This window comes from Methylolobus aquaticus, assembly GCF_054172105.1.
On the sequence record NZ_JBSYXP010000003.1, the window covers coordinates 285431 to 343101 of the forward strand.

Consider the following 57671-nt stretch of genomic DNA (forward strand, 5'->3'; position numbering starts at 1 on the left):
TCAGCGGGGTCGTACCTAAGCCGGGTCGGTCCCCGTTTCCATGGCCACCCCCACGTGTCTGTCCGCAACGGAGTGCATGGAGGGCACGGGCTCATGACGAGGCGTGACCCCAAGCGCGGCGCCGCCCGCGTTGCGGAACCCAATACCAAGTCGCAGCGTCGTCCGGTGCTCGATGAGGACGCCGAGCGCATCGCTCTGCATTTCGATCGGCGTTCCGTCCAGAGTGTCATGTACCGGAGCGACCCGGATCGTCTGGTCCTATGCTACACGCGCCTGATGATGGCGTTTCTGCTGTTCCAGCCGGCTCCCCGCGATCTGGTCATCATCGGCTTGGTGGGCGGCTCGCTGTCCAAGTATTGCTATCGGCATCTGCCGCGCACGCGCATCACGAGCGTGGAGATCAACGAACGTGTGATCGCGCTGCGGGACAAGTTCTCGATTCCCCCGGACGACGCCCGGTTCCGTGTCGTGCATGGCAACGGAGCCGACTTCATCGCAGATCCGCCGCACGCTATCGATGTGATCCTGCTGGATGGTTTCGATATTGTCGGTCTGCCGCGCGAACTGGGCAGTCAACATTTCTACGACGGCTGCGCCGCTGCGTTGCGAGACGGTGGGGTTCTCGTTGCCAACTTCCTGGAGTCCGACGAGGGGATCGATGAGTACCTGGACCGGATGAGCACCGCGTTCGATGACCGGATGCTGACCGTCCGGTCAGACGACCGCGGCAACCGGATCGCGTGCGCGCTGAAGCGAGTGCTGCTCCCGCCGCGACTCAAGGTCTTCGAACGAGCCGCCGAGCTCGAAAGGGAACATGAAATTCCATTTCGCGTCATCGCCTCACAACTGCTTTCGAGCCTGAAGCCGGGTGGATCAGGGTCCCCGGGGAGCAAGGGAGATGCCTATGACACGGGCCGCGAGTGACGCGCCCGACGGGAGTCGGAGCGCGCCGCCGCCTGCAGGCCATTCCGTTCGCTAGCGTCGGCGCCTCACGGTCGCCGGCGCCAGTCCGCTGCGACGACGGTGCGAGCCCGAAGCTCCGCAAATCCGCGAAACTCGGCAGTGGTCCGGTCTTGACGCAAGAGCGGAAGCGCCCTGTGTAACAATGACGGATAGTACCCGTGTCGCGCGTCGTCATGAGGCCGGATTCGGAACGGTCAACCCACAGGTGGCAGGCATTCGCTAAAATGCTCGCAACTGTCGTTGAGATTTGATATCGAGTGATCGGTTCCGCCAAGCAAAGTCCGTGCTCTTCCCCAGCCCACCCGCCTGCGATCGCTCCGCAGTGCTGTCGGCTTGAGTCACCGATGCCCCTGTTTGCCTGCGCCTCCGCGTCGTTTCCGTCGCGCGCATCCCTATGAATGCGCATCCCTATGAATGAGAGAGACCTGCCGTTGCCAAAGCGATCGCTTCCTGCTGCCTCCTTGCCGCTGAATGTCTCGTCTTCTCGCCGTCGACGGGCCCCTCCGCTAACGCGGTTGCGGGCCGCATTGTTGCTAAGCGCATGGGCCGCGGCGAGCGGCATGAGCGCGGAAAGCATTACCGGTGAAACGCCGGTCGTGCCCTACGATCCGACACTCAAGCTCGCCAAGGTCGTCGATGCCTCGTTCGAGAACTATCCGCAGCAGGCGCTGATTCAGGCCTCGGAACAGGAAGTCCAGGCTTTGCAGACCCGGGCTTCGAGCTGGATCGCCGGATACCCGCTGATCTTTTTGCAGTACATCGACGACACCATCATGTCCAACCAGGGCCTCGTCGAGGTGCAGAGCGGCTACCAGATTCCGATCTGGATGTGGGGCCAGAAGGATGCCAGTCAGAAGGTGGCCGACCAGGCGGCGCAAAGCACGGCGGCCTTCGGCAAGGCGGTCAAGCACGAAGTGGCGGGGCTGGTGCGCGATGCCTTGTGGAACATCAAGCTGGCCGAGAACCGCTATGACACGGCGCGCCAGGTCTATGAGGTGGCTACGCGGCTGGTGTCTACGGTCGCGCGCCGGGTCGAACTGGGAGATCTGTCCCGTTCGGACCTGCTGATGGCCGAAAGTGATGCGCTGGAAAAGAAGACACTGGTGGGGCAAACGGAGCTGGATCTGATCAAGACCTATCAGGCTTATACCAATGTGACCCGCCAGCAAAAGGTGCCGGTCGAGTTCACCGAAAAGCAGAGCGCGACGGATGCGATCGTTGAATCCCATCCTTCCGTTTCCGCAGTCAATGCGATGATCGAGCGGGCCCAGGCCCAGGTTGAATGGACGCGGATCTACAAACAGGGCAATCAGCCTAGTGTTCTCGTCGGCACCAATCACGCGCGCACCTTCGACGGCGAGTCCATGAACAGCGGTTCGAATCTCGTGGTCCAGATCCCGATTGGCGGCGACGACTGGAATCAGCCGTTCGTGGCCGAGGCCAATCTGGCGCTGAACCAGAAGATCGTCGAACGCGACACCCTGATGCGCGAGTTGAACAAGGCGCTGGCCGCGATCCGCCGCAGCATCGAGACGGATCGCGCGCTGCTCGAGATCGCCGAGCGCCGGCGCGAGATTGCCGAAACCCAGATTCGCATGAACCAGCTCGCGTTCGAATCGGGCGAGATCGAGTTGATCAACTTCCTGAAGATTCAGTCCACGGCGCAGACGACGATCCGCGATGCGCGTGAGCGCGCGATCCTGTTGCAGCGGGATCTCGCGGTCTACAATCAGGTCGTCGGGGTCACCCCTTGATTTTCGCCCGGCTGGTTCTCGCCCTGACGCTGGTTGCCACCGGCGTCAGGGCTGATGATCTGGTCAGGCTTTCCGACGAACAGATCGAACACCTCGCCATACGGACCATCGTGCCGGAGCGCGTCAGTTCCCTGCCGCTGGCCTGGGCCCCGGGCCGCATCGTCGTGCCGCCGCAGAACGAGTTCCTCGTCAGCGCGCCTCAGGCGGGTCTGGTCAGCAAGGTCCACGTCGCGCTGGGGGCCTCGGTGCGGGCCGGGCAGGTGTTGGCCGAGATGCAAAGCCCCAGTCTTCTGGCCCAGCAGCGCGACCTGCTCAATGCGGCGACGGAATTCCAGCTGGCCGAAAGGCAGTTGCAGCGCGATCAGACCCTGTTGAGCGAGGGCATCATTTCGCGCATCCGCTGGCAGGAAACCAAGAGCCGTTTCGACAAGGCGCAAACGCAGCTGCGTGAAGCCGAGCAGGTGCTGACCTTGTCCGGGTTGCCCGCCGATGAGCTGAAGCAGCTCGAAGCGACGCGGCGGCTCAGCGACACGCTGAAGCTCCGTTCGCCGGTCGACGGTGTGTTGCTGGAGCGCATGGCGGTTGCCGGTCAGCGCGTCGACATCCTGACGCCGCTGTTTCGCGTCGCCAATCTTGACGAGCTCTGGCTGGAAATCAGCGTGCCGCAGGAGCGGGCCAACGAAATCCGTATCGGCGACCGGGTCACGCTGGATAAGCCGAAGCTCAGCGGCCGGATCACGCAGGTCAGTCGCAATATCAATCCGAACAGCCAGAGCGTGTTGGTCCGTTCGGTCATTGAGAAGCGCGCCTCGGGTGTCCTGGCGGGGCAGAACGTCAACGTGCTGATCTCCCATGCCAGCACGGACTACATTGTCCGCTTGCCGACGGCCGCGCTCGTCAATCAGGAAGGCCGGCAGTACATGTTCGTCCGGGCACCGGGGGGCTTTGCGGTTCGGCCCGTTGCCGTTGCCGGGGTCGAGGCGCGGGATGTCGTCGTGCATGAAGGCCTGAAGAAGGGTGACGAAGTCGTCGTCCAGGGGGTTGCGGCGCTGAAGGCGGCGTGGTTGGGGATGGGCCCGGGAGGCTAACTTGACGCGGCTGATCGAGTTCGCGCTGAGCCAACGCGTGCTGGTGCTGGCGCTCGCCGTGCTGCTGGCGGGCGCCGGCTACTTCGCCGCCATGGAACTGCCGATCGATGCCTTCCCGGATGTGTCGCCCACGCAGGTCAAGATTATCGTAAAGGCGCCCGGCATGACACCGGAGGAAGTCGAGAGCCGGATCGCGGCGCCGATCGAAGTCGAGTTGCTCGGTATTCCGAAGCAGGTCATGCTGCGCTCGCTGTCGAAGTATGCACTGACCGACATCACGCTCGACTTCGCCGAGGGCACCGACATTTACTGGGCCCGCCAGCAGGTCGCGGAACGGCTCAACGGCGTATGGGGCTCCCTGCCCGACGGTGTCCAGGGTGGCATCGCACCGATGACCACGCCGCTGGGCGAGATGTTCATGTTCACCGTCGAGGGTGGCGATCTGACCCTGATGGAGCGGCGCAACCTGCTGGACTGGGTGATCCGGCCGGCGCTTCGGACCGTCCCCGGTGTGGCCGATGTGAACGTGCTCGGCGGTCTGGTGCGCAGTTACGAGGTGATTCCCGACAACGCCAGGATGACGTCCCGCGGCGTGACGGTCGATGAACTGATTTCCGCGTTGCATGCGAACAACCGCGATGACGGTGCGGGACGGCTCGGCGAGGGTGAGGAGACCCTGCTGGTCCGCGTTCAGGGCCGCATTCGCAGTCTGGATGATGCGCGCGCGATCGTTGTCGCCCAACGCGATGGGATTGTGATCACGGTGGGGGACGTGGCGGAGGTCCGGATCGGTGCGCTGACCCGCTACGGCGCGGTGAGTCAGGACGGTGACCGGGAAGTGGCCGAGGGCCTGGTGCTGAGCCTGCGCGGAGCGAATGCGCGACAGGTCGTGGCCGATCTGCAGGAAAAGATTCGCGAGATCCAGCCGGCGCTGCCGCCCGGGGTTCGTCTCGATGTGTTCTACGATCGCGGCAAGCTGGTCAATCGCGCCATCGGCACGATGGTCAGGGCCCTGGTCGAAGCCACTGTCCTCGTCGTCGTGCTGCTGGTGCTGTTCCTGGGCGAGATCCGGGCGGCCTTGACGGTTGCGGCCATCCTGCCGCTCGCCGCGCTGTTCACGTTCCTGCTGATGCGGCAATTCGACCTGACGGCGAATCTGATGAGTCTCGGCGGTCTGGCGATCGCGATCGGCAAGCTGGTCGATCCGGCCGTCGTCGTGGTGGAGAACGTTACGACCCACCTGGCTGAAGGCGATGAGACGAAAGTGCCGCGTCTGCATCTGATCTACCGGGCCATGCGCGAGGTCGCGGCGCCGGTCGTCTCGGGTTCGATCATTATCGGCATCGTGTTCGTCCCGCTGCTGACGCTGGAGGGGCTGGAAGGCAAGCTTTTCCGCCCGGTCGCGTTCACGAACGTGTTTGCCATGGGCGGCTCGCTGTTGTTGTCGCTGTTCGTGATTCCCGTCGTCGCCTCGTTCGTGATGGGGCGGGTCGCGCACGGTGAACCCTGGCTGGCCCGCAAGCTCCATCAACTGTACGAACCCATCCTCGTCAAGTGCCTCGCGCACCCGCGCGTGGTCATTGCCTGCGCGGCGCTGCTGCTGGCCGCGACAGCACTGGCCTACTTCCAGATCGGCAAGACCTTCATGCCGACCATGGACGAGGGTGACATCATCGTGCAGGTGGAGAAACTGCCGTCGATTACGCTGGACCAGTCGATTCGGATGGATCAGCGCATCCAGAAAGCCATCCTGGAGCACGTCCCGGAAGTCACCCGCATCGTGTCGCGCGTTGGTGCCGATGAGATCGGTCTCGATCCAATGGGTCTGAACGAGACGGACACCTTTCTCGTGCTCAAGCCTGAGGAAACGTGGGGCGTGGGGAGCAAGGAGGAACTGATCGACAAGATCAGGACCGTGCTCGATACGCTGCCCGGTATTGCCTATGGGTTCACGCAGCCTATCCAGATGCGAGTCACGGAGATGCTGACCGGCGTGCGCGGCGACGTGGCGGTCAAACTCTACGGAACCGAGTTGGACGTGCTGAACGAAAAGGCCGAGGAGATCGCCGGTGTGTTGCGCAGGATTACCGGTGCATCAGACGTGTTCACGGCCCGCAATGCCGGCATGCAGTATCTGCAGGTGCGCATCGACCGTCTCGCCGCGGGGCGCTTGGGCCTGGATGTCGACACCGTCGCGGAGGTGTTGCGGGCGCAAATCGAGGGGCTGCGCCTGGGTATCGTGCAGGAAGGCATCCAGCGCACGCCGCTGCTGATCCGCGGCGCCGGCGATCCCGCCCATTTTTCGACTTTGCAGGTGTCGCTGCCCAATGGCGATCGAGTGCCTCTGTCGGCGATCGCCCGCATCGAACGCGTCGAGGGCGTGGTGTCGATCGCGCGGGAGCGAGGGCAACGCTATTCGGTCGTTCGCTCGAATGTTCAGGGGCGCGATCTCGTCGGTTTCGTGGATGAGGCCAAGCAGGCCGTCGAGCAGCAGGTTCGCCTGCCGCAGGGCTACTACCTGACATGGGGCGGGCAGTTCGAAAATCAGCAGCGCGCGGCGGCGCGCCTGACACTGGTGATTCCGGTGTCGATCGGGCTGATTTTCATGTTGCTCTTCGGAACCTTCGGGTCGGTGCGGCAGGCCGTGCTGGTGCTGTCGAATATTCCTTTGGCGCTGATCGGCGGGGTATTCGGTCTGTGGATTTCGGGCGAGTACCTGTCGGTGTCGGCCTCGGTCGGGTTCATTTCGCTGCTGGGCATCGCGGTACTCAACGGTATCGTGATGGTGAGTTACTTCAACCGCTTACGCTCGATCGGCATGGCCATGCACGAGGTCGTGGTGATCGGCGCGGTACGCCGTCTGCGTCCGGTCCTGATGACCGCGAGTATCGCTGCGTTCGGACTGCTGCCCTTGCTGTATGCGACCGGGCCTGGCTCCGAGATTCAGCGGCCGCTGGCCGTGGTCGGTGTCGGTGGCCTCGTGACGTCGACCATGCTGACGCTGATCTTGCTGCCGATACTGTACCGCCGCTTCGGCGAAGCACCGCGGGTGCCGAATGACTGAGGGTTACCTGTTGCTCTCGTTGACTGTTCCGCCCAAGCTCGAAGAGTCGCTAATCGACTGGCTGCTGGACTTTGATTCTCGCTGCGGATTTACAAGCTACCCGGTCAACGGCCATTCGGGCCGGCCGGAAGGGCTGACGCTTCCGGAGCAGGTCAGTGGCCGCAAGCAGAATGTGCGTTTCGAAATTTGTCTGCCGGAAGCGGAGGTCGACCGACTGATCGAAGCGCTGTGCCGTGATTTCTCGAACACGGGCGTCGTCTATTGGGTCACGTCGGTGGCCCGCTTCGGCCGAGCAGAGTCCGCGGGCGGCGATGTACGCCCGGCGGCGCATACCGCGCTTAACGCTGCGAGCAGCGACTGAGGTTTCGGGCCGGCGCGGGAGCGGTCGCGGCGCATCAGCCGCGGCCTTGGACGTCAGCGCGAACCGGTCGGAGGAGCGCCTGCGGTCACGGCGCCGCGTCCCGACACCTGATCCCAGGCTTCGTCCTCGGTGGGGGCATCGGCGGCATATTTCTTGACGAGGTATTCGACGAAGTCGAGCACCTGCCTCTGATTTTCGCGCGACAGCAGGGCGGATTGCCGGGAGATTTCATCGACCAGGTTCGTTGGCATTTGCGTCCCTCACGTTGTTGTATCCAGCCTTCTCGATGGGCGGGCGCCGGGGTCTCATCCGTCAGCGGCGAGATCCAGTTTGACGGGAATGCGGCCGTCCTTTTCGCCAGTGGAAGCGGGCTTGTCCAGGTGCACCCGGTTGCGATCCACGCCCTTCTGGGCGATCAGTTCCTTGATGACGGCCTGACCGCGCCGATCCCCTAGGGCTTCCAGCGCATTCGGCGGCAGCGGGGCGGACTGCACCAGCCGCTCGAACAGCAACTGATAAAACTGTGCGTCCTCGCTGGCTTTTTCCATCCAGGAGGACAAGCCGCCGATCCGCTTGGGCTCTCGTCCGAATTGCTCCCGGAATGCAGTCTGAGCGGCCGCCAGCGCACCGGCGCCGCCGGCTTCGTCAGCCAGATCTTCGAGCGCCTTTTGTGACTTGGCGCTGTCGAAGGCGACCGGGCCGGGATCTTCCCCCGGCGCCACCTTGATGCCGAGGCGCTCGGTTACCGCCGTGCGGATATCCCACGACTTCAGCGCCTCTGCATCCAGCTTGGGGTCGAAGGTGCCGGTCACCTTGACGACGAGACTCGGCCGCGACCCCAGGCCGGCGGCGAGCTTCTTGAGCTTTTCGATCTCGGCCGGCGGGAGGCCGTTCTTGCCGGGGATGAAAAAGATCTCCCCCATATCCTGGTCCCCGTTGCCGAAAACACTGGCCAGGGCGGTGAACGGTGAGGTGACGACCTTGGTGATCAGCGTGGCAATGGCGTTCCAGATCACCGGCCCGTAAGCGAACTGCGGGTCGTCCACATCGCCCTCGATCGGCACCGATACGGTGATTTTGCCCGCGCTGTCCTTCAGCAGGGCCAGGGCCATGTCCAGCGGGAGCGACTTGGCCTTGGGGCTCACGACTTCAGCGCCGAGAGCAACCTGATCCAGCTCGATTTTGCCGTTGCTCTTCATGTGGCTGTTTTCGATCTTGTATTGCAGCTCTGCATTCAGTTTGCCGGACTGGATCTGCCGGCCGGCGAAGGTGCCGCTGTAGGGTGACAGCGACGACATTGCGACGTTGCGGAAGATCAGTGTGATGTCGCTGAAGGCCTTGTGTTGCATCAGATCCAGGGTGCCTTCGAGGTTGGCTTCCCCATACTCGTCGACGCGCCCGTCGAGTTTCAGCAGGGTGCGGGACCCGGGCGCATTCGAAATCCCGGAGATGGTCCCGCCGAAGTTCTGAATCCGCGTCTTGAAAGGCAAGACCAGCGACTGGTCGCTGAAGTCGAAAATGGCCTGTTCGACCTTGACTCGCTGCACCGAGAACGGAAAGGGCTTGCCGGCAGCTGGCTTCGCGCTCGCGGCAGGCTTGGCTGCCGGTTTGGGTGCTGGCTTGGCTGCCGCCTTGGTGGTCGGAGGGTTGCCGGGCTTGGGCGCTGCCCCCGGCCGCGGTGCGAAGATTGCGGCGACGTTGGTTGAGCGGTCTTCGAATATCTCGAAATTCGCGCCGGGTTGGCTCGCGTTGATTTCCCGGATCGCCAGCTTGTCCGGTGCCAGGCTGAACTCGATGCCGTTGACGTCCAGCTTCTCCCAGGAGGCGAAACGCTTTCCGGTCTTGGCTTCCTTGAGCATCAGGTCGGCCGAGCCTGCCTCCCCCTTGGCGGTCAGGCTCAATTTGCCGGCTTTCTGTTCGAAGGCGAGCTTGAGGTGCGTGGAGAGATTGCCGCTCTCCAGTTTCAGCGCGCCCACCTGGGCCACATAGGGTTGCAGACCGGCCAATGCCAGGCGGTCGAGGCGCACCTCGGCCTGGCCGCGTTCGCCGGTTGCCAGACCCTGGCCTGTGATGCTGAGGTCGCCCCCCTGCACCACATGGATTTTGCCGTCGAAAACGACCGGCGCCTTGCCGAAATTCGCGACATTCTTGAGGTGAAAGTCGGCAGGGCGCAACCCGATCGCGAAGGGCGGCGTCACGCTGCGATCCTGGTAGGCGGCCTGGAAGCCATTCAGGTTGACCGCGCCAACGGTGAGTTGCAAGGGCTTGCCCTCCGGCTTGTCGGCGATGTCGGCTGGTTTCGCAGATCCCGAGGCCTTGCCCTCGTCACGCGGCGCGAAGACCTCCAGAAGCCGGATCGCGCCCTTTTCATCCCGCTCGATGGCTGTTGCTCCACCGGTGAGTGTGATCTGCTGGATGCCGATCGTGTTCTGCGCCAGATCGAGTTTGCCGCCACCCACGGCGATCGATTCGAGGCTGGCCAGCGGTTTTTCCCGCTGCCGTTCGCGCAGCGCGATCTGCTTGATCTCGCTCTGCAACGCATCGATCAGAACCTTCGGCGCACCGGCCCCCGCTTCGATCGCGGCGCGCAGTCCGAGACCGAAGCTGCCGATGTCCATCGCGACCGGTGTCCTGCGGCTGTCGTCCGCATAATGCAGGCCGATCTGTTCGATCTTTAGCGCATCGACGTTGACACGCCAGGGTAGCGATGCGGTCGAGGATGCCGCGGCGGGCGCACTGGCGTCGGGTTTCTCCGGACTGGCTGACTTACCCGGGCCGACCGCCCGGACGGCTTTTCCGGGCTGCCTCACTTTTTTCCTGTCAACGGCCGTGGGCTTGGGAGCCGGGGGCTGGCTCGGCGAAGCGGGCACGGCGTTGACGGGCGTCGCAAACTGCTGCCAGTTCATCGCGCCACGCGCGTCGACGTCAGCCCGTATCGAACCCTTCTGGAGGGCGATCGCTGGCAGGCTTACGGTGCGCGCTGCCAGATCGACCGAGCCGTCGGAAATCCGGAAGGTCTCCAAGGCCAGCGCAGGGTCCTTGGCACCGACGGCTCTCAGTCCGATATTCCGGATTTCCGTAGTCAGTCCGCCTATCGTCACCTTGGGCTCGCCGGCACCGGCCTCCGCGGCCAGTTTCAGGCCCAATCCGAAGGTACCGATACTCGCGTCGAGTGGCATCTGGCGGCTGGCATCGATGAGTTGCAGCGCCAGTTCCTCGATCCGGAAGGCCTCGAGGTCGACGTGCCAGGGCTTTGCCGGGGTGGCTTCAGTGGCCGGTGCCGGCGGACTGCCGGCGGTCGGCGAGGCGGGCGTGGGTGAGGACGCCGGGGCGGCCGCCGGGGACGCCGCCGGCTTGACCAGTTGCTGCCAGTTCACTGCTCCCCGTTCGTCGATCGCCGCCTTGATTACACCCTTGCGGAGCGCGAACTCCGGAATCTTGACTGCCTGATCGGCGAGCGAGAATGTACCGTGACCCAACTGGATCTGCTCGAACGCGAGAACAGGCTCCTTTCCACCGACGGGCACGGCTTTGAGGCCGGTGATGGCGGCTGCGATCTCGTTCAGCGTCAGATCGATCGTGTCGCGGTCCATGCGGAAGCGATAACTGGCGCCCGCGGTCAGCTGGCCTTCCGGCGGTTCCAGTGCGACCCGATCTTTGACGAAGGGCCAGGGTGTTGCCAGTTTGAAGCCCTCCAGCTTAAGTTCGCCCTCCGATGCGATCGGGTTCAAGGACACCTGGCCGTGCCAGTCCAGCGCCGAGCCGTCCTCGAAGGCTGCCGTGAAGTGATGCGAGGCTTCGTTGTCCGGGAGCGTCGAGATCGCATCCAGCTTAAAGTTGATCGACTCCATACGTTCCGATACCCCGGGTTCCTTGGACAGGTCCGAGAATTCGACCGCACTGTCGATCAATGCGAAGTGGTCGACCAGCAGCCGCGGCAGTTCGGACTTTTCGTCCGGCGGCGGTTCGGGTTTCTCCGAGGGAGGGAAGGCATCGGCCAGTCGCGCGAAGTTCAGACGTGCGTCCGGGCCGATCTGCGGGTGCAACCGCAGCTTGTCGAGTTCGATCGCGCCAAAGGCAAAGGCGCGGCGGAACAGTCCGGACAGTTCGAAATCGACGAATAGTCGGCCGAGACTGACCAGCGGCTCGCCTTGCGGTTCGGTCAGCGCGACGTCGTTCAGTTCGAGCTTGAACAGGATCGGGTTGAACCGGACCTTGCCGAGCGTCAAGGGTCGCTGCAACTGCTCGGACGCAATGCGCGGTACGTAGCGCTCGGCCAGCCATGGCAGCAGCAGGAATCCGGTCAGCAGATAGCCGGCGACGAGTGCGGCGCCTATCGTCCAAAGCTTGCGGTTCCTGAGGAGGGTTTGCCAGTATTTCATTGGGGCCTGCTCGACGGGTGGCGCGATCGATAAGTCAGGACTTTGCCCGGTGCATCATCCTTGGGTCACCCATTCGAGGACGCGGCGGCGCACTTCGGCATCGGGGTCGTCCGGGAACTTGCGCGCGAAGCACTGGGGCAGTGCGGCCAGTTGCGGCAGGTCCTCCGTCTTGAAGACGTGTGGATGCCAGCCAGCGTAGGCATTGACGTAGGTATTCAGTGGACCGATGCGCAGCGGGGCGTTGCCAAGCAGCGTCTGGAAGCTGATTTCGGCGATGTCATTGAATTCGCGATAATGCTCGTAGACGGCAGGCTCCATGAAGCGTTGCACCAGATATTCGCAGACGCTGCGTCGTGCTCCGAACCAGGCTGCGCCGACCTTGGGGTAAAGGCCGGGTGCCGCCAGGTAGCTGCCGAACGCGCCGAGTGATGCCAGCTTGGTGATGGAGTAGGCGGCGAGCCCAAGCGGGTCGGTTGCGATGCGTTTGCTGCGTCGCAGGATCTGGACGCCGGCCACGGGTTCGGCCATCGCGTGTTTGCCAAAATACCAGTACCCTGCCTGGCGCAGCAGTTTGCGGCGCCAGGATCGATAGGGCGAATAGGCGCGGGGCGCGTAGGACATCATCGCGTCCCGGTCGGTCGCCAAGTCGACGAACTCGGCATGCGCATCGTCATGGCTGGCCGCGATGTGGGCCGCGAACTGGTGCAACGGCTTGATCGGCAGGCACGCGGGGCTCAACAGCTGGAAATAATCGAAGTCGACGTGCTGCAGGCAATACGCGAGCAACTGGATGACTCCCTCGGTAAACGCGAAAACCCCATAGCCGGTTTGTTTTGGATTCGGCACCATCCGCGCATTCTCGGCCTTGATCCGAAAGTGCATTTGTTGGCTGAAGTCGTGGTGGACCACGACGAGATGCGGCTGCAGCGCCGCGACCAGTTGCTCCACGGTCCCGATCTGCGCGACGGCCGACATCAGCCCGAAGATGATTTTGGGCTCTTTCTTCAAGGTCACGGCTTGCGCCGTGCCTGATGCATCCGTTGCAGAGGGTGCCGATGCGGCGGCCGAATCCTCAGGGAACATGGGGTTCGAGAAATCCTGGTTCTGCTGTTCGTTATCCCACAGCGAACGGTTTTCGGACCCACCTCGAAAAGCGTCCACTGCCTCGTAGCCCGCAGGCCTGAAGCCAGATCGGAATGGGGCGTTCGCCCTCGTCTCACACTCTCGAAGGTTTTTGCGTGACCCGGAACCGCTCGTGCTCCGGGATCAAAGCCGTTCCCTCCAGCGTCAACACTTTATCACGGCCGCGAATCAGTCTGAACTGCACGAGATGGAACACGCTCGAGTGGTCTCCGCAGCCATGTTGTTTCGGGCCGTGGGGCCGCCCGGTCGCCGCTCAGAATCCAGAGAAGCTCGAGAACGTCGATGGTGGTTCGGGTGTAATCCCCCGGCAGGAGGCCCGGGCTGCCGCGGCGATCTAGTGATCCTCGCCGCGGATCACGCGCCGATACCAGCCGGGATGGTGCTTGGCGGCCCAGGCGCGCGTGACGGTGCCGCGGACCATGGCGCCGATCGTCCCCTTGACCCACAGCGCGGCATAGATGTGGACGATGATGCCGGAGATCATCACGAAGGCACAAATGGCGTGCGCCAGGGCGGCGACACGGACTGTATCGATCGCGAAATAGGATGCGAACCACGGGCGCCAGATTACGACGCCGGTGATTAGCAGTGTCGGAATCGTCACGATCATGACCCAGAACAGCAGCTTCTGGCCGGCGTTGTAGCGATCGACTTCCGGCAGCCGGTCCTCATGGTTCTGCACGACGTCCTTGATCTGCCTGAGCCACTGCACGTCGTTCCGGCTCAGCAGATTGTGACGCCAGAATTGCAGCGCCAGCAGACTGAACGACACGAACATCACGACGCCGATGTAGGGGTGCAGGATGCGCGTCCACGTGCCGCCGCCGAAGAACTGCGTGAACCAGAACAGCGACGGGTGGAATAGCGCCAGTCCGGAGAAGGTCAGCAGCAGAAATGTGATGGCCGTGATCCAGTGGTTCAGCCGCTGACCGGCGTTGTAGCGGCGTAGCAGCAGGCTCGGGCGTGTCGTTGCGCTCATGCGGAATGCTCCTCGTCGTCGCCCTCGGCCTCGTTCGGCCCGACCGTCACGTAGTGGAAGAAGCCGGCCAGCGCGGTCAGGGCCATCGCCGCGGTCGCGAGCGGCTTCATGATCCCCTTCCAGACCGACACGACCGGGCTGATCGTCGGGTCTTTCGGCAGATCGTTGTAGAGCTGCGGCTGGTCGGCGTGATGCAGCACATACATGACGTGGGTTCCGCCGACCCCGGCCGGATCATACAGCCCGGCGTTCTCGAAGCCGCGTTCCTTGAGGTCCGTGATGCGGTCGTTGGCATGTTCGATCATGTCTTCCTTGCTGCCGAATACCAGGGCCTGTGTCGGGCAGGCCTTGATGCAGGCGGGTTCCAGCCCAACCGCCACGCGGTCCGAGCACAGCGTGCACTTGTAGACCTTGCTGTCCTTCTTCGACAGCCGCGGGACGTCAAAGGGGCAGCCGGCAATGCAGTAGCCGCAGCCGATGCAGTGTTCCTCGTGGAAGTCGACGATGCCGTTGGAGTACTGCACGATCGCGCCGGGTGATGGGCAGGCTTTCAGACAGCCCGGATCGGCGCAATGCATGCAGCCGTCCTTGCGGATCAGCCACTCCAGCGTACCGTTCTGCTCGGTCTCGGCGAACCGCATCAGGGTCCAGCTGTTCGCGGTCAGATCGTGGGGATTCTGGTACGAGCCTTCGTTGATGCCGATTTCCTCGCGCAGATCGTTCCATTCCTGGCAGGCCGACTGGCAGGCCTTGCAGCCGATGCATTTGGTCACATCGATCAGCTTCGCAACCTCGGTCGTCTGCCGCTGCTGCGGAGTCGGCGTCGTGGTGGCGGAGCGGCGCAGGATGTCGAGCGATTGCAGTGCCATATCAGACCTCCGTCCGGCCCGTGAGGATGCGCGTCAGCCACGATGCCTGGCGTGTCGCCGGTGTGAGTCCGGCCTCCGGCTGCTTCCGCTCCTCATGCCCTTGTCCCGGTTCATGGCTATGCGGCATGAACTCGCTCATGTCCTTCTCGACGTTGACCAGGAAGGCTTTGAATTCAGGGGTCTGCGTGTTCGCATCCCCGAGGTAGGGCGTCAGGTTGTTGCAGAAGTAGCCCTTGCGGGTCAGTCCCATGAAGCCCCAGTGCACCGGGATGCCGATTTGGTGCAGCGGCTTGCCGGCCACGGTCAGCGTCTTGATGCGCTTGGTTACCATCGCGACGGCCTTGATGAAACCGCGCTTCGAGCGCACGACGACGATTTCGCCATTGGCGATTCCCAGTTCGCGCGCGAGATCCTCGCCGATCTCGATAAACTGCTCTGGCTGCAACGACGCATTGATGCGAACGTGGTCGGTCCAGGTGTTGAACAGCTCGGTGATCCGGTAGGTCGTCGCAACGTACGGAAACTCCTCGCTGCCGCCGAGCATGGCCCGGTCATTCGGGAAGACCCGCGCCGCCGGGTTGTTGACGACCTTCGGATGCAGGGGATTCGTGCCCAGCGGTGTCTCGAACGGTTCGTAATGCTCCGGGAACGGCCCATCGGCAAGGCGGTCGGCGCAGAATAGCCGACCGACCCCTTCCGGGTTCATGATGAATGGCATCATGTCCGCCCCTGGCGGCACGTCGGCCTTATAGTCCGGCACATCGAGCCCGCTCCACTGGCGGCCGTTCCACTCGATGATGGTGCGCTTCGGATTCCAGGGCTTGCCGCTGGGATCGCAGGATGCGCGGTTATATAGGATGCGCCGGTTGGCCGGCCAGGACCAGGCCCAGCCCGGCGCGATGCCCATGCCGGTCGGATCGGCCGTGTCGCGGCGCGCCATCTGATTCCCGGCCTCGGTCCAGCAGCCGCTGAAGATCCAGTTGCCGCAGGCGGTGCTGCCGTCATCCTTCAATTGCGCGAACCCGGCGAGTTGCTGTCCTGCCTTTACCGCAGTTCGGGCCGGATCCGCGGGATCCGACAGGTCAGCCAGCGCATAGCCGCTGAATTCCCGCGCGAGTTCGTCGGGTGTCGGATCCTCGGCTTTCCGATAGGGCCAGTGCAACTGCAGGATCGGATCGGGAAAAGCGCCGCCTTCGGTCGCGTAGAGTTCCTTCAGTCGTAGATAGAAATCCGACATGATCTCGATGTCGGTGCGCGCCTCGCCTGGCGGCTCGGCGCCCTTCCAGTGCCACTGCAGCCAGCGCGAGCTGTTGACCAGTGAACCGTCTTCCTCGGCGAAACAGGTCGTCGGTAGCCGGAACACCTCGGTCTGGATTTCGGCGGGATCCACGTCGTTATGTTCGCCGTAGTGCTGCCAGAACTCGGAGGTGTCGGTGGCCAGCGGGTCCATCACCACCAGGAATTTCAGCTTCGCCAGACCGCCGGCCACCTTGTGCCGGTTGGGATAGGAGGCCAGCGGATTAAAGCCCTGGCAGATGAATCCGTTGACCTTGCCTTGAGCCATCAGGTCGAACAGGCGCAGGCTGTCGTAGGGCTTGTCGAGTTTGGGCAGCCAGTCGTAGCAGTAATCGTTTTCTGCCGTTGCCGCGGGTCCGTACCAGGCCTTCATCAGGCTGGTGTGGAATTTCGGCGTGTTGGACCAGTAACTCCACTGGCCCGGCCGCAGCGGCTTCAAGGTGCGTTTGGCCAGGTAACCGGCGCGGTCCGTTTCGTGGTCCCGCGGCAGCGTGAGGTAACCCGGCAGCATCTCGGTCAGCAGACCCAGGTCGCTCAGGCCCTGGATGTTGGAATGGCCCCGCAGGGCATTGACGCCGCCGCCGGACATGCCGATGTTCCCCAGCAGCAACTGGATCATGGCCATCACGCGGATGTTCTGCACGCCGACCGAGTGATGCGTCCAGCCCAGGGCGTAAAGGCTGGTCAGCGTCCGATCCGTCGCTGCGGTGGAGGCGATCAGTTCGCAGACCTTGAGGAAGGATTCCGCGGGTACCCCGGTGACGTCGTAGACGAGTTCCGGCGTGTATCGGGCGACGTGGGCCTTCAGTAACTGAAACACACAGCGCGGGTGCTGCAGCGAGGGGTCGATCTTGGCGTAGCCCTGTCCATCGAGTTCGTACGTCCAGGTCGTGCGATCGTAGCGGACTTCCGGATCGCTCTCGTCGTAGCCGCTGAACAGGCCGTCCTCGAAGCGGAAATCGTCCCGGACGATGAAGGATGCATTGGTGTAGGCCTTGACGTATTCCTCGTTGATGGCCCCGTGTTCCAGCAGGTAGTGGATCACGCCGTTCAGGAACGCAATGTCGCTCCCCGCGCGGATAGGGACATACAGGTCCGCCACCGAGGCCGTGCGGCTGAAGCGGGGGTCGACGACGATCAGCTTGGCCTTGTTGCGCGCCTTGGCCTCGACGGCCCATTTGAAGCCGACCGGATGGGCTTCCGCCGGATTGCCGCCCATCGCGATGATGACGTCCGCGTTCTTGATGTCCATCCAGGTGTTGGTCATCGCCCCGCGCCCGAAACTGGACGCCAGCGCCGAAACCGAGGGCGCGTGACAAATCCGGGCCTGGGAGTCGAGCATCACGATGCCGAGGGCGCGGCAGATCTTGTTGGTCAGGTAGCCGGTTTCGTTCGACGCGGCGGACGCGGCCAGGAAACCCAGTGAGGTCCAGCGGTTGACGGTCTGCCCCTGCTCGTTACTGGCAATGAAGTTGCTGTCGCGGTCTTCCTTGACGAGCTTCGCGATGCGCTCCATCGCCCAGTCCCACGAGACGCGCCGCCATTCGCTACTGCCGGGCGCGCGATATTCGGGATGTTTCAGACGCGAGGGGCTGTGCACGAACTCCAACAGTCCGGCGCCCTTCGGACACAAGCTGCCGCGGCTGACCGGATGGTCGGGATCGCCCTCGATGTGGATGATCTCGGCCTTGGCATTTTTGGCCTTGTCGCCGAGGCTGTACATGATCAGTCCGCAGGCAACCGAACAGTACGGGCAGGTGTTGCGCGTCTCCGTCGTCCGCGCCAGCTTGAAGGTTCGCACCTCCGCCAACGCGGCGGTGGGGGAGAAACCGAGTGCCGCGAGCGTCGAGCCACCGAGGGATGAGGCGCTCAGCTTGAAGAATTGGCGACGGTCGATGTTCATGCCTGTCCCCGCGGTCTTCGGCATAGGTGGAATGGCTATACGCTCGCCACTGTGCACGTTCCGGATTCGGAACTCAAGGGGGGCATGATCGCCCCGGGCTTCCGTGCGGTCCGGTACGGCTGGGCAGGTTTCAGGCGTCGTATTCGTCGCTGCTCGGGAACTCTGCCAGCAGTTCACGGACCAGGGTGAGGGCCAGAGGATAGTCGAAATTGTCCAGCAGCTGCGCCAACTGGTCGGCCCGCACGCCGAAGGCGCTCCGCAGGCCTGGTGCGCAGGTGGTGTAGAGCTGGGTGACCGAGGCATCGTCCTCGGCCAGCAGGGCTTCGAGCCGAAGCAACTGGTTACGGCGGAGGTTGCGTTCCGCAATGGATGCCTTTGGCTGGTCGCCTGGGTCGGAGAGCAGTTCGGGCAAGATCCCCAACAGGGTGTGATGCGCGGTTTCCAGCGCCGCCAGTGGGGCGTTCAGCGCAGCACCTGTCGTATTGGCCCGCAAGGCGGCCTCCAGATCGGCAGCGCTCCCTTGCAGCTCGGTCGCCCCCAACAGTGCCGCCACCCCCTTCAGCGAATGAACCAGATGCTCGGCCTGCTGCAAATCCCCGCCTTCCAGCAGGCTCCGCAGGCGCATGAGGTCCTGGCCATGCGTTGCGGCGAAACGTCGCAGCGCACGGTGGTAACGGGGCACATCGCCGCCCGTGTAACGCAGGCCAAGTTCCGGGTCGATCGGCACGGTTCGGCCGCAGGGCGCGGCGGCACCGCCGTCACCAGCCGAAGGGGGCCTTTGAGGCGTCGCAGATCCTGCCGCGTGCAAAGTCAGATACCCCGTGATGGTGGTGAACAAGGCAGCGGGTTCCACGGGTTTCACCAGCATGCCATCCATGCCGGCGGCAAGGCATTGAGCGCGGTCTTCGTCGAAGGCATTCGCCGTCATGGCAATGATCGGAACGGAGGCGCAATCGGGCAGCCGGCGAATGGCCCGCGTTGCGGCAAGACCGTCCATCACCGGCATTTGCACATCCATCAGAATCAGGTCGTATATGCGCCCGGACGCCATCTCTACCGCTTCGGCCCCGTGATGGGCGATGTCCGGGCTTATGCCCAGTTCATCGAGCAGGGCCGTGACCACCTCTCGATTGATCGCATTGTCCTCGACAACCAGCAGCGCCAGCGAGGTGTAGTCGGGTGCCGGAACAGCGGTGTCGGCCCGAGCGTCCTCGCTACCCTTGGCGCTGCCATCCGCCTGTTCCTGTGCCCGGCGAAGCGCGTCGTACAAGGCCGCCGGGGTGACCGGCTTGGCCAGGGTTACCCAAGGCTGATCCGTTGCCACCGCCGAAGCGGGGCGTTCCGGCAGATCGCCACGACCCAGTGAAATCAGTCGGGTGACAGCTTTGCCGCATTCGTCAACCACGGACCACGCTGCGTTGGAGGCGATGGGTTCCAACAGCTGCCGGTCGACGATCAACAGGTCATAGGGAGTCTTGGCCCGGTGAGCCGTCGCCATGGAAGCCAGCGCTTGCGAACTCGATGCCGTCGTGTCGACGGTGATCCCGAGATCGCGCAGTAGGCCGGCCAGCACGGTACGGACGTCCGGCAGGTCGTCGACGACCAGCGCACGCTGTCCGGTTAGGCGCTTACGCAATACCGCGCGCGCGTCTCCGGAACCTTCGCCCAGCCTGATCAGGCGGGTCGTGAACCAAAAGTTACTACCCTGGGCCGGTGCGCTCGTGACTCCGATCTCACCGCCCATCAGTCGGACCAGTCGCCGACTGATCGCCAGTCCCAGTCCAGTGCCGCCATATCGCCGGGTGGTCGAACTGTCCGCTTGCTCGAAGGCTGCGAATAACCGCCTCTGGTCGTCGGGCTGGATGCCGATTCCGGTGTCCCGGACCTCGCAGCGCAGCCACAGGGTGTTTCCACGCTCCGCCTGACGCTGCATGCGAACCAGGACGTATCCCGATTCGGTGAACTTCACTGCGTTGCCGACCAGATTCAGCAAGACCTGGCCGAGACGAACGGGATCGCCGACGAAGCGTCCCGTCAACTGCGGATCGATGTCGTAGACCACTTCCAGCATCCGTTCCCCCGCTTTTTCCCAGAACAGCGCGGTAATCCGTTCCAGCAATGAGGTCAGTTCGAACTCGGTTTGGTTCAGGGTAAGCTTCCCGGCCTCGATCTTGGAGATGTCCAGGATGTCATTGATCAAGGTCAGTAAATGGTTGGCCGCTTCGGTGACCTTCCCGAGTTGTCGTTGCGCTTCCGGCGCGACGATACGTCTTTGCAGCAGGTAGGTGAGCCCGACGATCGCATTCAGCGGTGTCCGGATCTCATGACTCATGTTGGCCAGAAAGGCGCTCTTCGCGCGACTGGCGGCTTCTGCGGCGTCCTTGGACGCGGCAAGCTCGGCCGTGCGCTCGGCGACCAGTTCTTCGAGGTGGTGGCGATAGCGTTCCAGTTCCGCGCTGGCCTGCTTACGCTCGGTAATATCCTCCTTGACGGCGAGATAGTGCGTGATTTGTCCACTCGGCTGGCGGACCGGAGAGATCCGCGCCGATTCCGTGTACAGCGTCCCGTCGCGGCGGCGGTTGATGAACTCGCCTTCCCAGGTCTCGCCCCGGGTCAATGCGGCCCAGAGTTCCCGATGGGTGCTCTTGGGCGTCTGCCCCGAATCCAGTAAACGGGGATTCTGGCCGAGCGCATCCTCGCGCGAGTATCCGGTAGAGTCGACGAAGGCCTGATTGACGTATTCGATACGCGCCTCGGTATCGGTGATGACGATGCTGTTGGGGCTCTGTTCGACAGCCAGCCAGAGCTTGCGCAGCTGTTCCTCGGCGGTGCGCCGCTCGGTGACGTCCTGAACGGTCCCGAGGGCGAAAATGGCTGCGCCGTGCTCGTCCAGCCGGACCTCGGCGCGTTCGCGTACCCAGCGGATGCCGTCACGGACGACAATTCGGTGTTCGATGTCGAAGGAGCGGCCCGACCAGACGCTGTCCCAGGCCTGGCGGACCGACGAGAGGTCATCGGGGTGGATCCGCGATAGAAAACTCTCCTGGCGCAGTTCGGTGTCGGATGGAACCTCGAGAATTCGGTAGGTTTCATCGGAACCGCGCATCTCGTCGCGCCGCAGGTCGAGCGTCCAGCTCCCCACGAGCGCGATGGCCTGAGCTTCCCGCAGCGCCTGTTCACTGTCGCGCAGACGGGACTCGATTTCCCGTCGCTGCGTGACGTCGCGCGCAACGCCCACGACACCGATCAGCTGTCCTTCACCGTCGTACATCGGCGTCTTGATGGTTTCGAAAATCCCGCGGTAGCCGCCGTCGGCAAAGGTCAGGGTTTCCTCTTCGACCTGCGCCATGCCACGCGCCATGGCCTCGGAATCGTTTTTCCGGAAGGCATCCGCGGTTGCGCGGTCGACGAAGTCGTAGTCGGTTTTCCCCACGATGTCTGCTTCGGGGGCGCCGTAGCGTTTCGCGAACGATGGATTGCAGGCCAGGTAGACCCCATCCGGGTCTTTCAGCCAGACCAGGTCGGGAATGGTGCGAATCAGACTCTTCAGCCGCGCTCGCTCGTATTCGACGGCACGACGCGCATGCGCGCGCTCGGTCATGTCGCGAAACGACCATAAACGGGCCGCTTGGCCGCCGAGTCGGAGTGGTCGGGTGAAGCGCTCATAAACGCGTCCATCCTTGAAGGCCAGGTAATCGGTCTGCTCGTCGTCACCACCGTACAACTGCTGTACTCCCGCCAGAAACGCCTCGGGATCGGCCAGTTGCTCACTGGCATACTGCAGCAGCGGTCCGTTAGAGCGGGCCGCGCAGAGTGCATCCGGCATCTGCCACAGATCGCGGAAGCGGCTGTTCATTAGCAGCACCTCGCCATCCACGCCGCAGACGAGCAGACCATCGGCCGTGGAATCGAGCGTGGTGCGCAGCAGGGTGTCGCTGCGGCTGACCGCATCGCGCTGTCCCATCAGTTCGGTGACGTCGCGGGCCAGCCCGAGCAGCGCCGGTTGCCCGTTCCACTCGCCATGGACGACACGGGTATCGACCAGGATCCTGGTCCCGTCGCGTGCCACCAAGGGTAACGAGCAAGTCGTGCGGTGCCCGGCGGCAATGTCTCTCAGCACGCGTCGCGCCTCGTCCTGCACGTCCGGCGGGTGGATCTGCCAGATGGGCACACCCAGCCATCCGGCATCCGGCGCGAGTCGTGTTGCGACCGGCTCGTTGTAGTGCACGATCCGGCCATCGCAATCGGTCACGAACAGGAAGTCCGACATCGCCCGAAATAGGCCTTCGATATTCTTGCGCTGGTGCTGCGCATCCTCTTTTGCCCGGATGCGCAGCAGCGCCAGCCTGATCGGCGGTACCAGCGTTTGCAGTGCGCTGACCGTTTCCGCCGGCAGCTCCCGGCAATGCCGGCTTCCCACGCAAAGGCAGGTGGCGGCTTCCCCGTCGATCCGGATCGGCAGTGCCGTTAGGCTGCGGAGCGCTTCCGCTTCCATGACCCCGGGCACGAACCGGTAGGCGTCCGCGCCCTGGGGCTCCGGGGCGAGGCTGCGCGTGAGCGGTTGGTTCCGCGCCACGGCTTCAACCATCATGGACATTGCAGAAGCCTCGACGTCCCGGTCGCGGATCGTCCCAGAGAGCCTGCTCTCGGCCAGCAGCGTGCCATTCCCGCCGTCGATGCGGTACAGAACGCCGCAGTCGATGTCCGGCAACATCAGCGCGCTCTCGAGCAGCGCTGCCCACAACGCGGGTCGGTCCGCTTCCAAGGCCAGTGCCTGAGCAAGCTGGTGCTGGGCCCGGAGGGTGATTTCGGTATGTTTACGGGCGGAGACATCCGCCATCGTGCCCGCGGTCAACAACGGGCTGCCGTCGCTCGAGCGGTGCATGACCCGCCCGCGTGCATGAATCCAGCACCAGGCTCCGCAGGCTTTGCGGAGGCGATATTCCGCCTTGTACAGAGGGTTACCGGGTCCTTGGGCGGCTTCGATGCGGGCCAACAGATCAGGATGATCGTCGGGATGCATCAATTTCAGCCAGTCCTTGAACCTTGGCGGGGCCTGGTCTTCCCGGTAACCGAGCAGATCACAGCAACCGCGGCTCCAGCTGACGCGATCCGCGGCATGGTCATACTCCCAGATGCCCACTGCGGCGGCTTCGAGCGTCAGGCTGAGGCGGTCCTGCAGGCGGGCATTGTCCGCACGGAGGTCGAGGCGCTCACGGTGATCGTGATCCAGCCATTCGACCCCGATTTTCTCCAGCAGGCGGGCCTGGCTGACCACGCCCTGCACGACGTGGCGCGCATCCGTCACCGGCATGTGCCGCACTCGCAAGCGCGCCATGGCAGCCGCCGCGTCGGCGACGGAGGCGGAGGGCGACAGGCAGTGGACGGGCGTCGTCATGACCTGGTCGACTCGGAGCTTTCGTGGATTGCTGTCGCCGGCCAGCAGACCGGAGAGATCGCGCTCGGTCAGGATCCCGAGGAGGACATGCTGTTCGACGACCAGCACGTAGTCGGAGCCGGTGCTCATCATCATCTGCACGGCGTCGGCCAGCGTCGCTGTCGGTGACAGCTCGGCGGCGACCGGGTCCTGGACCGACTGCAGATCATCGATCTTCCGAAATACCTCCAGGCCGAGGTGTGTCCTGAAGTCGGTCGCGGTCGCGATGCCAACCGGTTCCCCGTCGGCAGCGGTCACCAGCAGATGGCGCACGCGATGCTGCCGCAGCAGCGCGTAGCCGGACCGGAAGTCGAGGTCGTGCGGGGCGGCGATGACCGGGTGGGTCATCACGCTGGCCAGGGCTGTTTCGGGCGGTGTCCGCTGATGCACCAGGCGGACCAGGTCGCGTTCGGTCAGGATGCCAGCGACATTGCCTCCCTCCATGATGACCAGCGACGAGACGCGCCTGTCCACCATCTGTCCGGCTGCGGCCCCGAGTTGACAGTCCGGTGCGGCGGTAACTATCCGCCGGCTCATGATGTTCTCTAGTGTGAGATCGTCGATGCCTGCCACCGGGGAACGCCTCCTTGACGCGCCCATGCCAACTGGAGTGACGGCCACAGTGCGGAGACCGCCTCCCGTGGGTGCCGAGCCGGTCGCTTGCGGCCGGATGACCACAGTGGCGCGACAGGCTCAGTTTTGCCGATGGCCCTGGCGTAGTATCGCTTTGGGCTTAGAACTCATCATACGGCATGATCGCCGCCGTTCGCGAGCGGGCATTCGGCCGGCCATCCGCGGTGCGGCGCACGTTCGAGGAGGAACGAGTTCCCTGGGAGGATCGATATCGCAGATGTCTGGCCGGGCGGGTCCGGCGGAACACCGTCCGCCCGGCAGATGGGCGGGGGGATCAGCCGGAGACGATGTGCACCGGGCCGTGCCGGTCGCAGTGATCGCCGCAGGGGTGATGCAAGATGCCGTCGACCAGATAGTCGATGTGGTCGCCGTGGGGGACGGCCTCGTGACCGCAACCGGGACCGTGCCGGTGTCCCGTGCCGCAGCAGGCTGCGGTCGTGTCGACGCAGCCTTCGGGGTTGGCGGAACTGACGTCCAGCCGGTGCTCGTCATAATGCGCGACCTTGCCGTCGACCATGTGCGGATGATGCAGATGGCCGTCATGCAGATAGTCCACGTGACCGGCGTGCTGGATCGCCGTGTGACCGCAGTGAGCGCCGTGCTGGTGCTCGTGATCTGGATGGCAGTGACAGGGGTTCATGAGTGTTGACCTTCTCGCCTGGAAAGTTGAGGGCACCCGCCCGCCGTCAGGCGATCACGTGTCGGACGTGATCGACCATGTCCGCGAGCATGTGACGAACGTGTTCATCAGCGATCGAGTAAAAGGCATTCCGCCCCGCCCGCTCGACACGCACCAGCCCCGCCGTTCGCAGCAGGCGCAGATGATGGCTGACCAGCGAGGGCGACAGGCCCGTCGCCTGCACGATGTCCGAGACGGGCCGGCGGCTTTGCTCGGCGCAGGCGAGCACGATCGACAATCGGGACGGGTCACCCAGCAGAGAGTACATCTCGGCCAGCGCCGCACATTGCGCCTCGCTCAGCGTCATAACTCTTCAACGTGTGAACACTTGTTGAATTGTCGTAAGTTTCCGGGGCTGCGTCAAGCGTGCCGGACCGGCGCCGGCCTCGCGTCCCGACGAGAGCTGAGAGGGATAAAGCCTCCAGTTGCCGGATGCGGGGCCGCCGGGCGCTACATGCCGAACGGAAACTCTTTGCGGTTCAGAACCCCGCTGCCCCGCACCGCCTGCAGTGCTTTGCCGTATTCCGCCAGAACGCGGAGGCCGTAGTCGAAACGCCGTCGCAACGCGCCATCCGCCTCCGAGACCGGTGTCTCCTCGTTCAGCACTTCGTTGACGTTGCGGACGATCACATGCTCGGAGATGTACTGGATGTGGGAGTTCTTGTAGCTGCTGGTCCGCAATTCGGCAATCGGATACGCGCCGTTCCGGGAAGCGGACACACCGACCAGCAGGCCCGGCTTGTGATAGAGGCAGCCGTCGCTGGCGAAAAGGAAGAAATTCTTCAGCGCGGCGGGCGCCATACCGCTCCATTCGGGCGCGATGATCACGGCGGCATCGCAGCCCGCGATGGCTTCGGAAACCGGCCGCCATGGCTCGATCATTTTCGGGTCCTTATTCCAGATACCTTCCTCCCATAGAGGCAGCGGTTCCTTGCCAAGCTCGAGCAGATAGCTCGAGAACCCGGGATCCAGCGCTGCGATCTGGCCGGCGACGAAACGGGCGACTTTGCCGGATTGGGACTGGGGGCGGTGGCTGCCGGACACGATGGCAAACTTCATCTGCGGTGGACTCCAATCAGGGGTGGCGTGAAAATGCGTGAACCGCTCGGGACACGGTGCCGCGGCGGCTGGCTGCCACCGGCGGCGCGGCCGTATGCCGGCCTCGGCAAGCGGGCGGACAAGCCGGCTGCCGGGGAGGCAACATACCATGAAAGCGATGACGTTCAGCGCCTTCGGCGGGCTCGACAGCCTCAGACGGGTCGACTTGCCATGCCCGCAACCGTGTTCGGGCGAGGTGCTGGTCGAGGTGGCTGCCCTGTCGGTCAATCCGGTCGACTGGAAGCTCCGCACGGGCGCGTTGCGCTGGCTCGGTCCGCTGCGGTTCTCGGCAATCCCTTGTTTCGATTATGCCGGACGGGTGACTTCGATCGGCCCGGGTGTCGAGGCGTTCGGAATCGATGATCGCGTGTTCGGCCTGTGCCGGCTGGGACAAGCCGGCTCTGCTCGTGCCGCGTTGCTGGCCCGACCGGGTCCATTGCTGGCGGCGACGCCCGCGAACGTATCCGACGAGGAGGCGGCCGGTGTGCCGCTGGCCGGCATGACCGCGCTGCAGGCCTTGAACACGCCGCGACGGCTGATGCCCGGCGAGCGGGTCATGATCGTCGGCGCTTCCGGTGGCGTCGGGCACTACGCAGTGCAGATCGCGAAAGCGCTGGGCGCCGCGGTGACCGCGATCTGCAGTACCCCCAACATCGATTGGGTGGGCACTCTCGGAGCCGATCGCGTGCTGGATTACTTTCGCGGCGACGTCGACCGTCCGGAGCCCGAATTCGACCGGGTGTTCGATGCGGTGAGTCTCGGCAGCTTCGAACGGTGGCGGCGCTGGCTGAAACCGGAGGGTGCTTATGTGACGCTGCTCCCGCGCGGGGATGTCCTGTTGCAGCGGCTGACCTTGCCGTGCTGCGCGCGGCAGCAGGCCCGGTCGATCTTCCTGAAACCTGAAGCCGGAGAGCTCGAGGGGCTGGCCGGATGGATGGCCGCGGGCCGGCTCCGGACCGTCATCGACCACGTGTTCCCCTTCGACGACCTTCTGACCGCACTGAAGAAGAGTCAGGCAGGACATGCACGAGGCAAGATCGTGATCCGCGTGGCGCCGGACTCCTGACCTGCTAGTGTTGGCAGTGCGTGCGAACCGGGGTCATCCGGACCATAGCCGTAGCGACTTCGTCCATCGCCGGCACACTCTGATTCTGGTAACAAGCCAGCAGCCGAACCGGCCTCGTCGCCCTAACGAGCGAATTGGAGGCTCCCCAGAAACGGCTCGAGTTCATGCCGATAGCGCTGCACCAAGGGTTGCTCCGGGGGAAGTGCCTTGAGGTAACGCTCGCTGTACCCGATGCCGATCAGCAAGGGGCGCGTCGGGTGCTTGCAGGTCAGTTCCGTGACGGTCATGACGAAAGTCTGTCCCCGCTGCGTGCGGCTGAGTTGACCCTCCCTCATCTCGTCGAGTCGGATACAGAGGGCGTCCGTAATCCGCTCCTCGCGCGCGACCTTACGTCGCAGCACGGTGCCTTGCGCGATTCCATTCGTCTGCTCCGTGAGCGTCTCGTTCGCCATGCGTTCCAGGTCGCCGACGCTGTCGATCGGTCCGGCCGGAGTGCCCATTCTGACCATTGCGATGAGCGTGTTTCGCGTTTCTCGCTCGGTCGGAGGCTTGTCGAGGTACCGGCCGCCGAATGGGTTCTTGAGGAACATGCCCCCCTTCCCTTGGTCCAGCAGCATGCACCAGTTCGGTCCTTGCGGGGGCAGCATGGAAAAGGCCTCAAAGTGCAGGCGTGGTGCAGAGTCCGGCAGTGATGGCAAGGGCATGTCGCTGCATTCGGGACCCGGGCGCGGGTATCCGAGATTCGAGCAGGCGGGGAGGGTCCAGCAAAGGCCGAGCAGCAGGGTGCTCCGGATGGCGAATCGACAGCCGCGCCTTGTCGTCGCGGTGACCCAGGGCGTCGGCGGAAATGACCGCGTAAGCGCCGCTCGTTGGCGCGTCTCGACAGGCTGAGTGCTCATCGGTCGCCTCGGTCTCGGTGGCGGTCCTGTCCGACCATCATTTCGATCGCTGCGGAAAGCCCTCGAACAATTCCTTCGTCATGCCCCGCAGTTCCTGCATGTCGAAATCCGGCCGGTCGAAGCCAAAGCGGGTATTCGCTACGCGGTTGGTCCATAGAATGTCTCCGGTTCCGCCCTCTACCAAAGCGATCTCCAGTTCGCTGGCACCTATCGGATCCTGGGGCAAGTAGCCTCCGGCCAAGGTCAGCAAGACCTTGAAGGCCATTTCCGTGGCAACGGATCCACCGGATCGTTTCCATCCCGCGAAGTTCACGAAGATCAGGCCATCGCTCCGGGCGAATGCGGCCAGGTCTTTCGCGTCCTGACCCAGCGTGCATTCGATGTTGCGATGGCGCGATGGCGTGCCGGGTCTCCCGGCCATCTCACTGCTGATCTGCGCATAGAGGCGGGAGATTTCGGCTTCGCGGAACAGCGCAGCGGAGTCCAGTCTTGCCCCTTGGGCTTGTTGTATCGTGGCGGCTTCGAATCCCTGGCGGGTCAGCTCCTCGCCGATCACCTGAATCAGCGCCTCAGCGACGCGAGGCATTTGCCCGCTCAGGCCCTCCTTGAGTCCACCCAGGTGAACCAGATACAGCCGGACATTGGGCGGAACGACCGCCACTCGCCGGATGCCCGCGCAGTGGGCCGCAAAATCCTGATGCTGTCGGACGAGGGAGGGCGTCGTCGCGCAGGCGCACAGGAGACTCAGACACAGTGCGGCGAGAGCGCACCGTCCAATCCACGAGCTGTGGTCGCGTGTATCCACCGTTGGCTGCTCCGTGCCGATGACGGGTGGCGAACACATCCGGCCTGTTCGAGGGCGCGGATTCCCGCCGGATCCAGTCTGTTGCCGCGAGCGTTGCAGGGCAATAGGCACGATTTCCCATGCCGCGATCCGCGCAGGATCGCCGCGGCCTGGGCTCTTGGGGATCAGGCGGGTCGGACGGACGTGCGGCGGAGGCGACGCACCCGAAGGGTCTCCAGGGCTGCCGCAGTGACCAGAAAAAGACCCATGACGCCACTCCCGGTCAGCAGTGGGTGCCAGCCGGTGGCAAGGATCAGTTCACAGTTCGCGAAATAGAGGCCTATGCCGTACAGGATGTAGCCGATGATGGCGCCGACGTCGTAGTCGACCGGGTAATACCGGCGGCCCAGCAGGTAGGAAATCGTGGTCATGCTGACGTAGCAGCTCAGCGTGGCCAGGGCCGAACCCACATAGCCGAGCTTCGGGATCCACAGCAGGTTCAGCACGATCGTCAGCACGGCGCCGAACAGGGCGACTCCCGCGCCGAGCAAGGTGCGGTCGGTCAGTTTGTACCAGATCGACAGGTTCACGTAGATACCGAGGAACAGGCTTGCCTGCAGCAGAATGGGTACGACGGTCAGACCCGCGCGGAACTCCGCACCGATGAAATACTGGAACAGGTCCAGGTACAACATTACGAGCAGGAACACGAACACACAGAAGATCACGAAGTAGCGCAGCACCGTGGCATACATCGCCTTGGCATCCTTCCTGTCGGCATGCGCGAAGAAGAACGGCTCGCCGGCGTAACGGAAGGCCTGGATGAACAGCGACATCAGCACCGACAGCTTGTAGCAGGCGCCGTAAATCCCGAGCTGCTGCAGGTTCGTCTCCGGGTCATAGGGCAGCGTGAATTTCAGTATCGCACGCCCGAGCATTTCGTCGACGATGCCGGCCAGGCCGATCACGACCATCGGCAGCGAGTAGCCCAGCATGCGCTTCAGCAGCGTCCAATCGATGCCGGCAAAGATGCCCCTGAACTGCGGCAGCAGCAGCAACAGCTTGAAGCCGCTACCCAGCAGATTGGCGATGAAGATGTAGCCGACCCCCATTTCCGGGTCATAGAGCTGCGCGAGGGGAGCGTCGGGATCGGCCGCATGCAGATCGTGCAGATAGACGATGAAGAACACGTTGAGCGCAATCGTGACCAGGATTTCGGCGATCTTGACCCCGGCGAAGCGCAGTGCCCGATTCTCCGCCCGCAATTGGGCGAACGGGATCGCCGACAGCGCATCGAAAGCGAGAAACCAGGCAAACCAGCGCAGATATTCAGGGTGTTTCTCATACAGCAGCAGGGTCGCCAGGTCGTCGCCGTAGGCGTAGGACAGCCCGACGAAGGCGAGATTGGCGATCAGCACGGAGTTCAGCGCGGTGCCGTAGACCTTGCGCGAATCATTCCCGGCCCGCTGGCGAAAGCGGAAATAGCCGGTTTCCAGGCCGAAGATCAGGATCACCGCAAAGAATCCCGCATAGGCATAAAGCTCCGATACGACGCCGTATTCCCCGGTTGAATAGCGGTAGGTGTAGAGTGGGACGAGCAGATAGTTCAGGAACCGCCCGACGATGCTGCTCAGGCCGTAGATGGCAGTCTGGGAGGCAAGTTTTTTCAGGGCACTCACGGGTTCCGATCCGTTTTTCCGCGGGACAGGCTGCCGCATTGTAGCGTGGGCAGAGGGGTGCGCTGCTCCGGCGGACGCTGGAAATCGCCTGCGGGGGCCAATGAACTCAACGGGATGCAGAGGGAGCAAGCGCGGCGGGCGAGCGAGCGATGACGGCGTACTCCTCGCGCTCGGGCGGATCGCCGTGTACGGCGAGGTCGAGGTAGTGCATCAGTTCATCGGCGATCGCGGTCGTGTAATGGTAACCGTCGATGAAGTTGCTGTCGTCGCGGGTGATCCGTGACCGGCGCAAAAAGTCCACCACCACGCTGTTCGGTAGGCGATGGGCGAGCGCCGCTGCCTGCCGCTTGCATCCGTCCCACAAGGCTTCCTGTTCCGAACCCGGCTCGGCCTGATGGAACACATGGTACGGCGCGAAGAACAGGATTTTCAGTGTTGTCGCCGGCAAGGTCTCCAGGGCGTCGGCCAACTGTGCCAACCCCGGATAAGCCGGGGTATCGTGGTAATTCTGCTTGCGCCACAGCCGTCCTTCGTGCGGGCCCTCGTAGATGCGCTTTCGCACCGATTCGGGATCGGTGTGCTTGTGCAGGCTCTTGGTGATGTCTTCGTAGCCATCCCGCCAGCGCTGATAGGGGACGAACAGCCCGAGCAGCGCACGGGCCTGATCGTATGTCGCCTTCAGACTCGTCTTGTTGAACGGAGGCAGATCGTTCCACAGGACGGAGTCGTAAAGCCATTCGGGCGAGGCTTTCCGCAGCTTTTCATTGGTGAATGGTCGCGAGATGTCGGGTTGGCACCACTGGCTGTCGATCCCGACTAGCACCGTGTGTACCGCGAGCCGGGACGAGCGGAAGCGCTCCAGCAGACGCAGCGACTCGAACGGTGTCGCCGAGGGCATGGCGAGATTGACGAACTGGCCGCCAAAAGCTGCTTCCAGAACCTGCGGCTTCATCAGCATCGCCGTGGACGTGCCGATGACCAGGCTGTCGAAGCCTGGTTGGCGGACCAGTTTGGCGTTCCAGTGCCGATGATCGCTCCGGACGGGATAACGGTCCCAGGCCGGCGAGAACGGAACCGAGTCGTAAGGGTCGATGATCAACATCAAAGCGTACAGGACGGCGATCGGGGCGAGCGCTCCGACGAGGGCCAGCCCGCAAAAGCGCCGCCAAGCGATCTCAGAACTGGAAATAGATGAATTCCTGTTCAACTTCGCCCCACGTACTGAACAACGCAATGAACACCGCCATGCCGAATGCTGCCGCGGTATAACCGCGCGGTTGCAGGCGCTGCGACGCAACATCCTGGCTGGAGGGTCCGAAGATGGCGATCGCCCCGGCGGTCGCCAACAGCGCCACATTCTCCAGACTCAGGGTCTGGCTGCCCGGGCTTCCCTGATGCATTGCACGCCAGAACTGCAACGTCGTGCCGAAACTGTCGGCCCGGAATAACGGGCAGGTCTCGAACCAGAACAGCATGGTCAGGGCCCAACCGAAGGCCGCGGGCAGTTTGCGGCGGAACCGTCGGTCGATGAGGGTATACAGCGCAAGGGCAAGGCCCTGAACGGCTCCCCAAACCGCGAAGGTCCACGCGGCGCCGTGCCACAGTCCCGCCAGAAACATAGTGATGATCATGCCGAGGAAACGGGGTTGCGGCAGCCAGTGACTGGTTGCGAGAGGCACAAACAAATAGTCGCGAAGGAAGCGCGACAGGGTCATGTGCCAGTGCTGCCACAACTCGCGGATCGATGTCGCCCGGTAGGGGCGGTCGAAATTGATCGGCAGCGTGTAGCCGAACATCAGCGCGACGCCGAGAGCCATATCCGTGTAAGCGGAGAAATCGAAATAGATCTGCCAGGAGAAGCCGATCGCGCCTATCCAGGCATCGCCGGTTCCCAAGGCGCCCGCTTTCGCCGCGCCGGCAAAGATGGGATCGACGATGCCGGCCAGGGGATCGGCCAGGAATACTTTCTTGACCAGCCCGATGGTGAACAGGCTGGTGCCTCGTCCCAGGCGTTGCCACAGCCCGTCGCGCCATGGGTCGAGTGCGAATTGCGGAATCAATTCGTAGTGCCGTACGATCGGTCCGGCGATTTCATGGGGAAAGAACGTCACATAAGCCGCGTAGCGCTCGAAGGAGTAGTGCAGCCCTCCCTTTTTCCAGGTGTCCACCAGGAACGAGACCTGCTGAAACGTAAAGAACGAGATCGCCAAGGGCAATGTAATCTTGGCCAGTCGGAAGTCCGTGCCCGCCACCGCATTGACCGTGTCCACGAAGAAATTGGCGTATTTGAAATAGCCAAGCAGCGTGAGATTGAAGGCCAACCCCAGCACCAAAATGGTTTTCCGAGCGCCGTGACTGTCGCCGGGGCGCGCCAAGGCGCGGCCAATCAGAAAATTGGCGGTGATCGAGCCGATGATCAGGCCCAGGTAGGCCGGGTTCCACCACCCGTAGAAGAACAGCGAGGCGAGCGTCAGCGTGTTGACCGCCCCGCGGCTCCAGCCGCGTTTCCACAACCAGAGGAACAGGGACAGTACGATGGGCAGAAACAGCAGGATGAATTCCCGCGAATTGAACAGCATGCAGTCGATTTACTATGCGCGGCCGGATGACGCCGTAGGGGCGACAACCGCTCGGAAGACGATGAGGAAAGGCCCGGTATTTTCCTCATTCGGCCTGTGGCTTACAAGTTTGGGGAAGACGGCGGGCGCTCACGCGGCCTGGAAGCCGTATCCGGCTCGGTGTCCAGGATGGGTCGCGGTGGCGGCTGGGCCCGGTATTCCATGGCCGGTATGCGGTCCGATTCGCCTGCACCTTCACTGACGGATTATCGATGGGCCTATCTCGCCACGCGCCACCTGCCGAATCCTTCCGGGTAGCCGCGGACGCCGTTGTGGCGCGGTATCGTCCGGTCGGGCGGTTCGCTCAGGGTTTCGTGCGCGGCAAACTCCGCCACGATCCCGTGTACCGCTACCTGTTCGAAGCCGGTTTGCCGCCAGCCGACGGGGCTGTGGTGGATCTCGGCTGCGGTCGGGGGATTGCGCTGGCGGTGCTTGCCAGCGCCTCGGCCCTGGCACTTTCGGGCGAAGCCCAAGCAACGGGGCCGCACCGGGTCGGTATCGAGCGCCGGGAGGCGCATGCCGCAGCCGCGCGCGCGGCGATGGATGGTGAAGCCGAGATCGTGACGGGGGATGTGCTTGCGACAGATTTTCCCTGCGCGCGACTGATCCTGCTGATCGACGTGCTGCTGTACCTGAACGCCGCGCAGCAGGATCAACTGCTGGAGCGCGCGGCAGCGCGTTTGAATCCCGGGGGTCTCTTGGTGATTCGCGAAGCCGATGCCGCGGCCGGATGGCGGTTTGCGACGACGGTCGCCGCGGAGCGGATCAGCGCCTGGCGCCGTTGCGAATGGCGGCAACGTTACCATTATCGCAGCCGCACCGAATGGGTGAACCGCTTGGGGGAACTCGGCCTCGCGGTGCGGACCATCCCCATGAGTGAAGGTACCCCGTTCGCGAACGTGCTGTATTGTGCCGAAACATCGAGCGGCAGCCATGGCGCGCCGGTGACGGACTGAACGGCTGTCGTATCAGGGCTAGCCACAGTGCTTTTGAAAAGCCTCGCAGGTTGAAGTACATCGAAGGAACGCTTTGGGATTGGAGGGCGGCTGATATGGCGTGTGAGCCCAACCGCTGTGGATTCAGGACAGAGGTGGGCCTTGGCGCGTCATGGTACCGCTCGGGTCATTTGCCGTTCCAACTGCGCAGAGCAGGACGTGCCTGCGCTCGCCTGGGCGCACCGAGCGTTTAACGGGAATGCCCGGAAGACTTGGGCTGGCGCATGGGGTTTAGCGCTCTACCCGCTGACGCCGCGGAACCGTGTGTGTCTGCGCCTCAGCGTCCCCAGACCAAGCGACGTCAGGACCATTGCGAGTGGCCGCGGCGGCGCTGCTAAGCTCTCTTGCACGGTCGCGGGACACAGTCCGTTTGCCCATGCGCAGGGTCTCGCTCGGCAATTCGTGAAACAGCGCCTGGTAATCGCTCGCGAACTGGGACAGATGCCAGAAGCCGACGCTCAGGGCCACCGAGGTCACGCTCGTGGTGCGTGGGTCGCCTTCGCGCAGGCGCTCCCGCGCCCGATTGAGGCGGACGATCTTCAGGAAGGCCATCGGCGTCAGCGCGTGCTTTTCCTGAAAGGCGTACTGCAGGGCGCGTGCCTTCAGTCCGGACAGCTCACACAGGTCCGGCAAGGTCAGCGGCTCCGAGTAGTGGTCGCGGATATGCGCCTCGACCCGAGCGACCGCCTGGCGTCGCCGCGAAATGCCCGCCGATTCCTCGATGCGTTGCTGATGTCTCCGCCCCAACAACTCGAAGATCGCACAGACCAGACCCATCTCCGCCACGCGGCGTATGGCAGGACGCTGAAAACACGCCGGATAGATTGCCGCGGCCTCCAACACCCAATGCCAGCGGCGACGGAGGCGCAGCAGATCGGTATCCGAGAATTGGAAGGCTACGAGTCGGCTCTCATGCTTGGGAACCGGAATCCCGAGAGTTTCGGCGACCTGATTCCAGTAAGTTTCCTCGACGAACAGAGACAGGACCTCCACTTCCGCCTGCGATGCCAACCCGAGTTCCTCACTGGCCGACCACATGACCAAATGCTCTTGTAGGCACTGATGCGAGAGCTGCGAATGCCCTTTGCGCACCGGTGCCCGGCTACGAAAGCACTGGAAAGCGAGCGAATCCGGGAGCACGCTACCGCTAAAGTGAACCGGTGTATTCAACCAATCGGACACGACTAACACGTGATCGAGCAATACGCCATGAATACGCTGCCCGAAGCGGCCACGCCCGGACTGGGTATAGCGCGCCTGCAGCGGCCGGATCAGGTGTTCGGTATCGGACGGTGTCGCCGAGACGAAGGTCCAGGTCCGCCCGGGATCGAGGCCGAATGGCGGTAAGGTTTGCGCGCTCAAATTCGGCCCCCTGATGAGGTTCGGGGACCCGGCAGTCGGCGCGACCAGAAGGCCCGGAACACCGGAATCAGCCTAGCCAGTCGCGTGATCGACCTTGCGGTAAAGCGGGGGATTTGCCCCACGGCACCCAATCGAATGGGGGAAAACACCCGCGCCGACCGTGGGTTGAGAAACTCCGAACGCGATAGTGGAACCATTACCCGTGCAGCATAGAACGTTATTGGGATCCCAAAGCCCCGAGGAAAAGCGCCACTTACGGTACCGCGGGACAGGCTTGAAGGGCACCCGGCAGTAGGTGGCCTGACCAAGAGCCAGTTTAGGTAAGCAATACGGGAGCCAACCAGCATGTATTCGAAACCACGGTTCTCCAAACAGGATGCTGCATTCACGAGAGGCCATGCGTAATTTTGTTAGACTCCGGGTCCGGCATTTTCGTAGCCTCTGTCTGGGATATCGGAGCACAGCGGATACAGGCGCTGCCCCAGGTTGTCTGCCCATGCCTTCCGAGCGGCAGACCGGTAGGAAACCCGTTCACATCGCGCAGGTCGGCAGTCGGGATTTCCGGAACAACACGCACCCCAGGCCGGCACTACCGTCGAACCACCACCTCCAAGGACTTTACCGCATGGATATGACCGTCTGGCTACGCGCGAGCGCGTTGATGCTGCTCGGATTTCACGGCGTGTTGATCGCTGCGCCGGGTCCGATTCCGCAGCATGCCGCGCATCGCGTCGACCGGACCGTGCTGCCGATTCCCGAGCCGAAATACGCCCCGATCAAGACGCTGGACGCGCGCAATGCCAAGCCGCCTCCGCGGTTCGAGGTCAAGGCCCCCGAGGGCGCGCCGAATGTCGTCATCGTGCTGCTGGACGACATGGGTTTCGCGGTGCCCGGAACCTTCGGTGGGCCGGTGCCGATGCCGACGCTGGACCGGCTGGCCCAGGGCGGCCTGCGCTACAACAACTTCCATACGACCGCGCTATGTTCGCCGACCCGGCAGGCGCTGAAGACGGGCCGTAACCACCACACCGGCAACACCGGCTCGATCATGGAAACGGCGACGGCCTTTCCTGGGGATACCGGTGTGCTGCCGGGCAGCGTCGCCCCATTGGCGGAGATCCTCCGGCACAACGGCTACAGCACGGCGGCCTTCGGCAAATGGCACGAAACGGCACCCTGGGAAATCAGCGTGTCGGGGCCGTTCGCGCGCTGGCCGACCCTGCAGGGTTTCGACAAGTTCTACGGCTTCATGGGTGGCGAGACCAACCAGTGGGCGCCGTCGATCTATGACGGGGTCACGAAGGTCGAGCCGCCTCGCAAGCGGGGTTATCACTTCACGGAAGACATGACCGATCAGGCGATCGCCTGGGTGCGCTACCAGCAGGCGCTGACGCCCGACAAGCCGTTCTTCGTCTATTACGCACCGGGCGCCACGCATGCGCCGCACCACGTCCCCAGGGTATGGGCCGACAAGTTCCGGGGCCGGTTCGATAAGGGTTGGGACCGCCTGCGCGAGGAGACGCTGCAACGCCAGATCGAACTTGGCATCGTACCGCCCGGCACCCCGCTCGCTTCCAAGCCCGAGGCCATCAAAGACTGGGATGCGCTCGGAGCCGATGAAAAGCGCCTGTTCGCGCGGCAGGCCGAAGTCTACGCGGGCTTTGCCGAACATACCGACCACGAAGTCGGCCGGCTGGTCGATGCCCTGGCAGCCCTGGGCGAACTGGACAATACCCTGTTCGTCTACATTTCCGGCGATAACGGCGCCAGCGCCGAAGGCGGCATGTCCGGCCTTTTCAGCGAGGGAACCTATTTCAACGGCGTACAGGAGACGGTTCAGGATCAACTCAAGCATCTGGACCAGTGGGGCGGACCCGAAACCTACCCGCACATGGCTGCCGGCTGGGCGGTTGCCTTCGACACGCCCTTCCGGTGGACCAAACAGGTCGCCTCCGATTTCGGTGGTACGCGCAACGGCATGGTGGTCCATTGGCCCAAGGGCATCCACGCAAAGAACGGCCTGCGCAGCCAGTTCCATCACGTGATCGACATCGCGCCGACGGTGCTGGAAGCGGCGCACCTGCCGGAACCGAAAGTCGTCAATGGGGTCAAGCAGGCGCCGATCGAGGGGGTCAGCCTGGCCTACACCTTCGACAATCCGACGGCCCGGGATCGGCATCTGACGCAATATTTCGAAATCTTCGGCAATCGCGCCATCTACCACGACGGGTGGTTCGCCGGCACGGTGCACCGGGCCCCTTGGGAAGCGACGAACCGGCACCCGCTCGACCAGGATGTCTGGGAACTGTACGACGCCCGGCATGACTTCAGTCTGGCGCGCGATCTGGCGAAGGACAATCCGAAGAAGCTCGCCGAGATGCAGCAGCGCTTTCTCGCGGAAGCGGTCAAGTTCAACGTGCTGCCGCTGGACGATCGCTTTCTGGAGCGCCTCACGGCCAGCGCGGTGGGCCGGCCGGACGTCATGGCAGGGCGGACCCGGCTGACACTGGGCGAAGGGATGACCGGCATGATGGAAAACGTGTTCATCGACGTGAAGAACCGTTCGCTGAGCATCACCGCCGACGTGCAGATTCCGGACGGCGGCGCCCAGGGTGTCATCCTGGCGCAGGGCGGTCGTTTTGGCGGCTGGAGCCTGTACCTGAAGGACGGCAAGCCGGCCTACACCTACAACTATCTGGGCCTCGAGCAGTTCACGGTGATGGCGCCGGATGCGCTGCCCGCCGGCAAAGCCACGTTGCTGCTCGATTTTCAGTACGACGGCGGGGGTGTCGGCAAGGGCGGTACCGGCGTGCTGTCGGCGAATGGTCGCAAGCTGGCGGAAGGTCGCATCGAACATACGCAGCCGCGTATCTTCTCGGCCGATGAAACCGCCGATGTCGGCGTGGATGACGCGACGCCCGTGGTCGATGGTATCGGCGAAGGCAGCGCGACGCGCTTCACCGGCAAGATCGACCAGGTCACCGTGGAGGTCCGATGAGGGTTCGTAAGGAGAGTAGCGAAATGGCGCGGCAAGGGAATCGAGCAACACCGCGGCTTTGCTGCGCATCCATGGTTTGCGCGCTAACGCTCGTCGCCGCGACCGGCCACTGCGCCGCGGATGAGCCTGCAGCCAAGGCCAACGCCGGCGAAACCAGCCCCTGGTCGTTCAACCTGACTGCCTACGCGTGGTTGCCCGGCGTCACCGGCAACTACAGCGCCGGGCCGCTGAGCAAATCGGTGGACGTCAATTTCATCGACATCGCGGGAAAGCTCAGCTCCGTACCCCTGGCCTTCATGGGGCGGTTCGAAGCGCACTACGAGCGGTTCGGCTTCTATCTCGACGGCAACTACATGGATCTCGATTTCAAGGACAAGTCGGGGCCACGGGGATTGGCCAGCGTCGGTCTGTCCACCCAACTGGGTCTGATGGACTACGGTGTCATGTACCGGCTGTTCGGGCCATCGCCGGCCGATCACTCGAACTGGCAGGGCATGGCTCATTCCAACCGCCTCGACGTCTATCTCGCCGGTCGCACGCTGTGGCTGACGAATACGCTGGACCCGAAGCGTCTCGGCCAGCGGACCAGCAACGCGACGGTGACGGCGCCATTGATCGGCGGCCGCTTCGGTATCGATCTCAGTCCGGACTGGTTCGTGATGGCCGACGGGAATCTGGGTGGCTTCGGTGCCGACGATGTCAGCTTCACCGGGACCCTGCAGGGCCTCGTCGGTTACCGCTTCCAGGTCGGCGATGTACCCAGTTCGGTCGAACTCGGTTATCGCGCGCTGCGCATCTCGACCGAGCCCAATCCGCGCATGGAAACCAACACGACACTGAATGGCCCGTTCGCCGGGTTCACGGCCCACTGGTGACCGGCGGGACCAGCGCTCCGTCGGCGGGATACACGATCGGAGTGCGCGGGTGTGGACGGCAGGCGGTGTATATGGCGCTGTGCCGCGATCCTGCGAACTGCAATGCCTTTGCGCAAGGCGCCGAGGTTCAGCAGGTTCTCCCGGCCACCTCGCAGTGAGCGCGGGTTCCGATTTTACCTTGCCTGATTTCGATAAGGAGGACCTCCCATGTGCCCAAAGATCCGGTCTCGCCGTTGCCCGGTCGCCCTGCTGATCGCAATGTTCTCATTCACCGCGTCCGCTCTGGCCCAGCAACCGTTCGTCTACCCGGCCAAGGGTCAGAGCCCGGAAAAGATGGCGCGCGACAAGGCGGAATGCCAGGGGTGGGCAACACAGCAGACCGGGTTCGACCCGATGAAGGACGCGACGGCGCAGCCCGCGCCTTCTCAGCAATCGCAGCGGGGCGGTGTGCTGCGCGGAGGCGCCCGCGGGGCGGCCGCTGGAGCGGCAATCGGTGCGATTGCCGGCAATGCCGGGGAGGGGGCTGCCATCGGCGCCGCGTCGGGTGGGCTCATGGCCGGAGCGAAGCGGCGGCAACAGCAAAAGGCCGAGCAACAAGCTCAGGCCCAGCAGGCGCAGGCGCACTCGGAACAGGTCGGCAATTTCCAGCGCGCCTACGGTGCCTGCCTGAAGGGACGCGGGTACAGCGTGGAATAATCCGGCCGCCGGCTTTTGGCTTCGGGTAACATCGGAATTCGAGCGCGACCCATCATCCCCCGTGATCCGTCGAGGTTCTGTGCAGCGCCTCGTGCCGTGCCTGTGGGCATTGCTGATATGGTCAGGCTGGGCCGCGTGCTTGCCCTTTCAGGACTTTCAGATATGGACGGCGATTACGGCCAAGGGCACGCTCGGCCTGGTGGACCCCGCGACCAACCCCATCCGCTTCTGGCTGGAGGGCCAGGGACGCTACGGGAACGATTCGACCACGCTGTCACAAGGCATCCTGCGGGCCGGTGTAGGCTATGCGCTCAATGACCACAGCAGCCTCTGGCTCGGCTATGCCTACGTACCTACGATGCAGCCCTTCACAAACCAAAGCCGCAATGAACAGCGCTCGTGGCAGCAGTATCTGTGGAGTACGCATAGCGAAAGCGGCCAATGGAATCTCAGGACCCGCCTCGAACAGCGCTACCGGCCCGATGATAATTCGAAGGTCGGCTGGCGATTCCGCCAGCAGGTCAAGTTTTCGCAACCGATCCCGGCCTGGGCGGGCTGGAGCTGGGTCCTCTCGGACGAATTGTTCATCAACGTGAACCGCACGAGCTACACCAATGAGGGTTTCAATCAGAACCGCATTTTCTTCGGCCTGGCGTACCGCTTGAGCGCATCGACGCACACCGAAGTCGGCTACCTGAACCAGTTCAGCAACCGCGACGGGGCGCCGAATCAGTTGCATCACATCCTGTCGCTGGCGCTCTATCTCGATGACTGAGCGACCGACACGCCCCTCTGCCCTTTCCCCAGACTTTCCGACCTGGCTGCCGTGACACACGAACCCGAACCGATCGTCTTTCCCCTTGGGGCTTCTGGCCCGTTTCATCGCCTGCAAGCAGCGCTCCGGCTGCTCGACCATGAGCGCCCGGCGATAGGGCGGCGCGTCCTGGCCTGCATCGCGATCACCTGGGTGCCGCTGGTCCTTCTGTCCTGGTGGCAGGGTCTCGCTCCCCCTGCGGATGCGGCCACGGCCTCGGTCATGACCCACATCGCGACCTACGCGCGTTTCCTGGTCACGCTGCCACTGCTGATCGTGGCGGAGAACTCGGTGCGTCCCCAGTTGGAGCAAGCCTTGAGCCATGCCGTAACCTCGGGCCTCGTACCGAAAGCCACTTACGGGCGTTTCGTCGACATCATGATGCGCGCGCTGCAGGCCCGTGAGTCGACGGCAGCCGAAGTGGTGGTCCTGGCGCTCGCGTTTGCGACCTCTCAGATCTCCGTGACCGTCGCGACCCATGGCCATCATGCGAGCTGGATCCATGTCGGACCGGAGCTGACCTGGGCGGGTCGCTGGTACGCCTGGGTCAGCCTGCCGCTGCTGCAGTTCATGATTTATCGCTGGTTCTATCGCTTGTCCTTGTGGTGGCGCGTGATGTTCGGGCTGTCGCGGCTCGATCTGAACATCCTTCCCGGCCACCCCGATGAGCGCGGCGGCCTGGCATTCCTGGGGGATTCGGTCCAGGCCTTCGCGCTGCTGGCCCTGGCGTTTGCCGGTGCCGCTGCCGGTTCGGTCGCCGATTTCGTGCTCAACGAGGGCGCACCGCTCGGTGAACTGAAGGGCTTCATCGCCGGGGCCGCGCTGGCGATCCTCGGTCTGTTTCTAGGACCGCTGTTCGCCTTTTTCCGGCCCGCGTACCGAGCCAAGGACGAGGCGCTTATCCGCTACGAAGCCCTGGCCCAGCAGCACTGGCAAACGTTCACCGACCGATGGCTGGAAGCGGCCCCGCGTGAGCCCGCGTCCGAGCACGGCCGCGAGCCGGAGTTTTCGCCACTTGCCGATCTCGCCACCCTCGTCAAGGGCGCGCGGGAGATGAAGACCCTACCCATCACGAAGGAAGGGGTGCTGCCGCTCGTAGTGGCCATCATCCTGCCATTCCTGCCGCTCCTCGCCACGGTGTTTCCGCTCGACGAACTCCTGGCCGGGATGGTCCACGTGTTTCTGGGCAAGGCGGAATAAGCAACGGCAAGCCCGCGAGGTCACCGCGGAATCCACGATTCAGACAACATGAGGAGCAACACTTGATCGCATCGCAGCCGGTCCCGATGGACGCGTCATTCCTAAACCGACTGGTCGCACTGAGCCTGGCGTGTGTCGCCTTGACCCTGGGGGGCTGCGCCACCCCGGTCGGTGTCGAGCCGGTCGACATTCCCACCGCCTACCGTATCCAGAACGAGAGTGCTCTGTCTGCCGAGCAACCCTCCGAGGCGTCCAAAACGGTGCTACGGCGACAGGGGCTGCTGGACCGGTTCGGCGAGCAACCCGAGGCCGTGCTGGCGGACTTGCACCGCAATCTGAAGCCCGCGGATGATGAGGATCGCCTGTTCGCGTTGGCGGAACTGTCCTTCCTGCAAGGTCAGCGCGCCGACGACCGTCGCTGGTTCCTCGCGTCGGCGGTGTATGCCTGGGCCCTGCTGTTTCCGGGCGATGGCGCGGGACCCCAGCTCGACCCGGCCGATCCGCGCTACCGGCAGACCTACGACCTTTATAACCAGGCCGTCGCCCACGGCTTCGCGGATGGTCGCGATGGCGACGAGGTCCACCTGAAGCCGGGTGTGTTTCCGCTGCCTTTCGGCCAATTGCGCGTGAGCCTGGATCCGTCCGGGATGACCTGGGGCGGCTATAGGCTCGACCGCTTCGTCCCGACGACGACGCTGGAAGTCCGCGGACTGCGGAATCGCTATCACAGTCCGGGTCTGGGCGCACCGCTGGCCGCGAGCCTCGCCGCCGGCCAGGCAGCGTCGAACCTGCCCGGCGCGGACCGGCTCGGTGCCCGCGTGAAGGTGCCCGTAACCGCCTTGCTGCGCCTCGAACATGCCCGGAACGATCTGGCCCGCGGCCAGATTGCGGGTCGCCTCGAGCTGTACGCCGCGGATCAGGTCTCGACGGTCTCCGTCGACGGACGACAGCAGCGTCTGGAATCCGACCCCACCGCGGCGCTCGCCTTCCAACTGGAAGGCAACCCGATCTACGACCTCGAAATCGCCGGTTTCCTGCGCAACGGGGCCTTCCGCGGCTCGATTCCGAAGGATCGGGCACAGGACGGTCTGTTCACGCTCCATCCCTACCGGCGCGGGAAGATCCCCATCGTACTGGTGCACGGCACGGCTTCCAGCCCGGCGCGCTGGGCGGAGCTGGTCAATGAACTCGAAGGCGACCCCGAAATCCGGGAGCACTACCAGATCTGGGTGTTCTTCTACGATTCCGGTAACCCCATTCCCTACTCGGCTGGCCGCCTGCGGGTTGCGCTGGCGGACACGCTCAAGGAACTCGATCCCAAGGGCACGGATGCGGCGCTGCACCGGATGATCGTGATCGGACATAGCCAGGGCGGCTTGCTGACCAAGCTAACGTCCATCGACAGCGGTACCCGGTTCTGGGACCGCATCAGCGACAAGCCGCTGGACCAGGTCAAGGTCGATCCGGAGACACACGCCTTGTTGCAGCGCTCGTTTTTCTATACGCCGCTGCCGTTCGTCGAACGCGTGGTGTTCATGTCGACGCCCCACCACGGCGCTTTGCTCGCCACGGGCCGGGTCGGGGCGGTCGCGGCCTGGCTGGTCACGCTGCCGGTGGATTTGTTCAGTCGGGCTTCGCAGGCGGCCACGCTGAGCGGGGATGAGAAACTGGTGCAATTCCTGCGGCGGCCGCCCAACGCCATCGACAACATGAACCCGGATAATCCGGGGATTCAGATGCTCGCGGCGATCCCGGTCGACCGGCGCATCAAGGCGCATTCGATCATCGCGGTGAAGGGCGGTGGCCCCAAGGAAGAGGGCGATGACGGTGTCGTCGCGTACCGCAGCGCCCACATAACGGAGGCCGTGTCCGAACTGGTCGTCGACTCCGGGCATAGCGTGCAATCGACCCCCGAGGCAATAGAGGAAGTGCGGCGCATACTGATGGAGCACTTGGCGTCGCCGGCTGCGCCGCGTCAATGAGGCGGGGTCACGTGGCAACGACGGTGGGCTGGGTCCTGTGTGGCCTGGCCGTGGCCATTGCGCTTATCTGGAGCACTCTGGCGGTCTACTATCTGGCGCCGGGCCCGGAGTCCGCGCGCACCGTCGCCGCCGGTATTCTTGGCGTGCTGAGCGGCGCGGTGATCAGTGCACTGGTCGTGCGTCGCACCCGCTGGTGGGCCCTGGGCGGCTGCGGAGCGCTGTTCGCCGTTGCCTTGGCACTGTGGTTCGGCACCCGGGCCTCCAATGACCGCGACTGGCAGCCGGAGGTGGCCGTGCTGCCGTATGCGACTTTCGATGGCGATCTAGTGACCGTGCACAACATCCGGAATTTCGACTACCGCAGCGAAACCGACTTCACGCCGGCCTATTACGACCGGACCTTCGACCTGCGACGTCTGGACCGGCTCGACCTGTTGGCCTCGTACTGGATGGGGCCCGACATCGCGCATTTGTTCCTGAGCTTCGGCTTCGGCGAGGCACACCTGGCCGTCTCGATAGAGGCGCGCAAGGACCGCACGAAACCTTATGCGACCCTACCCGGCTTCTTCCGTCAGTACGAACTCGTATATATCGCCGGCGACGAGCGCGACCTGATCCGTGTCAGAACGAATTACCGCAAGGATCCCCCGGAGCAGGTCTACCTGTTCCGACTCACGGGGCCGATCGAGAATGCGCGCCGCATCTTCGTGGATTACTTGCGCGATATGAATACCTTGCGAGATCATCCGCGTTTCTACAATACGCTGACCACCAACTGCACGACGATGATCCTGGCGCACACGGCCGTGAACCCCGGCCATCTTCCGTACTCATGGAAGATTCTCGCCAGCGGCCATGCGCCCGAATATGCCTACGAAAACGGTCGTCTCGACTCAAGCATTCCGTTCGAGCAACTGATGCAGCGCGCTCATATCAATGCCGCGGCCCAGGCGGCCGACCAGTCTCCGGATTTTTCGCAGCGGATCCGGGCCGCGGCAGACGGCACGGCCGCCGGCCCCTGACCATCGCTCATCTTTTGCCAGTCCGGATGGCCCCTGTGTTCGTGAAGCGACAACCACTGCTGTTCATGACGATCGCGGTACTGCTCGACGGTTGTCATTCGTTCGGCCCCGACGGGCTGAAAGGTACGCACCCTCTCTATAACGAGGCGATCAACGCGAGCATGAACGAGCAGTTCGTGCAGAACCTGGTGCGTCTGCGCTACCGCGATCCGACATATTTTCTCGATGTCTCGAATGTGGCCGCGACGCTGAAGCTGGAAATGACCGGCGGTCTGGATCAGACCGCTTTTGGGCTCAGCGGCAGTGCGAGCGACATCCTGCAACTCAGCGCCAGCGCCGGCTATTCGACGCAGCCAACCATCTCCTATGCGCCGCTGCAAGGGGAGAGCTTCGTCAAGAGCGTGCTGAGTCCGATCCCGCTGGAAGCCTTGTTCGCCTTGGCGGAGTCCGGCTGGAACCCGCGGCGGGTATTCGGCCTGTGCGTGGAGCGGATCAACGGACTCGAGAACGCGCCGTCCGCGTCCGGTCCTACGCCCGATCTGGCACCCGAGCACGACGGTGGTTTCCGGCGGCTCATGCGCCTGCTGGACGAGGTCCGCGGCCAGCAACTGATCATCCCTCGTCTCGACTCGGAGGGCAAAGAGCCCCGGCTGGAAATCCGGTCCGACGCGAAACACGCCGACACGATTCGGGAGATCAAACAACTGCTCGGCCTGGATCCGACGCTCGAGAATTACCGCCTCAGCGGCGAATTTCTGCGGCACGACCCGGACACGGTCTCGATCCGCACACGGTCCCTGATGAGCATCTTTTTCCTGCTGTCGCACAGTGTCGATGCGCCGTTGTCCCACAAGTCGGCCGGGCTGGTGACGGTGACGCGCGGCCCGGCCGGCGCTGAATTCGACTGGCGGCACACGCTGGGCGGCAAACTGTTCCACATCCGGCAAAGCGAGGACCGCCCGGACCTCGCCTTTCTATCCATCCCGTATCGCGGACACTGGTTTTACATCGCCGACAACGACCTGGAGTCGAAATCCACCTTCATGCTGCTGACGCAGTTGTTCCGCTTGCAGGCGGGTGCCGCGAAATCCATTTCACCGGCGTTGACGATTCCCTTGCGTTAGAGTCTTGCGTTTCTCGTCATCGAGGCCCTTCATGAAGCATTCCTCTGCATCGCACCATCGCCGGCGCGGCGTGCGCTGGGCCGTGTGGTTGTGGCTCCTGGTCAGTGCCTGCGGGATCGTGCGTGCGCAGGACTTTCCGGATGTCGACCGGTATCCGCTGTCATCTGTGGATACCTCCAGCCCGCGGGCGACGCTGCACAGCTTCATCGATTTCATGAACCGCTCGTACGCGGACGGCTACATGGTCGTGCGCGCCTACCTGGCGTCGCCCCGGCTGTTTCCAACTCCGGAGGAAATGGCGACCATCCGTCTGGGACAGAACATGTTGCGGCTGGCCGAGCGGGCGCTCGATTTCAGCAGCCTGCCGCCGGCCACGGTCACGCAGTCGGCGCATCGACTCACGATCCAGTTGAAGGAAGTCCTGGACCGCATCCCTATACCGCCCTTTGAATCGATCCCGGATGCCGCCGCGATGGCGAACGCCGAGTTCAAGCGCTGGACCCTCCCTGGGACCGAGATTCGCATTAAGCGCATCGAAACCGGGATCAGGGCCGGTGAGTATCTGTTCGGTCCGGAAACGGTCAGCCGCATTCCCGAGTTCTACGAACGGATCGAGCACCTGCCCTACAAGCCCGGCAGTTCGGAGGGGCTGTACGGCCTTACGGCCTACAGCCCGACCGGTCTGGCCCTGGCACTGGAACCCTGGGTCCCGCCGCGCTGGTTTCTCGCCCTGCCGGAATGGGCCTTGTCGCCATTCCTCGAACAGCCGCTTTGGCGCTGGGCGGGCATCGTGGTCGTGCTCGGCATCGGGCTGATGTTCTTTCGACTGTCCTACCGGCTTCGCCACCGGTGGCGACATGCCGGAGGGCGCGGCGCCAACTGGAGCAGTCTGCTGCGCCCGATCACGTTGATGCTGGTCACTCCGGCCGCGGCCGTGGTACTCGACGAGGTGTTCAAGGTGTCCGGGTTCGTCGGCAAGGCGCTGACCCTGTCCCTGTGGACACTGTTCTTCCTTGGCGCCACCTGGCTCGTCTGGGTCCTCGGCTCGGCGATCGCCGAGGGGGTCATCGCGGTCGAGCGTCTACGCTCCAGCAGCATCGACAGTCAATTGATCCGGCTGGGCCTGCGCCTGCTGACGATCATTGCCGCGATCGCGATCCTGATCGTGGGCGCGGACCAGATCGGGCTGCCGGCCTATTCGGTGGTGGCCGGACTCGGTGTCGGCGGTCTGGCCGTCGCGCTGGCCGGACAGCAGACGCTGGCGAATCTCCTCGGTTCCGTGATCATCATGCTGGAGAAGCCGTTCTCGATCGGTCAGTGGATTAAGGTCGATGGCGTCGAGGGGACGGTCGAGGACGTCGGTTTTCGCAGCACGCGGATCCGTACCGCTTACGACTCACTCGTGACGATTCCGAGCAGCGAACTCGTCAGCAGCACGATCGACAACCACGACCGCCGCCGGCACCGCGAGGTCAAGACCGTCCTCGGGCTGACCTACGACACGACACCTGAGCAACTGGAAACCTTTGTCGCCGGGGTCCGACAGCTGCTGCAGGAGCATCCAGGCGTTCGCAAGGACTCGGTGCAGGTCGCCTTCTTCGACTACGGCCCGAACAGCCTGGATGTCCTCGTCAAGTTCCTCGTTCGCGCGCCGGACCGAGCGGCCGAGTTGGCGGAACGCCAGCAGGTGCTGCTGGCGATCCTGCGTCTCGCGGAAACCCATGGCGTCCGCTTCGCCTTTCCGACGCAGACCCTGCATGTCGAAAGCCTGCCGTCCGAAGCGGGTCGCCGCCCGCCGAGTTGAGCCAGGGCATCAGTTTCGCACCGGCGTGGAAGGCACCGGCTGTGCCGGACTGAGGGTCCCCGGTTTGGGGGTGGCTCCCGGCTTGAGTTGATCCAGATCGTGGCGCATGAGCCGGTCGCGGGCCAGATCGCCGGCGCGGTTACCCTCGACCACCACGTGCTGGGTGAAGACCGAGATCGGGAACAGCATGCTGATCGCCGTGATGACCCCGTCCGAAACGGTATCACGGGTTTGTGCCCGCGCCTCGACCAGGTGTTCCTTGGCGATGATCTCCGACGGCTGTACCGGCCATAACGGCAACGCCCCGTAGAGCAGGTAGAAGTTCTTGTACTCGGTTCGGTAGCGAGCGAGTTCATCCTTGGCGAGCAACCGGACCGTCTGGTTGTCCGGCGCCTCCAGTCGTGTCACGAAACAACCGTTCAAGGCCATCGCGAGGGCCGTCAGCATGCCGGCACGCCGCAGGTTTCGATAGGAACAGCGGGACATCGGACGCATCGTGCTACTCCTTGGCGGTCGGTGTCGCTGCGGACGTCGGTCCGGGATTTCCCTCGACGACCAGCGTGCGCCGCGGAAACCCGACGGGGCCGCTGAAGAAACTGATGAACCCGTCCGCGAAGGTATTGACCATGCGGATCCGGGCCTCCGTCAGGTGGTAACGTTCGATGATCGTCGCGGCATGGGTCTCGGGCTCGTGGAAGGGTTCGTTCCCCCACCACTTGAACCAGACGACCTGTTCGTCGCGGATCTGCGCCGGCTTCTTGGCCGGCATCAAGTTCACCTGCGCGCCGCGGGGCGCATCCAGGTAGATGTCGCCGCAACCGGACAGTAGCGCCGCGAACACCAGCAGTGCAGCGCTCAACCGGATGCCCGACGAGGCGTGAAATCCCTGGGGTATTCTTGTCATAGCGTCTTGTTCCCTACTCCGGTCACGGGTCTTTGCATCGGCGCGTCCCGCATGAATCGCGATGTTACCCGGCCGGCCGGGTCGTTGGAAAGCGAGCGCGAGATAAACTCCCGTCGGAGCCAGTCCCCCGATCGCCGACTGTCAAAGGGAACAGCCAGGCCCGGTCCTGCGTACCGTCACTCGCTTGCCTGTGCGCTGCATATAGCCTGTGCACCTGGGCAGAAGGGTGCCTGTGCGCCGCGTGACCGCCGTCGAGCGCCGGCGGGAGCGCTAAACGCGAAGCGCGTTTTGCAGTCTAATGAGCGTAACCGCTTCGCGCGTGCCCCACGCGATGAGGGTCTGCGATGGTATCCCGTCCGGCATACGCTTCGCCCGAAGACTACGCGATCGACACCGGCCTCTATGACTGGTCGGCGCGGGTGTTTCGGGTCATCCGAAAATTCCTGCGTGTCGATATCCAACTGCGTGGGAAAGACCGGCTTGGGCCCGGTGACATTTTTGTTTTCAACCATTTCTCGCGCTTCGAAACCTTCATTCCCCAGTATCTGATTTACGAGGCGACCGGCGCATTGAGTTGTGCCGTTGCCGCTCCGCAATTCTTCCGGGACGATGATCTGCTGTGCCGTTACCTGAGCCGGGTCGGCGTCGTGCCTACCGATCATCCGCGCCTGTTTCCGCTGCTCGCCACGCAGGTGTTGAGGGGGTGCAAGGTCGTGATCTTTCCGGAGGGCGGCATGGTCAAGGACCGCCGGGTCGTAGACAGCCGTGGCCACTACCGCATCTATTCGCAGTCGACCGGACGCTACCGCAAACAGCACACCGGGCCGGCCGTTCTGGCCCAGGGTATCGAGGCGTTCAAGGCGGCGATCCGCACTGCCTACGCGCGGCGGCAGCATGAACTGCTGGCCCGGTGGAGCGACGACCTGAAGCTCGACGGCATCGGATCCTTGCTGGCGGTCGCGATGAAGCCGACCTCGATCGTGCCCGGGAGCATCACGTTCTATCCGATCCGTTCGTCCGACAACTGGCTGCGGCAGTTGGTCGAGTTGTTCTCGCAGGGTCTGAGTCTGCGGCAGGTCGAGGAGCTGACTATCGAGGGCAACATCCTGCTGCGGGACACCGACATGGACTTGTGTCTCGCGCCGCCGATCATCGTCGATGACGCCGCTTTCCGCCGACCGGCATGGCTGGCCGACATGCCGCGCCCGGCACCCGTCAGCCTCGACGAAGTGTTCGAAGGCTTCGAGGCGCCGAGGGGGCTGGTTGCGCGCCTGGTGACGCGCCGCTTCAAGGAGTACGCAGCCGTCATCCGCGACCGATACATGGCGGACATCTACCGCTCCACGACGATCAATCTTAGTCACCTGGCGTCGGCACTGATCATGCAGGCGGTCCGCTCGGGACAGACGTCAGTCGAGCGGGGCTGTTTCCTGAAGACCCTGTATGTCGCGATCAAGAACCTGCAGGCCTGCCCCCACATCAATCTGCATCGCAGCCTGCTGAATCCGGAAGACTACGAAGGGCTGCTGCAAGGCCGGGGGGATCGTTTCGAAGGTTTCCTTGCCATGGCCACGACAGCGGGGCTGCTGGCCATGGAGGGCGAGACCTTGCGGTTCTTGCCCAAGGTCGCCGCCGAGCAGGATCGCGACGCGATCCGAATGGAGAATCTGATCGCAGTGTACGCCAACGAGGTGGCGCCGTTGCCGGAAGTCGGCGCCATGCTGGCGGAGATCCGGGAGCAGTGTGATCGGCTCTCGGATCAGGCGCTTGCACGGTGGTGCTTCGATGACGAATGCCGTGCGCTGCAATGGAGCCGGGACCATCGCCCGCAGCCCCGCGATGCCGCCGTAGACGCCGAGGAGACTGCGACCGCTGAGGCCACCCCGTTTCTACGCTTCCCGGAGCGGCCCGGCGATCTCGGAGTCCTGCTGATTCACGGGTTGCTCGCCAGTCCCGCTGAACTCGCCGCTTATGGTGACTACTTGCTGGGGCGCGGCTACACGGTGCTGGGCGTGCGCCTGAAGGGACATGGGACCTCGCCGCGGGACCTCCAGCAGCGCTCCTGGCAGGACTGGTATGCCTCGGTCGAGCGCAATCTGCGTATTCTGGGCGCCTTCTGCAGCCGCATCGTCGTGGTCGGGTTCTCGACGGGTGGTGCGCTTGGGCTCCTGCTCGCCGCGCGGCATCCGCAGACGATCAGTGCCGCGGTCGCCGTGGCGGTGCCGGTCAAGTTCAGAAACCCGGTGCTGATGCTCGTGCCGCTGGTGGCAGCTGGCAACGAACTGCTCAGCTGGGGCTCGGGTTCGGGCGGGCTGAAGCCATTCGTGGTCAATCCGTCGGAGCATCCCCACATCAATTATCGGCGTGTCCCGATTAGGGCCCTGGCCGAACTGAGGCGACTCATCGCCGAGTTGGAGCGCTCCGCGGACGCTATCGCCCAGCCGGTGTTGCTGCTCCACGGCGACGCCGATCCGATCGTTCTTCCCGACAGTGTGGAGCCGTTGCTGGACTGGCTCGGGAGTTCGGATAAACAGGTTGCCTTCGTGCCCGCGACGCGCCACGGCATACTGATGGAAAACATCGGTGGCGCCTGGGGTGTCATCGACGGGTTTCTGGCGGCGCGGGGGCTTGTGCCCCCGATACCGCATTGCATGACTGAGCGCTGATCGGCCGGTCGGCCTTTGTGTGGCCTGGTTAAGACTTACACGGAGGCGGGGTCGGAGCGCTGATGGGCCCGACGGCTACGCCGGGCCCGCGAGTCGACGAACTCGGATGAAGGCTTGGCTTGACTGCCGTCGGGTAATGCGTAGAGCTGGTCGATCAGCGTCTGGTAGCGGGCCAGTATTTTGTCCCTCCGCGCTTTCATCGTGTGGGTTAGCAGGTCGCTTTCCACTGTCCACGGCTCAGTGAGCCAGATGACCTTGCGGACCTGAGCGTACTCCGGGAATCCAGCCAGTCGTTGCGCCAGGCGCCCCATGAGGTGGTCCTGCCAGATTGGATCGGGAGGCGCTGCGGGGGCCGCCGGGTCGGCCAGGGTGGTGACCGGCGGGATCGCCTCCTTGGCCAGTACGACGAGCGCCGCCAGGCAGGGTTGCTTATCCCCGAGCACCAGCGCCTGTTCGAACAGGGGATCGGCCGTGATTGCCTGTTCCAGTTGCGCCGCCTGCACCTTCTCGCCGGTGGACAACACGATGATGTCCTTGATCCGGCCGACGATATGTATCCGGCCGTCGATGAGTCGGGCCAGGTCGCCGGTATGCAGCCAGCCGTCCCGATCGACGGCGCGAACGCTGGCGTCCGGTTCCTGCCAGTAGCCCTGCATCACCCCGGGACCTCTGACCAGCAGCTCACCGCCCGGTCGTAGCCTGACCTCGGTATCCGGCAGTGGGCGTCCGACACTGTCCGGATCGTTGTCGTTCAGGGCGTTGACACTGACGACCGGCGAGGCTTCGGTCAGGCCATAGCCCTGGATGATTGGGACTTCCAGGCCGATCAGCGTGTGGGAGGTATCCGCCGCGAGCGGGGCGCCGCCACAGACAACCAGCCGCAGCCTACCGCCGAAGGTCCGCCGCAGCCGGCGCGGGAGCAGTGCCCGCAGCAGCGGCCAGAGTATCATGCCGGTGGGATACGCTCTCCGGCCCTGACGGTGTTCGAAGCACGCGTACCCAATGCGGCTGGTCAGTGCCAACAGCCTGCGCCTGACAGGGCCACCGGACCGCAGGGCGTCGACGATACGTTCCAGCACGCGCGGCACGGTCACGAGAATCGTTGGGGACAGCGCCTGCATGTCCTCCCGAAGCCGCGCGGGACCGCGGCCAAAGGCCACGGCGGCACCGGCCATCAGCGGCAGGTAATACCCGGCGGTGCGTTCGAGCGTGTGGAACAGCGGCAGCAGCGACAGGAACAGGTCGTCGCGAAAAACCACTTCGCGTATCAGCCCGGCCGCGGCGTTCGACAGCAGGTTCCAGTGGCTCAGCATGACACCCTTGGGCGGTCCGGTGGTTCCCGATGTGAACACGATCGTCGCGAGATCGTTCGGGCCCCCGCTCGTGATCAATGGGTGGGGGTGATCCGGCAGCCGCTCGGCGAGCGTCTTGACCGGCAGCGTCTCGTCGGGCGGCGTGCCCACGCACAGCACGGGCGGCAGCCGATGCCGCAGTTCCGACAGGCGGGTCCATTGCGCGGCATTGACCAGCAGCAGCCGCCCATCCACGCGTTCCACCGCCCAGCGGACGAAATCCCGCGAGCTCTTTGGAGGCAGTGGCACGGTGACGAGGCCGATGCCCAGTGCGGCCTGATCGAACAAGACCCATTCCAACCCGTTCGGGAGCAGCGTGACGATTCGGTCGCCGACCCGCAAGCCTTCCGCTTGCAGCACGGTCTGGCGGCGGGCCGTTTCCCGGACGACGCTGTGCCAGTCGATGGCGCGCCACAGGCCGGCGTCATCGTCGAACCACCGGTAGGCGATCGCATCGGGCGTGCGGGCTGCGCGTTCCCGCAGCAGTCCCGTTAGCGTGCCGGCGGTTTGGGCCGGAATCGCGTCGGAAACCACCGTGACACGGGCGTCGAGGGGTTCGGTCATGCTGCTTACGCTCACGACCGTGCCAGTGCCGGATGCGGTGAGAAGCGTTCCCCATGCACGGCGGCCAGCCGTTCCAGGGTTTGCCGCACGTCGTTCTCGCCGCGTTGTCGCAGATACTGCATCGGTCCCCCCCGGTGGGGAATCACGCCGGCACCGAAGACCATGCCTGCGTCGATATCGTCGGCATCGCCGACCAGCCCTTCGCTCAGCACCGCGACGGCCTCGTTGAGCATCGGCAGCACGAGGCGATCGGTCAGGTCGTCCGGTGGCGATTCGGGACGGGAGTCGCTCCGCACCGGCCGGCCGCCGCGGTACCGGTAGAAGCCCTCGCCGTTCTTGAGCCCCTTCTTGCCGGCCTCGACCAGCGCCTGCAGTCGGGCCGGGACGCGCGCCGGAAACAGCTCACGGATCACGTCCAGGCATACATCCAGACCGACGAGGTCGCCCAGCGCCAGCGGTCCCATCGGCATGCCGAAAGCGGTGGCCGCATTGTCGATCAGCGTCGCTGGAATGCCTTCCGACTCGAGTAGCACGGCCTCCATCAGATACGGTAGCAGGCAGCGGTTCACGACGAAGCCGGGGCTGCTCCGGACCGGCAGGGGCAGACGGTCGATGGCCAGCGCGAAGGCGAGCGCGCGCTGGCGCACGTCCTCGCGGGTGTGTGCGCCCGAGACCACCTCGATCAGCCGCACTCGGCTGACCGGGTTGAAGAAATGCATGCCGACGAGCCGCGAGGGATCCCTCAGCGCCGACCCGATCATCGCCAGCGGGATCGCCGAGGTGTTGCTGGCGAGCATTGCGTCGGGTTTGAGCCGGCTTTCGACGGCCGCAAAAAGGCTGCGTTTCGCGTCGGCATTCTCGACGATCGCCTCGATGACCAGATCGGCGCGCGCGAGTCCGGCCTGGGCCGCATCGGGAATCAGCCGGTCCCACGCGGCGGTGCGTTCAACTTCGGTCCGCAGTTTTGCCGTGAACAACTCGCCGGCTTCGCGGACGGCGCGTCCCAGCGCGGCCGGATTCTGGTCCGACAAGCTGACCGTGTAGCCGCGGAGCGCCGTCCACGCGGCGATGGCAGCGCCCATCGTGCCGGCGCCGATCACGTGCACGTGATGCACCCCGGAAGCACTGCCCTTCGCATAGGCCTTGAGGCGGGTTTCCAGCGTAAACAGCCGCATCAGATTCCGCGCTGTCGGCGTGAACAGCAGGTCGGCCATCGAGTGCGCTTCGGCTGCCAGCGCCGCGGTCAAGTTCGCCGGCTCACGCGCCCAGACATCGATCAGCGCCGCCGGCGCGGGATAGTGCGCCGGATTCGCGCGCGCCGCCGTCTGTCGTTTGATGTATCCGGCCGCGATGCCGCGGAGTGGACGCGGCAGGTCGAGCCACGATTTTCGGTGCGGCCGCGGAGGCCGCAGTGCCAGGTCGAGCGCAGCCCGCCGCCACGCGCGTTCCGGCGCGATGCGGTCGACCAGGCCGAGGCGCAAGGCCTCCCGGGCACCGACCAGCCGGCCCGCCAGCATCAGACGCAGTGCCGGCAAGCTGCCGATGAGGCGCGGCAGACGCACGCTCCCCCCGAGACCGGGATGAATGCCGAGGCGCACTTCCGGCAGTCCGAGGCGCGTCCCGGTGTCGTCCCGGCCGATCCGGTAGCGACAGGCCAGCGCAAGCTCCAGACCGCCACCCAGGCAGTAGCCGTGGATCATCGCCACGGTCGGGCAACCCAGTCCTTCGAGCCGGGCCAGAATCGCATCGGCGCGCGCGATCAGCTCCCGCGCCGCTTCCGGACTCTGCAAGGCGGCGAGTTCCCGAATGTCGGCCCCGGCGATGAAGCCGTTCGGCTTGTCCGACAGCAGGATCAGCGCGGTCGGCGATGTCTCCCGCAGTGCCGTGAGGATTTCATCGAGCTCGGCCAGCACCGGCTGCGACAGCACGTTCGTGCCGGAGCCGGCCTGATCCAGATGCAGCCAGGCCACGTTGTGTGTATCGCGTTCGATCCGCCAGTTCATGCTCCACCCCCGCGTGCCGTGCGGCGACGAACGGTTGTCCGGGTCGTTCCCGCGGCTTTCATGCTGCCCGCGCTCGTCCGCTCGATCAGCATTGCTCCTCCCTGACCGCCGCCGATGCACAGCGCCGCGATGCCACGCCGGGCGTGGCTGCGGCGGAGCACGTCGAGCAGATGCAGCACGATGCGTGCGCCACTGGCGCCGACCGGGTGGCCCAGCGCGATCGCGCCGCCGTCGACATTGAGCCGGTCGGTCGGGATTTCGCCGAACGGCGCGGTGAGGCCCAGCACGTCGCGGCAGTAATCGCGATCGCGCCAGGCGGCCAGAACCGCCAGGATCTGGGCCGCGAACGCTTCGTTGATTTCCCAGAAATCGATGTCCTGCGGGGTAAGCCCGTGCGCGGCCAGCAAGGGCGGTACCGCATGCGCCGGCCCCAGTCCCATCTCGGCCGGGGAGACGCCGGCCCAACGGCAATCGACGAGGCGGCCGAGGACCGGCAGTCCGTAGCGTTCGACGGCCGCGTTCGATGCCAGCAACAGCCACGCAGCGCCATCGGTGACCTGCGCGCTGTTGCCGGCCGACACGAGACCGTAAGCCTCGAAAGCCGGCTTCAGCGCGGCCAGCCGGGCCGCATCGGTGTCGCGGCGCAGTCCATCGTCCTGCGTGTAGGCGTTCCCTGCCGCGTCGTAGATCGTCTGCACCTCGACTAGGCGGTGTTCGTCCTGCGCGGCGGCCAAGCGCCCGTGACTCGCGAGTGCGAGCGCGTCCATCGCCTCGCGGGTGATGCCGAAGCGGAAGGCCAGGTTCTCGGCCGTCTGACCCATCGAAAGCCCCGTGACCGGGTCGGTCAGGCCGCGCGGCAGCGCGAACGTCGGCTGCAGCATGACCCATCGGAACTGCGGCAGCAGGCGTATGCGGCGCCAGCCCCGGGTCTGCCGCCAGCGTCCCAGCCAGGCCAGCAGATTGCGGCCTGCGGACACGGGGGCCTGACTCATCGCTTCGACACCACCGGCCAGCACGAGGTCGGCCTGTCCGGACGCGATGCGCTGCCGCGCGGCGTCCAGTGCCTGCAGGCCGGAGCCGCAGTTCCGGCCCACGGTCCATGCGGTGACACCGTTGCCGCAGCCCAGGCGCAGGGACACGACACGCGCGATGTTGGCTTCGGCCGGACTGGGCATCACACAGCCGAGGATCACTTCGTCGAGCGCCGCGGCCGGAAAGGGCTGGCGCAGCAACAGCGGTTTCCCGGCCGCGACGGCCAGATCGGCGGCGGTGAAGGGGCCAGGGACGCCGCGGGCCTTGATGAAGGGCGTCCGGGCCCCGTCGATTGCCCATACCGGGGTGTCGTGCCCAGTCTGTCGTCGCATTTCGATTCCAGCGGCCATCACGCCTCCTTACCGAGATCCGGCGGAAAGTCGTCGACGCGCTCGGCTTCACGGGCAGCCCGGGAAGCCTTTTCGATCAATACGGCGTCAGCGGGTGTCAGGATGGAACTCGCGACCGCCTGCGCCACATTGTCGGCGCGGTCCAGTCGCCCCTCGTGCACGGCTCGTTGCAGCCGTTGCTCAGCGTCCTGCACCGCCATGCTGGCGGCAAACGCCCGTTCCAGCACCGCTAACGCGTCCTCCGCGCCGTTTGGCCGGTAGATGCCGCAAGTCAGTTGCTCGCGCAGCGGTCCGGGGTTCGTCAGCAGGTCGGCCAACTGCAGTGTCAGGCGATCGGCGGGTTCGGCACAGCGGCGTCCGAACGGGAGAATCAACAGGCGCAGCAGCACGGCCGCGCCGCGGTGCGGCAGATTGGCGATCACGCCGTCCAGCGCTGCTTCAGTCTGTGCCAGACAATGCCGGCAGCACCAGTCGACGAGCGGGCGTTCGGCTTCCGGTCGCCCGGCGTCCTCGAAGCGCTTCAGCACGCAGGCGGCCAGGAACAGGTGCGCGAACGCGTCGGCCAGGCGCCCGGACAGCATTTCACGCCGCTTCAGCGTGCCTTTCAGCGTCAGCAGGGCGACTTCCGAGGCCAGCGCGAAGGCGGCGCTGAGCCGGTTGATCGAGCGGTAGTGCGCCCGCGTCGGCCCCGACGGCATCCATCCGAACCGGCCCGCACCGAGCACGCGTCCGAGGGTCCCGAGCACGTAGCGCAGATGCGCGCCGAGCGCGGCAGCAAAGGCGGTCTCGCCGGCCTCTTCGCGGGTACTCGCGGCGGCATCCATCTCCGCGAGCAGGTACGGGTGGCAACGGACCGAGCCCTGGCCGAAGACGATGAGCCCGCGGGTCAGGATGTTCGCGCCCTCGACCGTGATCGCGATCGGCACGGCTTCGTACAAGCGGCCCAGCAGATTCCGCGGTCCCAGCATGATGCCCTTGCCGGCCAGCACATCCATCGCGTCGTTTACGACGACGCGCATCCGCTCGGTCAGGTTCTGCTTCAGCATCGCCGACACGACGGCCGAATGTTCGCCCCGGCCATTCGCCGTGGCGGTCACATGCCGAGCAGCTTCGGCCAGCCAGACATTGCCGGCGATGCGGCCCAGGCGTTCGGCGACGCCTTCGAAGCGAGCGATCGGGTGATGGAACTGGTGGCGCACGGCGGCGTAACTGCCTGCCGTCAAGGCACAGAGC

Annotated in this window: 40 protein-coding genes (2 of these 40 running past the window's edge); 18 read left to right on the top strand and 22 right to left on the bottom strand. The window is 64.5% G+C overall.

What is annotated here, in order from left to right; genetic code table 11:
* The 6 genes from ACW73L_RS05710 to ACW73L_RS05735 all read left to right on the top strand — a co-directional run.
* Positions 1-107 carry the 3' end of a SulP family inorganic anion transporter gene (locus tag ACW73L_RS05710; RefSeq protein WP_498920709.1) on the top strand. The gene continues 1129 nt to the left of window position 1, outside the view, so the window shows 107 of its 1236 coding nt (coding positions 1130-1236); its start codon lies beyond the left edge, outside the window; the stop codon is at positions 105-107.
* On the top strand, positions 94-924 hold the full coding sequence (locus ACW73L_RS05715; RefSeq protein ID WP_498920603.1) for a spermine/spermidine synthase domain-containing protein: 831 nt from the start codon (positions 94-96) through the stop codon (positions 922-924). The genes ACW73L_RS05710 and ACW73L_RS05715 overlap by 14 nt, the downstream gene beginning before the upstream one ends.
* A gap of 599 nt (positions 925-1523) precedes the next feature.
* Positions 1524-2717, top strand: a complete 1194-nt coding sequence (locus ACW73L_RS05720) for a TolC family protein (RefSeq protein WP_498920604.1) — start codon at positions 1524-1526, stop codon at positions 2715-2717.
* Positions 2714-3805 (top strand): efflux RND transporter periplasmic adaptor subunit, encoded by a 1092-nt coding sequence (locus ACW73L_RS05725; protein ID WP_129883878.1) that lies wholly within the window; start codon positions 2714-2716, stop codon positions 3803-3805. The genes ACW73L_RS05720 and ACW73L_RS05725 overlap by 4 nt, the downstream gene beginning before the upstream one ends.
* A gap of 1 nt (position 3806) precedes the next feature.
* Positions 3807-6869: an efflux RND transporter permease subunit gene (locus tag ACW73L_RS05730; RefSeq protein ID WP_498920607.1), complete on the top strand. Its 3063-nt coding sequence runs from the start codon at positions 3807-3809 to the stop codon at positions 6867-6869.
* Complete coding sequence (locus tag ACW73L_RS05735; RefSeq protein ID WP_498920609.1) at positions 6862-7230, top strand: DUF3240 family protein; 369 nt, start codon at positions 6862-6864, stop codon at positions 7228-7230. The genes ACW73L_RS05730 and ACW73L_RS05735 overlap by 8 nt, the downstream gene beginning before the upstream one ends.
* Before the next feature lie 53 nt (positions 7231-7283).
* Here the strand turns inward: ACW73L_RS05735 and ACW73L_RS05740 are convergent, their stop codons facing one another.
* From ACW73L_RS05740 to ACW73L_RS05785, 10 genes are all read right to left on the bottom strand, one after another.
* Complete coding sequence (locus ACW73L_RS05740) at positions 7284-7481, bottom strand: hypothetical protein (protein WP_498920610.1); 198 nt, start codon at positions 7479-7481, stop codon at positions 7284-7286.
* Between the two features lie 54 nt (positions 7482-7535).
* Positions 7536-11612, bottom strand: a complete 4077-nt coding sequence (locus tag ACW73L_RS05745; protein WP_498920612.1) for a DUF748 domain-containing protein — start codon at positions 11610-11612, stop codon at positions 7536-7538.
* A 54-nt stretch (positions 11613-11666) separates the two neighbouring features.
* Positions 11667-12695: a hypothetical protein gene (locus ACW73L_RS05750; protein WP_498920614.1), complete on the bottom strand. Its 1029-nt coding sequence runs from the start codon at positions 12693-12695 to the stop codon at positions 11667-11669.
* 394 nt (positions 12696-13089) lie between these two features.
* On the bottom strand, positions 13090-13734 hold the full coding sequence (locus ACW73L_RS05755) for a formate dehydrogenase subunit gamma (RefSeq protein WP_498920616.1): 645 nt from the start codon (positions 13732-13734) through the stop codon (positions 13090-13092).
* Positions 13731-14603 (bottom strand): formate dehydrogenase subunit beta, encoded by an 873-nt coding sequence (gene fdxH, locus ACW73L_RS05760; protein WP_498920618.1) that lies wholly within the window; start codon positions 14601-14603, stop codon positions 13731-13733. The genes ACW73L_RS05755 and fdxH overlap by 4 nt, the downstream gene beginning before the upstream one ends.
* Before the next feature lies 1 nt (position 14604).
* The gene (gene fdnG / locus ACW73L_RS05765) at positions 14605-17802 is read right to left on the bottom strand and encodes a formate dehydrogenase-N subunit alpha (RefSeq protein ID WP_498920620.1); all 3198 of its coding nucleotides are present in this window, start codon (positions 17800-17802) and stop codon (positions 14605-14607) included.
* A gap of 130 nt (positions 17803-17932) precedes the next feature.
* The gene (locus ACW73L_RS05770; RefSeq protein WP_498920621.1) at positions 17933-23776 is read right to left on the bottom strand and encodes a PAS domain S-box protein; all 5844 of its coding nucleotides are present in this window, start codon (positions 23774-23776) and stop codon (positions 17933-17935) included.
* 370 nt (positions 23777-24146) lie between these two features.
* Complete coding sequence (locus ACW73L_RS05775; protein ID WP_129883868.1) at positions 24147-24512, bottom strand: hypothetical protein; 366 nt, start codon at positions 24510-24512, stop codon at positions 24147-24149.
* Positions 24513-24558: 46 nt separating this feature from the next.
* A complete protein-coding gene (locus ACW73L_RS05780) occupies positions 24559-24858 on the bottom strand; it encodes an ArsR/SmtB family transcription factor (RefSeq protein WP_139558861.1) in 300 nt (99 codons plus the stop codon).
* A 143-nt stretch (positions 24859-25001) separates the two neighbouring features.
* Positions 25002-25610, bottom strand: a complete 609-nt coding sequence (locus tag ACW73L_RS05785; protein ID WP_498920623.1) for an NAD(P)H-dependent oxidoreductase — start codon at positions 25608-25610, stop codon at positions 25002-25004.
* Between the two features lie 148 nt (positions 25611-25758).
* On the opposite strand from ACW73L_RS05785, the gene ACW73L_RS05790 reads away from it, so the two are divergent.
* Positions 25759-26715: an NAD(P)-dependent alcohol dehydrogenase gene (locus ACW73L_RS05790; protein ID WP_498920625.1), complete on the top strand. Its 957-nt coding sequence runs from the start codon at positions 25759-25761 to the stop codon at positions 26713-26715.
* Positions 26716-26837: 122 nt separating this feature from the next.
* Here the strand turns inward: ACW73L_RS05790 and ACW73L_RS05795 are convergent, their stop codons facing one another.
* The 5 genes from ACW73L_RS05795 to ACW73L_RS05815 form a co-directional block, all read right to left on the bottom strand.
* Positions 26838-27614 carry a hypothetical protein gene (locus ACW73L_RS05795; RefSeq protein WP_498920627.1) on the bottom strand — a complete coding sequence of 259 codons (777 nt, stop codon included), beginning with the start codon at positions 27612-27614 and terminating at the stop codon, positions 26838-26840.
* A gap of 37 nt (positions 27615-27651) precedes the next feature.
* Positions 27652-28458 (bottom strand): hypothetical protein, encoded by an 807-nt coding sequence (locus tag ACW73L_RS05800; RefSeq protein ID WP_498920628.1) that lies wholly within the window; start codon positions 28456-28458, stop codon positions 27652-27654.
* A 125-nt stretch (positions 28459-28583) separates the two neighbouring features.
* Entirely contained in the window at positions 28584-30077 is a 1494-nt protein-coding gene (locus ACW73L_RS05805; protein WP_498920630.1) for a polysaccharide biosynthesis protein, read from the bottom strand.
* 106 nt (positions 30078-30183) lie between these two features.
* A complete protein-coding gene (locus ACW73L_RS05810; protein ID WP_498920632.1) occupies positions 30184-31284 on the bottom strand; it encodes a hypothetical protein in 1101 nt (366 codons plus the stop codon).
* Positions 31253-32656 carry an MBOAT family O-acyltransferase gene (locus ACW73L_RS05815; protein ID WP_498920634.1) on the bottom strand — a complete coding sequence of 468 codons (1404 nt, stop codon included), beginning with the start codon at positions 32654-32656 and terminating at the stop codon, positions 31253-31255. Before ACW73L_RS05815 ends, ACW73L_RS05810 begins: the two co-directional genes overlap by 32 nt.
* A 251-nt stretch (positions 32657-32907) precedes the next feature.
* Here ACW73L_RS05815 and ACW73L_RS05820 point away from each other — a divergent pair, with 251 nt between their 5' ends.
* Positions 32908-33651, top strand: a complete 744-nt coding sequence (locus ACW73L_RS05820; RefSeq protein ID WP_498920635.1) for a methyltransferase domain-containing protein — start codon at positions 32908-32910, stop codon at positions 33649-33651.
* 270 nt (positions 33652-33921) lie between these two features.
* Here the strand turns inward: ACW73L_RS05820 and ACW73L_RS05825 are convergent, their stop codons facing one another.
* Entirely contained in the window at positions 33922-35052 is a 1131-nt protein-coding gene (locus tag ACW73L_RS05825; protein WP_498920637.1) for a helix-turn-helix domain-containing protein, read from the bottom strand.
* 625 nt (positions 35053-35677) lie between these two features.
* Between ACW73L_RS05825 and ACW73L_RS05830 the strand changes: the two genes are divergently transcribed.
* From ACW73L_RS05830 to ACW73L_RS05870, 9 genes are all read left to right on the top strand, one after another.
* Positions 35678-38050: an arylsulfatase gene (locus ACW73L_RS05830; RefSeq protein WP_498920640.1), complete on the top strand. Its 2373-nt coding sequence runs from the start codon at positions 35678-35680 to the stop codon at positions 38048-38050.
* A complete protein-coding gene (locus ACW73L_RS05835; RefSeq protein WP_498920641.1) occupies positions 38047-38925 on the top strand; it encodes a hypothetical protein in 879 nt (292 codons plus the stop codon). Before ACW73L_RS05830 ends, ACW73L_RS05835 begins: the two co-directional genes overlap by 4 nt.
* Before the next feature lie 207 nt (positions 38926-39132).
* Positions 39133-39621, top strand: coding sequence for a glycine zipper family protein (locus ACW73L_RS05840; protein WP_498920642.1), 489 nt, complete (start codon positions 39133-39135; stop codon positions 39619-39621).
* 79 nt (positions 39622-39700) lie between these two features.
* Positions 39701-40396, top strand: a complete 696-nt coding sequence (locus ACW73L_RS05845) for a DUF2490 domain-containing protein (protein ID WP_498920643.1) — start codon at positions 39701-39703, stop codon at positions 40394-40396.
* Between the two features lie 51 nt (positions 40397-40447).
* Complete coding sequence (locus tag ACW73L_RS05850; protein ID WP_498920644.1) at positions 40448-41635, top strand: hypothetical protein; 1188 nt, start codon at positions 40448-40450, stop codon at positions 41633-41635.
* A 62-nt stretch (positions 41636-41697) separates the two neighbouring features.
* The gene (locus tag ACW73L_RS05855) at positions 41698-43617 is read left to right on the top strand and encodes an esterase/lipase family protein (RefSeq protein ID WP_498920646.1); all 1920 of its coding nucleotides are present in this window, start codon (positions 41698-41700) and stop codon (positions 43615-43617) included.
* Between the two features lie 11 nt (positions 43618-43628).
* Positions 43629-44639 (top strand): Lnb N-terminal periplasmic domain-containing protein, encoded by a 1011-nt coding sequence (locus ACW73L_RS05860; protein WP_498920647.1) that lies wholly within the window; start codon positions 43629-43631, stop codon positions 44637-44639.
* Positions 44640-44680: 41 nt separating this feature from the next.
* Complete coding sequence (locus ACW73L_RS05865) at positions 44681-45763, top strand: hypothetical protein (RefSeq protein ID WP_498920649.1); 1083 nt, start codon at positions 44681-44683, stop codon at positions 45761-45763.
* 31 nt (positions 45764-45794) lie between these two features.
* A complete protein-coding gene (locus ACW73L_RS05870; protein ID WP_498920651.1) occupies positions 45795-47567 on the top strand; it encodes a mechanosensitive ion channel family protein in 1773 nt (590 codons plus the stop codon).
* A 9-nt stretch (positions 47568-47576) separates the two neighbouring features.
* Here the strand turns inward: ACW73L_RS05870 and ACW73L_RS05875 are convergent, their stop codons facing one another.
* The gene (locus ACW73L_RS05875) at positions 47577-48062 is read right to left on the bottom strand and encodes a hypothetical protein (protein WP_498920653.1); all 486 of its coding nucleotides are present in this window, start codon (positions 48060-48062) and stop codon (positions 47577-47579) included.
* 4 nt (positions 48063-48066) lie between these two features.
* Positions 48067-48471, bottom strand: a complete 405-nt coding sequence (locus tag ACW73L_RS05880; RefSeq protein WP_498920654.1) for a hypothetical protein — start codon at positions 48469-48471, stop codon at positions 48067-48069.
* A gap of 344 nt (positions 48472-48815) precedes the next feature.
* Between ACW73L_RS05880 and ACW73L_RS05885 the strand changes: the two genes are divergently transcribed.
* The gene (locus ACW73L_RS05885) at positions 48816-51137 is read left to right on the top strand and encodes an alpha/beta fold hydrolase (protein ID WP_498920656.1); all 2322 of its coding nucleotides are present in this window, start codon (positions 48816-48818) and stop codon (positions 51135-51137) included.
* A 35-nt stretch (positions 51138-51172) separates the two neighbouring features.
* On the opposite strand, the gene ACW73L_RS05890 is transcribed toward ACW73L_RS05885, so the two are convergent.
* The 4 genes in view from ACW73L_RS05890 to ACW73L_RS05905 are tightly spaced (at most 17 nt apart) and all read right to left on the bottom strand, a layout consistent with a single transcriptional unit that may run on beyond the window.
* The gene (locus ACW73L_RS05890) at positions 51173-53053 is read right to left on the bottom strand and encodes an AMP-dependent synthetase/ligase (RefSeq protein WP_498920658.1); all 1881 of its coding nucleotides are present in this window, start codon (positions 53051-53053) and stop codon (positions 51173-51175) included.
* 11 nt (positions 53054-53064) lie between these two features.
* Positions 53065-55056, bottom strand: coding sequence for a 3-hydroxyacyl-CoA dehydrogenase NAD-binding domain-containing protein (locus ACW73L_RS05895; RefSeq protein WP_498920660.1), 1992 nt, complete (start codon positions 55054-55056; stop codon positions 53065-53067).
* A complete protein-coding gene (locus ACW73L_RS05900; RefSeq protein ID WP_129883845.1) occupies positions 55053-56420 on the bottom strand; it encodes an acetyl-CoA C-acetyltransferase in 1368 nt (455 codons plus the stop codon). The genes ACW73L_RS05895 and ACW73L_RS05900 overlap by 4 nt, the downstream gene beginning before the upstream one ends.
* 17 nt (positions 56421-56437) lie before the next feature.
* Positions 56438-57671, bottom strand: the 3' portion of a protein-coding gene (locus tag ACW73L_RS05905; RefSeq protein ID WP_129883844.1) for an acyl-CoA dehydrogenase. Its footprint extends 1016 nt past the window's final position; only the last 1234 of its 2250 coding nucleotides appear in the window; its start codon lies off the right edge, out of view — the gene reads right to left on this strand; it ends in the stop codon at positions 56438-56440.

Excerpts from the sequence above, each read along its gene's own strand:
- ACW73L_RS05715 (WP_498920603.1), top strand. The coding sequence starts at position 94 with ATGACGAGGCGTGACCCCAAGCGCGGCGCCGCCCGCGTTGCGGAACCC.
- ACW73L_RS05720 (WP_498920604.1), top strand. The coding sequence starts at position 1,524 with ATGAGCGCGGAAAGCATTACCGGTGAAACGCCGGTCGTGCCCTACGAT.
- ACW73L_RS05735 (WP_498920609.1), top strand. The coding sequence starts at position 6,862 with ATGACTGAGGGTTACCTGTTGCTCTCGTTGACTGTTCCGCCCAAGCTC.
- ACW73L_RS05740 (WP_498920610.1), bottom strand. The coding sequence starts at position 7,481 with ATGCCAACGAACCTGGTCGATGAAATCTCCCGGCAATCCGCCCTGCTG.
- ACW73L_RS05745 (WP_498920612.1), bottom strand. The coding sequence starts at position 11,612 with ATGAAATACTGGCAAACCCTCCTCAGGAACCGCAAGCTTTGGACGATA.
- ACW73L_RS05750 (WP_498920614.1), bottom strand. The coding sequence starts at position 12,695 with ATGTTCCCTGAGGATTCGGCCGCCGCATCGGCACCCTCTGCAACGGAT.
- ACW73L_RS05755 (WP_498920616.1), bottom strand. The coding sequence starts at position 13,734 with ATGAGCGCAACGACACGCCCGAGCCTGCTGCTACGCCGCTACAACGCC.
- fdxH (WP_498920618.1), bottom strand. The coding sequence starts at position 14,603 with ATGGCACTGCAATCGCTCGACATCCTGCGCCGCTCCGCCACCACGACG.
- fdnG (WP_498920620.1), bottom strand. The coding sequence starts at position 17,802 with ATGAACATCGACCGTCGCCAATTCTTCAAGCTGAGCGCCTCATCCCTC.
- ACW73L_RS05770 (WP_498920621.1), bottom strand. The coding sequence starts at position 23,776 with ATGAGCCGGCGGATAGTTACCGCCGCACCGGACTGTCAACTCGGGGCC.
- ACW73L_RS05775 (WP_129883868.1), bottom strand. The coding sequence starts at position 24,512 with ATGAACCCCTGTCACTGCCATCCAGATCACGAGCACCAGCACGGCGCT.
- ACW73L_RS05780 (WP_139558861.1), bottom strand. The coding sequence starts at position 24,858 with ATGACGCTGAGCGAGGCGCAATGTGCGGCGCTGGCCGAGATGTACTCT.
- ACW73L_RS05785 (WP_498920623.1), bottom strand. The coding sequence starts at position 25,610 with ATGAAGTTTGCCATCGTGTCCGGCAGCCACCGCCCCCAGTCCCAATCC.
- ACW73L_RS05790 (WP_498920625.1), top strand. The coding sequence starts at position 25,759 with ATGAAAGCGATGACGTTCAGCGCCTTCGGCGGGCTCGACAGCCTCAGA.
- ACW73L_RS05795 (WP_498920627.1), bottom strand. The coding sequence starts at position 27,614 with ATGAGCACTCAGCCTGTCGAGACGCGCCAACGAGCGGCGCTTACGCGG.
- ACW73L_RS05800 (WP_498920628.1), bottom strand. The coding sequence starts at position 28,458 with ATGTGTTCGCCACCCGTCATCGGCACGGAGCAGCCAACGGTGGATACA.
- ACW73L_RS05815 (WP_498920634.1), bottom strand. The coding sequence starts at position 32,656 with ATGCTGTTCAATTCGCGGGAATTCATCCTGCTGTTTCTGCCCATCGTA.
- ACW73L_RS05820 (WP_498920635.1), top strand. The coding sequence starts at position 32,908 with ATGGGCCTATCTCGCCACGCGCCACCTGCCGAATCCTTCCGGGTAGCC.
- ACW73L_RS05830 (WP_498920640.1), top strand. The coding sequence starts at position 35,678 with ATGGATATGACCGTCTGGCTACGCGCGAGCGCGTTGATGCTGCTCGGA.
- ACW73L_RS05835 (WP_498920641.1), top strand. The coding sequence starts at position 38,047 with ATGAGGGTTCGTAAGGAGAGTAGCGAAATGGCGCGGCAAGGGAATCGA.
- ACW73L_RS05840 (WP_498920642.1), top strand. The coding sequence starts at position 39,133 with ATGTGCCCAAAGATCCGGTCTCGCCGTTGCCCGGTCGCCCTGCTGATC.
- ACW73L_RS05870 (WP_498920651.1), top strand. The coding sequence starts at position 45,795 with ATGAAGCATTCCTCTGCATCGCACCATCGCCGGCGCGGCGTGCGCTGG.
- ACW73L_RS05875 (WP_498920653.1), bottom strand. The coding sequence starts at position 48,062 with ATGCGTCCGATGTCCCGCTGTTCCTATCGAAACCTGCGGCGTGCCGGC.
- ACW73L_RS05880 (WP_498920654.1), bottom strand. The coding sequence starts at position 48,471 with ATGACAAGAATACCCCAGGGATTTCACGCCTCGTCGGGCATCCGGTTG.
- ACW73L_RS05885 (WP_498920656.1), top strand. The coding sequence starts at position 48,816 with ATGGTATCCCGTCCGGCATACGCTTCGCCCGAAGACTACGCGATCGAC.
- ACW73L_RS05890 (WP_498920658.1), bottom strand. The coding sequence starts at position 53,053 with ATGACCGAACCCCTCGACGCCCGTGTCACGGTGGTTTCCGACGCGATT.
- ACW73L_RS05895 (WP_498920660.1), bottom strand. The coding sequence starts at position 55,056 with ATGAACTGGCGGATCGAACGCGATACACACAACGTGGCCTGGCTGCAT.
- ACW73L_RS05900 (WP_129883845.1), bottom strand. The coding sequence starts at position 56,420 with ATGCGACGACAGACTGGGCACGACACCCCGGTATGGGCAATCGACGGG.